The organism is Xenorhabdus koppenhoeferi, from assembly GCF_900116635.1.
Classification (GTDB): Bacteria; Pseudomonadota; Gammaproteobacteria; order Enterobacterales; family Enterobacteriaceae; genus Xenorhabdus; species Xenorhabdus koppenhoeferi.
In genome coordinates, this window is the sequence record NZ_FPBJ01000022.1 from 1 (window position 1) to 57,671 (window position 57,671).

Annotated in this window: 54 protein-coding genes, 3 tRNA genes and 2 pseudogenes (1 of these 59 running past the window's edge); 22 read left to right on the forward strand and 37 right to left on the reverse strand. The window is 40.4% G+C overall.

Annotated features, from left to right (window positions below):
- Positions 1 to 130 precede the first annotated feature (130 nt).
- Together BM329_RS08615 and trxA are read left to right on the forward strand one after the other, a co-directional pair.
- Complete coding sequence (locus BM329_RS08615) at positions 131 to 586, forward strand: YaiI/YqxD family protein (RefSeq protein WP_092551736.1); 456 nt, start codon at positions 131 to 133, stop codon at positions 584 to 586.
- 394 nt (positions 587 to 980) lie between these two features.
- Positions 981 to 1,310, forward strand: a complete 330-nt coding sequence (gene trxA / locus BM329_RS08620) for a thioredoxin (protein WP_092551739.1) — start codon at positions 981 to 983, stop codon at positions 1,308 to 1,310.
- Positions 1,311 to 1,456: 146 nt separating this feature from the next.
- Here the strand turns inward: trxA and BM329_RS15025 are convergent, their stop codons facing one another.
- On the reverse strand, positions 1,457 to 1,837 hold the full coding sequence (locus BM329_RS15025; RefSeq protein WP_092551742.1) for a methyltransferase: 381 nt from the start codon (positions 1,835 to 1,837) through the stop codon (positions 1,457 to 1,459).
- Between BM329_RS15025 and BM329_RS08630 the strand changes: the two are divergent.
- Together BM329_RS08630 and BM329_RS08635 are read left to right on the forward strand one after the other, a co-directional pair.
- Positions 1,797 to 2,225 (forward strand): annotated as a pseudogene (locus BM329_RS08630) (IS30 family transposase); the annotation flags it as partial. The gene BM329_RS15025 and the pseudogene BM329_RS08630 sit on opposite strands and share 41 nt — an antisense overlap.
- 52 nt (positions 2,226 to 2,277) lie before the next feature.
- Positions 2,278 to 3,054, forward strand: a complete 777-nt coding sequence (locus BM329_RS08635) for a hypothetical protein (protein WP_143101229.1) — start codon at positions 2,278 to 2,280, stop codon at positions 3,052 to 3,054.
- 434 nt (positions 3,055 to 3,488) lie between these two features.
- On the opposite strand, the gene BM329_RS08640 is transcribed toward BM329_RS08635, so the two are convergent.
- The 6 genes from BM329_RS08640 to ffh form a co-directional block, all read right to left on the reverse strand.
- The gene (locus BM329_RS08640; protein WP_092551748.1) at positions 3,489 to 3,695 is read right to left on the reverse strand and encodes a hypothetical protein; all 207 of its coding nucleotides are present in this window, start codon (positions 3,693 to 3,695) and stop codon (positions 3,489 to 3,491) included.
- 62 nt (positions 3,696 to 3,757) lie between these two features.
- Entirely contained in the window at positions 3,758 to 4,111 is a 354-nt protein-coding gene (gene rplS, locus BM329_RS08645) for a 50S ribosomal protein L19 (protein WP_038262425.1), read from the reverse strand.
- Between the two features lie 76 nt (positions 4,112 to 4,187).
- Positions 4,188 to 4,928: a tRNA (guanosine(37)-N1)-methyltransferase TrmD gene (gene trmD, locus BM329_RS08650; RefSeq protein ID WP_092551751.1), complete on the reverse strand. Its 741-nt coding sequence runs from the start codon at positions 4,926 to 4,928 to the stop codon at positions 4,188 to 4,190.
- A gap of 37 nt (positions 4,929 to 4,965) precedes the next feature.
- The gene (gene rimM, locus BM329_RS08655; protein ID WP_092551755.1) at positions 4,966 to 5,514 is read right to left on the reverse strand and encodes a ribosome maturation factor RimM; all 549 of its coding nucleotides are present in this window, start codon (positions 5,512 to 5,514) and stop codon (positions 4,966 to 4,968) included.
- 18 nt (positions 5,515 to 5,532) lie between these two features.
- Entirely contained in the window at positions 5,533 to 5,781 is a 249-nt protein-coding gene (gene rpsP / locus BM329_RS08660) for a 30S ribosomal protein S16 (protein WP_092551758.1), read from the reverse strand.
- Between the two features lie 137 nt (positions 5,782 to 5,918).
- The gene (gene ffh, locus BM329_RS08665; protein WP_092551761.1) at positions 5,919 to 7,280 is read right to left on the reverse strand and encodes a signal recognition particle protein; all 1,362 of its coding nucleotides are present in this window, start codon (positions 7,278 to 7,280) and stop codon (positions 5,919 to 5,921) included.
- Positions 7,281 to 7,517: 237 nt separating this feature from the next.
- Between ffh and BM329_RS08670 the strand changes: the two genes are divergently transcribed.
- Complete coding sequence (locus tag BM329_RS08670; protein ID WP_092551764.1) at positions 7,518 to 8,309, forward strand: cytochrome C assembly family protein; 792 nt, start codon at positions 7,518 to 7,520, stop codon at positions 8,307 to 8,309.
- Positions 8,310 to 8,364: 55 nt separating this feature from the next.
- Entirely contained in the window at positions 8,365 to 9,639 is a 1,275-nt protein-coding gene (locus BM329_RS08675; RefSeq protein WP_092551767.1) for an HlyC/CorC family transporter, read from the forward strand.
- Between the two features lie 88 nt (positions 9,640 to 9,727).
- Here BM329_RS08675 and luxS read toward each other — a convergent pair whose 3' ends face one another.
- The 17 genes from luxS to BM329_RS08760 all read right to left on the reverse strand — a co-directional run bounded on the left by luxS (position 9,728) and on the right by BM329_RS08760 (position 24,134).
- The gene (gene luxS / locus BM329_RS08680) at positions 9,728 to 10,243 is read right to left on the reverse strand and encodes an S-ribosylhomocysteine lyase (protein ID WP_092551770.1); all 516 of its coding nucleotides are present in this window, start codon (positions 10,241 to 10,243) and stop codon (positions 9,728 to 9,730) included.
- Positions 10,244 to 10,405: 162 nt separating this feature from the next.
- Complete coding sequence (gshA, locus tag BM329_RS08685; protein WP_092551773.1) at positions 10,406 to 11,965, reverse strand: glutamate--cysteine ligase; 1,560 nt, start codon at positions 11,963 to 11,965, stop codon at positions 10,406 to 10,408.
- Positions 11,966 to 12,162: 197 nt separating this feature from the next.
- Positions 12,163 to 12,239, reverse strand: a tRNA-Arg gene (locus BM329_RS08690).
- Positions 12,240 to 12,338: 99 nt separating this feature from the next.
- Positions 12,339 to 12,415 (reverse strand) — tRNA-Arg (locus tag BM329_RS08695).
- 15 nt (positions 12,416 to 12,430) lie between these two features.
- Positions 12,431 to 12,523 (reverse strand) — tRNA-Ser (locus BM329_RS08700).
- Positions 12,524 to 13,102: 579 nt separating this feature from the next.
- Positions 13,103 to 13,288: a carbon storage regulator CsrA gene (gene csrA / locus BM329_RS08705; RefSeq protein ID WP_010845367.1), complete on the reverse strand. Its 186-nt coding sequence runs from the start codon at positions 13,286 to 13,288 to the stop codon at positions 13,103 to 13,105.
- A 246-nt stretch (positions 13,289 to 13,534) separates the two neighbouring features.
- On the reverse strand, positions 13,535 to 16,162 hold the full coding sequence (alaS, locus tag BM329_RS08710) for an alanine--tRNA ligase (protein WP_092551880.1): 2,628 nt from the start codon (positions 16,160 to 16,162) through the stop codon (positions 13,535 to 13,537).
- Between the two features lie 303 nt (positions 16,163 to 16,465).
- Positions 16,466 to 17,542, reverse strand: coding sequence for a recombinase RecA (gene recA, locus BM329_RS08715; RefSeq protein ID WP_092551776.1), 1,077 nt, complete (start codon positions 17,540 to 17,542; stop codon positions 16,466 to 16,468).
- A gap of 103 nt (positions 17,543 to 17,645) precedes the next feature.
- Positions 17,646 to 18,149, reverse strand: coding sequence for a nicotinamide-nucleotide amidase (pncC, locus tag BM329_RS08720; protein WP_092551779.1), 504 nt, complete (start codon positions 18,147 to 18,149; stop codon positions 17,646 to 17,648).
- Positions 18,150 to 18,164: 15 nt separating this feature from the next.
- Complete coding sequence (locus tag BM329_RS08725; protein WP_245759044.1) at positions 18,165 to 18,524, reverse strand: hypothetical protein; 360 nt, start codon at positions 18,522 to 18,524, stop codon at positions 18,165 to 18,167.
- 36 nt (positions 18,525 to 18,560) lie between these two features.
- Positions 18,561 to 19,091 (reverse strand): shikimate kinase AroL, encoded by a 531-nt coding sequence (gene aroL / locus BM329_RS08730; protein ID WP_092551781.1) that lies wholly within the window; start codon positions 19,089 to 19,091, stop codon positions 18,561 to 18,563.
- A 172-nt stretch (positions 19,092 to 19,263) separates the two neighbouring features.
- Entirely contained in the window at positions 19,264 to 20,517 is a 1,254-nt protein-coding gene (proA, locus tag BM329_RS08735; RefSeq protein ID WP_092551784.1) for a glutamate-5-semialdehyde dehydrogenase, read from the reverse strand.
- A gap of 29 nt (positions 20,518 to 20,546) precedes the next feature.
- Positions 20,547 to 21,650 carry a glutamate 5-kinase gene (gene proB, locus BM329_RS08740; RefSeq protein WP_092551883.1) on the reverse strand — a complete coding sequence of 368 codons (1,104 nt, stop codon included), beginning with the start codon at positions 21,648 to 21,650 and terminating at the stop codon, positions 20,547 to 20,549.
- 163 nt (positions 21,651 to 21,813) lie between these two features.
- Complete coding sequence (crl, locus tag BM329_RS08745) at positions 21,814 to 22,215, reverse strand: sigma factor-binding protein Crl (RefSeq protein WP_092551787.1); 402 nt, start codon at positions 22,213 to 22,215, stop codon at positions 21,814 to 21,816.
- A 72-nt stretch (positions 22,216 to 22,287) separates the two neighbouring features.
- Entirely contained in the window at positions 22,288 to 22,461 is a 174-nt protein-coding gene (locus BM329_RS08750) for an alpha/beta hydrolase (RefSeq protein ID WP_245759045.1), read from the reverse strand.
- 44 nt (positions 22,462 to 22,505) lie between these two features.
- Entirely contained in the window at positions 22,506 to 22,967 is a 462-nt protein-coding gene (gene gpt / locus BM329_RS08755) for a xanthine phosphoribosyltransferase (RefSeq protein ID WP_092551790.1), read from the reverse strand.
- Positions 22,968 to 23,318: 351 nt separating this feature from the next.
- Positions 23,319 to 24,134 carry a helix-turn-helix transcriptional regulator gene (locus BM329_RS08760; protein ID WP_092551793.1) on the reverse strand — a complete coding sequence of 272 codons (816 nt, stop codon included), beginning with the start codon at positions 24,132 to 24,134 and terminating at the stop codon, positions 23,319 to 23,321.
- A gap of 884 nt (positions 24,135 to 25,018) precedes the next feature.
- On the opposite strand from BM329_RS08760, the gene BM329_RS08765 reads away from it, so the two are divergent.
- Complete coding sequence (locus BM329_RS08765) at positions 25,019 to 25,684, forward strand: bactofilin family protein (RefSeq protein ID WP_245759046.1); 666 nt, start codon at positions 25,019 to 25,021, stop codon at positions 25,682 to 25,684.
- Positions 25,685 to 25,813: 129 nt separating this feature from the next.
- Here the strand turns inward: BM329_RS08765 and BM329_RS08770 are convergent, their stop codons facing one another.
- The 4 genes and pseudogenes from BM329_RS08770 to lpcA all read right to left on the reverse strand — a co-directional run bounded on the left by BM329_RS08770 (position 25,814) and on the right by lpcA (position 28,691).
- Positions 25,814 to 26,431, reverse strand: coding sequence for a phage repressor protein CI (locus BM329_RS08770; protein WP_092551799.1), 618 nt, complete (start codon positions 26,429 to 26,431; stop codon positions 25,814 to 25,816).
- Positions 26,432 to 26,996: 565 nt separating this feature from the next.
- Complete coding sequence (locus BM329_RS08775) at positions 26,997 to 27,770, reverse strand: amino acid ABC transporter substrate-binding protein (RefSeq protein WP_092551802.1); 774 nt, start codon at positions 27,768 to 27,770, stop codon at positions 26,997 to 26,999.
- A gap of 109 nt (positions 27,771 to 27,879) precedes the next feature.
- Positions 27,880 to 28,103, reverse strand: a pseudogene (locus BM329_RS08780) (class II glutamine amidotransferase); the annotation flags it as partial.
- Between the two features lie 6 nt (positions 28,104 to 28,109).
- On the reverse strand, positions 28,110 to 28,691 hold the full coding sequence (gene lpcA, locus BM329_RS08785; RefSeq protein ID WP_092551805.1) for a D-sedoheptulose 7-phosphate isomerase: 582 nt from the start codon (positions 28,689 to 28,691) through the stop codon (positions 28,110 to 28,112).
- Between the two features lie 251 nt (positions 28,692 to 28,942).
- On the opposite strand from lpcA, the gene fadE reads away from it, so the two are divergent.
- Positions 28,943 to 31,375, forward strand: a complete 2,433-nt coding sequence (fadE, locus tag BM329_RS08790; RefSeq protein WP_092551808.1) for an acyl-CoA dehydrogenase FadE — start codon at positions 28,943 to 28,945, stop codon at positions 31,373 to 31,375.
- A gap of 95 nt (positions 31,376 to 31,470) precedes the next feature.
- Here fadE and lysA read toward each other — a convergent pair whose 3' ends face one another.
- Positions 31,471 to 32,766 carry a diaminopimelate decarboxylase gene (lysA, locus tag BM329_RS08795; protein WP_092551811.1) on the reverse strand — a complete coding sequence of 432 codons (1,296 nt, stop codon included), beginning with the start codon at positions 32,764 to 32,766 and terminating at the stop codon, positions 31,471 to 31,473.
- A 132-nt stretch (positions 32,767 to 32,898) separates the two neighbouring features.
- Between lysA and BM329_RS08800 the strand changes: the two genes are divergently transcribed.
- The 5 genes from BM329_RS08800 (at position 32,899) to aceK (ending at position 40,332) form a co-directional block, all read left to right on the forward strand.
- Positions 32,899 to 33,828 carry a LysR family transcriptional regulator gene (locus tag BM329_RS08800; protein WP_092551814.1) on the forward strand — a complete coding sequence of 310 codons (930 nt, stop codon included), beginning with the start codon at positions 32,899 to 32,901 and terminating at the stop codon, positions 33,826 to 33,828.
- 371 nt (positions 33,829 to 34,199) lie between these two features.
- Positions 34,200 to 35,129: a homoserine O-acetyltransferase MetA gene (gene metA / locus BM329_RS08805; RefSeq protein WP_092551817.1), complete on the forward strand. Its 930-nt coding sequence runs from the start codon at positions 34,200 to 34,202 to the stop codon at positions 35,127 to 35,129.
- 304 nt (positions 35,130 to 35,433) lie between these two features.
- Positions 35,434 to 37,029 (forward strand): malate synthase A, encoded by a 1,596-nt coding sequence (aceB, locus tag BM329_RS08810; RefSeq protein ID WP_177216231.1) that lies wholly within the window; start codon positions 35,434 to 35,436, stop codon positions 37,027 to 37,029.
- 57 nt (positions 37,030 to 37,086) lie between these two features.
- Positions 37,087 to 38,394, forward strand: coding sequence for an isocitrate lyase (gene aceA / locus BM329_RS08815; protein WP_092551823.1), 1,308 nt, complete (start codon positions 37,087 to 37,089; stop codon positions 38,392 to 38,394).
- A 210-nt stretch (positions 38,395 to 38,604) separates the two neighbouring features.
- Positions 38,605 to 40,332: a bifunctional isocitrate dehydrogenase kinase/phosphatase gene (gene aceK / locus BM329_RS08820; protein ID WP_092551826.1), complete on the forward strand. Its 1,728-nt coding sequence runs from the start codon at positions 38,605 to 38,607 to the stop codon at positions 40,330 to 40,332.
- A gap of 107 nt (positions 40,333 to 40,439) precedes the next feature.
- Here aceK and BM329_RS08825 read toward each other — a convergent pair whose 3' ends face one another.
- Together BM329_RS08825 and iclR are read right to left on the reverse strand one after the other, a co-directional pair.
- Positions 40,440 to 41,090: a bifunctional 4-hydroxy-2-oxoglutarate aldolase/2-dehydro-3-deoxy-phosphogluconate aldolase gene (locus tag BM329_RS08825; RefSeq protein ID WP_092551829.1), complete on the reverse strand. Its 651-nt coding sequence runs from the start codon at positions 41,088 to 41,090 to the stop codon at positions 40,440 to 40,442.
- A 190-nt stretch (positions 41,091 to 41,280) separates the two neighbouring features.
- The gene (iclR, locus tag BM329_RS08830) at positions 41,281 to 42,111 is read right to left on the reverse strand and encodes a glyoxylate bypass operon transcriptional repressor IclR (protein ID WP_092551832.1); all 831 of its coding nucleotides are present in this window, start codon (positions 42,109 to 42,111) and stop codon (positions 41,281 to 41,283) included.
- A 235-nt stretch (positions 42,112 to 42,346) separates the two neighbouring features.
- Here iclR and BM329_RS08835 point away from each other — a divergent pair, with 235 nt between their 5' ends.
- Complete coding sequence (locus tag BM329_RS08835; protein WP_422643794.1) at positions 42,347 to 42,544, forward strand: type II toxin-antitoxin system HicA family toxin; 198 nt, start codon at positions 42,347 to 42,349, stop codon at positions 42,542 to 42,544.
- Between the two features lie 63 nt (positions 42,545 to 42,607).
- Positions 42,608 to 43,015 (forward strand): type II toxin-antitoxin system HicB family antitoxin, encoded by a 408-nt coding sequence (locus BM329_RS08840; RefSeq protein WP_092551838.1) that lies wholly within the window; start codon positions 42,608 to 42,610, stop codon positions 43,013 to 43,015.
- 95 nt (positions 43,016 to 43,110) lie between these two features.
- On the opposite strand, the gene lysC is transcribed toward BM329_RS08840, so the two are convergent.
- A complete protein-coding gene (lysC, locus tag BM329_RS08845) occupies positions 43,111 to 44,484 on the reverse strand; it encodes a lysine-sensitive aspartokinase 3 (protein ID WP_092551841.1) in 1,374 nt (457 codons plus the stop codon).
- A 282-nt stretch (positions 44,485 to 44,766) separates the two neighbouring features.
- On the opposite strand from lysC, the gene pgi reads away from it, so the two are divergent.
- The 3 genes from pgi (at position 44,767) to ubiA (ending at position 48,007) form a co-directional block, all read left to right on the forward strand.
- Complete coding sequence (pgi, locus tag BM329_RS08850; protein WP_092551844.1) at positions 44,767 to 46,413, forward strand: glucose-6-phosphate isomerase; 1,647 nt, start codon at positions 44,767 to 44,769, stop codon at positions 46,411 to 46,413.
- A gap of 198 nt (positions 46,414 to 46,611) precedes the next feature.
- On the forward strand, positions 46,612 to 47,139 hold the full coding sequence (gene ubiC, locus BM329_RS08855) for a chorismate lyase (protein ID WP_092551886.1): 528 nt from the start codon (positions 46,612 to 46,614) through the stop codon (positions 47,137 to 47,139).
- Positions 47,140 to 47,152: 13 nt separating this feature from the next.
- Positions 47,153 to 48,007, forward strand: coding sequence for a 4-hydroxybenzoate octaprenyltransferase (gene ubiA / locus BM329_RS08860; RefSeq protein ID WP_177216232.1), 855 nt, complete (start codon positions 47,153 to 47,155; stop codon positions 48,005 to 48,007).
- Positions 48,008 to 48,076: 69 nt separating this feature from the next.
- Here the strand turns inward: ubiA and plsB are convergent, their stop codons facing one another.
- Positions 48,077 to 50,542: a glycerol-3-phosphate 1-O-acyltransferase PlsB gene (gene plsB / locus BM329_RS08865; protein WP_092551850.1), complete on the reverse strand. Its 2,466-nt coding sequence runs from the start codon at positions 50,540 to 50,542 to the stop codon at positions 48,077 to 48,079.
- 136 nt (positions 50,543 to 50,678) lie between these two features.
- On the opposite strand from plsB, the gene BM329_RS08870 reads away from it, so the two are divergent.
- Both BM329_RS08870 and lexA read left to right on the forward strand, forming a co-directional pair.
- Complete coding sequence (locus tag BM329_RS08870) at positions 50,679 to 51,050, forward strand: diacylglycerol kinase (protein WP_092551853.1); 372 nt, start codon at positions 50,679 to 50,681, stop codon at positions 51,048 to 51,050.
- 67 nt (positions 51,051 to 51,117) lie between these two features.
- The gene (lexA, locus tag BM329_RS08875; protein WP_092551856.1) at positions 51,118 to 51,735 is read left to right on the forward strand and encodes a transcriptional repressor LexA; all 618 of its coding nucleotides are present in this window, start codon (positions 51,118 to 51,120) and stop codon (positions 51,733 to 51,735) included.
- A 140-nt stretch (positions 51,736 to 51,875) separates the two neighbouring features.
- Here the strand turns inward: lexA and zur are convergent, their stop codons facing one another.
- The 4 genes from zur to BM329_RS08900 form a co-directional block, all read right to left on the reverse strand.
- A complete protein-coding gene (gene zur / locus BM329_RS08880; RefSeq protein ID WP_092551859.1) occupies positions 51,876 to 52,388 on the reverse strand; it encodes a zinc uptake transcriptional repressor Zur in 513 nt (170 codons plus the stop codon).
- Positions 52,389 to 52,681: 293 nt separating this feature from the next.
- A complete protein-coding gene (locus BM329_RS08890; protein WP_092551865.1) occupies positions 52,682 to 53,560 on the reverse strand; it encodes a DUF6024 family protein in 879 nt (292 codons plus the stop codon).
- Complete coding sequence (locus BM329_RS08895) at positions 53,560 to 53,949, reverse strand: NUDIX hydrolase (RefSeq protein WP_092551868.1); 390 nt, start codon at positions 53,947 to 53,949, stop codon at positions 53,560 to 53,562. The genes BM329_RS08890 and BM329_RS08895 overlap by 1 nt, the downstream gene beginning before the upstream one ends.
- Before the next feature lie 26 nt (positions 53,950 to 53,975).
- Positions 53,976 to 54,659, reverse strand: coding sequence for a hypothetical protein (locus tag BM329_RS08900; RefSeq protein ID WP_092551871.1), 684 nt, complete (start codon positions 54,657 to 54,659; stop codon positions 53,976 to 53,978).
- Between the two features lie 628 nt (positions 54,660 to 55,287).
- Here BM329_RS08900 and BM329_RS08905 point away from each other — a divergent pair.
- Positions 55,288 to 56,154, forward strand: coding sequence for a LysR family transcriptional regulator (locus BM329_RS08905; RefSeq protein WP_092551874.1), 867 nt, complete (start codon positions 55,288 to 55,290; stop codon positions 56,152 to 56,154).
- Positions 56,155 to 56,558: 404 nt separating this feature from the next.
- Positions 56,559 to 57,671: the 5' portion of a type I restriction-modification system subunit M gene (locus BM329_RS08910; RefSeq protein WP_092551877.1), read on the forward strand. The gene runs 972 nt beyond the window's last position; only the first 1,113 of its 2,085 coding nucleotides appear in the window; the start codon lies at positions 56,559 to 56,561; its stop codon lies beyond the right edge, outside the window.

The window sequence follows — 57,671 nt, forward strand, 5'->3', positions numbered from 1 at the left end:
CGTCTCTGCTTATGGAAGCTGCGTCAGTCTCGATACTATCGAGCAACGGCTAACGAAATAAGAAGCATCGCCCGATAGGGCGGTGAGAAGTCACATATTACTAATGATTTGAAATTAAGAGGAATCTGTTATGTCTATATGGGTAGATGCTGATGCATGTCCTAAGGTTATAAAAGAAGTATTATATCGTGCAGCGGAACGTGAAAAAGTACGAGTTACATTCGTGGCAAATCAACGACTAAGTATACCTGCGTCCGCTTTTTTACGTACGTTACAAGTCCCAGCTGGGTTTGATATCGCTGACAATGAAATTGTTCGTCACTCAGAAATCGGTGATTTAGTGATTACAGCAGATATCCCTCTTGCTGCTGAAGTGATCGAAAAAGGTGCAATAGCACTCAATCCGCGCGGAGAACGCTATAGTGAAGCGACAATACGTGGACGTCTGACTATGCGTGATTTTATGGATACGATGCGAGCGAGTGGAATTCAAACTGGAGGACCTGCTGCTTTAAACCAACGTGATCGCCAGCGGTTCGCAAATGAACTAGATAAATGGTTATTGCAACAAAAGGGAATTATCTAAAAAATAAATAACATACCAGAATGGTAGATTTTACCCAGTTTTTACGTGATCAAAAGCCATTTTTTTTGATGATTCCTTCAATAAATCAACTAACAATATATTTGACGGAACAGGGGGGCTGACATTTTGTTTCAACTCTGTCAAAAGCGGGCAGTGCAGACCCAGTGCTTTTCTTTAGTTTTTAAAATATCGTTTCTCAATAATAACTAAAAAATTTTCACGGAAAGAGTAAAAAATTCGAACGATCAATAGTTGATATTATCCTGATATTCAATAGAATAATTGAATAAAGTTTGTTTGAGATAACATCAGTCTGACGGATAAACTCTGTTACTGATTTATCATACTGAACCAAAAGGATTTTTAGTCATAAATGACATTATGTGGAGAAATGATGAGTAATCTAATTGAACTGTTTGAAAACAATTTTGATGATGTAGTGACCTCAAACACAAAAATTTCTGTTGTCCGGTTTTGGGCACCTTGGTGTGGTCCATGTCGTATGGTTGCTCCAATATTCGAGAAACTATCCGAAGATATGGGCAAAAGTGCAACATTCGGAGAAGTGGATATTGATGAAGCACCTTCCATTGCTGCACGTTATGGTATTCGTAGTATCCCAACTACTGTTGTATTCAAAGATGGTAAGCCCGTTGATGCATTGGTTGGTGTGGCTTCACTTTCTCAGTTTAAAGAGATGCTTTCAAAAGTGTTGGATTCTTAAATTTGTTAAAGTTGTATAAAGTGAAAGTGGTTGTATTGAATTAGTAAGTACAACCACTGCTTTTGTGCACAAAACGTTCGACGGGGCGATAGCATGAGTCTTACTGAAAATGAATCGATTAATAACATTTATGCTGTTTATCAAATTTATTGTATTATTTCATGAAAGTTCCACCATACCTCAAACTTTTTCTCTCTTTTTTCTTTGTGTATAACGGAATACTTTTGAAGTGTTTTGTAGAATGCCTCCATTGGGCCAAATTCTGCAAATATCATAAACATTACCCCTTCATCTGTTAGATAATTACGATATTGGCTAAAAAGGATTTCTCCATAACTTGATATGGTATGTCCTGAAAGGCTTTTTTCTGGCCAAGATTCAGGAGAAATTGGTCCATTAGCGAATATGTAATCATATTTACCTTCGACAGACTCAAAGAAATTACTATTTATAAAATGAATGTCAGTAATTTTATTCAGATAAGCATTATTTTTAGTTGAACGAAAATCGTTATTTACGATTATCATTAAACTGGAAGATAAAACAGCAGAAGGTGTCGCCAAAGCGGCAACAAGACATTTATCGATGATAAAACATAAAGTTAAAACAATCACCGTTGATAACGGCCTAGAATTTGCCGAACACGAACGGATCAGTAAAAATTTAGAGACAAAAATTTATTTTGCTCACCCCTATTCCCCTTGGGAAAGAGGGATAAATGAGAACACGAATGGATTAATCCGAGATTACTTCCCAAAAGGAACTGATTTTAATAAGGTATCAGAGCGGGAGATTAACCTTGTGGCAAACCGATTAAATAATCGCCCTCGTAAAACACGAGATTACAAAACACCGAATGAGTTATTTAAAGGAATACCCACTCATTTACTTCGTCCATTACGGTGTTGCGCTTAATATGTGAATCCAAGAAAGTTTTTGCTATTTAAGCGTAAATGGTATGCCGGCTATGGATAATCGCGGTGCGGGTACCCATGGCGTCCAATCCAGTGGTCTAAATGCAACTGCTTTTCTGGAAAATGGTACTAATACCATAGAATTACTTTTTAGCGACAGAACATCTGAAAACTCAAGTAAATTTGATCCCAACGCCCGGTGTGAAACCACATTAAAAAAAGTATCCGCTTTCGGTGACGAGGAAATAATCAGTCATATCAAATTGACTGTCGATAAGGAGGGCAATACCCTGACATCAGAGTCTCTCAATCAAATAGGAAGAACAGGGTCAGAGTTTGCATTCACGGGGATGGCAACCACTCCTGGTGATGAAGGCTTTTACAAGGCAAGAAAATCATTTAACCTGAATGGATTACCTGACTGGATGTGGACGAAAGCACGTCCGGTAACAGAAAATGACCTCCCTGAAATTAAAAATTTCTACCAAGAAATTATTAATATTCTTGTACATAAGGATCTCGATAAATTATGGAAAATAAGTAAACCTGCATGGGAAGAATGGGCAATGGCTGATAATAGTAGCGCCAAAATATTTTTTGATTCAATGGATTTTGAAGAGTTAACTGATAGCAAAATATATACCCCCAGAATGTCCCCTAAATGGCAAGATTACAGATTAGTGAAGTATAAAGAGGGACGGCTATTTCGCCTAGAAAAAGGGAATTTCGGTCGTTCTCCAATAATAATGGATGAGAATGGGACTGAGTATATTTCTACATATGACCCATATTTATCCATTATTGATGGGAAGGTTGTTATTGCCAGATAATAAGTAAATTACTTGTATTCATATAGCCGAGTGATTTTTTCTTAGATGAGAAAACGATTAACACATATAGCTATACTTGAGTTTTGATTTGGTTTTTATTTATAGCGGTCCATATTAAAAAATGTGTCGCTATAAATTTTATTAATAATAATCTATTTGCATTTCGATAAAGTAAAAACTCTTCTTGTCGAATTTCAAAGAATTCGCTAATCTGAACTGACTATATCACCATCATAGATGGGAATATAGTCATGAAAAACGGCTATAAAAACTCCTGTAGCCTGCAAGGGAGAGCATTGTAATGCGGTACATCTGCGCACTTTTGGAAGCAGATATTGTCAGACATAAACCCCTTGTCTAACGATGAAGGTTTTTTAAACTAAGAAATACCAAAAAAGGGCGTTTTTATACTGTCACCTAAGCGCATTGAACATTTAATCATGCTCTTCACGCCAGACCACAAAATTATTCTCACACACCACATTCATACTGCTACGATTTCTGTTTGAAATATTCAGCAGATAACTTTTCTGCATCCAAATAATTAACTCATGACTGCTATTTGACACTTCACCTTGCGGCGTTTGCTGTGCCTGCTGGCATTTCAACGCTCGTACCACTTTTGCTGACAGAGAGGGCATGTAAAAAAGGCCAGCAGATGTGCTGGCCTTTAACGATAACTTTCGGATGTAGCGAAAGCGTATTATTTCGCGTTCAGACGCTCTTTGATGCGAGCTGCCTTACCAGAACGCTCACGCAGGTAGTACAGTTTAGCTCTACGAACAGCACCACGACGTTTAACGTTGATGCTGTCTACGACTGGGGAGTGAGTCTGGAATACACGCTCAACACCTTCGCCGTTAGAGATTTTACGAACAGTGAATGCAGAGTGCAGACCGCGGTTACGAATCGCAATAACCACGCCCTCGAATGTCTGCAGACGCTTTTTAGAACCTTCAACGACCCATACCTTAACTTCCACGGTGTCACCCGGACGGAATGATGGTACGTCTTGCTTCATCTGCTCTTGTTCAATTTGTTTAATAATGTTGCTCATAATAACTCTCTTACCCTAGGTAAACTGATATATCAAAGACATTCCTTTACAGGACATATCTGGATTAATTTGTTGCTTACTCTTGATATTCCTGTTGGAATTCAAATAGCAACATCCTTTGCTCGTCAGTCAGAGCTAGGCTTTCTAGAAGTTCGGGCCTTCGTAACCAAGTTCGGCCAAGTGATTGTTTCATCCGCCAGCGATTTATTTCGGCGTGGTTTCCCGATAACAAAACAGGGGGAACTTCTTTTCCATCCAATACTTCAGGACGAGTATAGTGCGGACAATCCAATAATCCATCAGAAAATGAGTCTTCTTCTGCCGACGCCTGATGCCCCAATACTCCTGGAATAAACCGAGAAATCGAGTCAATCATTGTCATTGCAGGAAGTTCTCCCCCGCTAAGAACGTAATCACCAATAGACCATTCTTCGTCAATTTCGGTTTGGATTACCCGCTCATCAATACCTTCATAACGACCGCAAACCAGAATTAATTTCTCATTTGTTGCCAGTTCACAAACTCCTTGCTGATCGAGTTTGCGTCCCTGAGGTGAAAGATAAATCACCTTTGCGCCGGTACCTGCCGAAACTTTGGCTGCATGAATGGCTTCCCTTAACGGTTGCAGCATCATCAGCATGCCTGGACCACCGCCGTAAGGACGATCATCAACAGTACGATGTCGGTCGTAGGTAAAATCCCTTGGACTCCAGCACTCGATACTCAACAGGCCATTCTTGACTGCCCGACCAGTTACCCCGTAATCGGTTATTGCGCGGAACATTTCAGGAAACAGGCTAATAACCCCAATCCACATGCTGCGTCCCACTCATTTAAACCGTTTTTACCGGAGATTAGAAACCAGGATCCCAATCTACCTCAATAGATTTGGTAGCGAGATCGACTTTCTTGATAACCTGCCCATCAAGAAACGGAACTAACCGCTCCTTGATACCGAATGCATCTTTCAGATTTGCTTTTATTACCATCACATCGTTAGAACCTGTTTCCATCATGTCACTGATGGTTCCAAGGTCATAACCCGCAGTATTTATCACTTGGCAACCAATAAGGTCTTTCCAGTAATAATCATCTGCTTCCAGCTCTGGCAATTGGCTAGAATTCACAATAATTTCACAATTGGTGAATAAATTTGCCGCATCCCGATCGTCAATATCTTTGATTTTGACGATAATATCTTGGTTGTGATATTTCCACGCCTCCAGCTCAACGTACTGCCACTGGCCAGAACGTTGAATAAACCACGGCTGATATTCAAAAATGTCTTCGGTGTGTTCGGTGGAAGAAAAAACTCTGAGCCAACCACGAATGCCATACGCCGATCCTAATTTCCCCAATACAATTGGCTCAACAGGGTGCTTTAGGCCAGATTGTTTGCTCATTGCTACCACCGTGACAGATTAAGCTGCTTTCTTAGCGTCTTTGATCAGTGCAGCAACACGATCAGACATAGATGCACCCAGACCAACCCAATGTTCGATACGGTCTAGATCTAAACGCAGGGCTTCTGCATTTCCTGAAGCGATTGGGTTGAAAAAACCAACACGCTCAATAAAACGACCGTCACGCGCACTGCGGCTATCGGTCACGACTACTTGATAAAACGGACGCTTTTTTGCGCCACCACGAGCTAAACGAATTGTTACCATAACATCCTCATTAGTTAGCAAAACAACCAGACTTCATCGGGGAATGGAGTCCGGCTGTCCATTTAAAAGCCCGAAAATTTTACTCACTTTGGCACAAAAAGCAATCCAAAGAACATTTTCTTTCGCAACTTTATCGATTATCGACCCATAAATCCGGGTGGCAGCATGCCTTTCATGCCCCGCATCATTTTCGCCAAGCCACCTTTATTCATTTTTTTCATCATGCGCTGCATTTCATCAAACTGCTTCAATAAACGGTTAACATCCTGCACTTGCGTACCAGATCCCGTAGCAATACGACGCTTACGGGAACCTTTGATAATTTCTGGCTTCTCGCGCTCTTTGCGAGTCATGGAATTAATAATTGCTTCCATTTTAACCAGAACTTTATCATCCATTTGAGATTTGACGGCATCAGGAACCTGTGACATTCCAGGCATTTTGCTCAACATGCTGGTCATTCCACCCATGTTACGCATTTGTTTGAGCTGTTCCAGGAAATCACTTAAATCAAAACCATCGCCTTTTTTCAGTTTTGATGCCAATTTTTCTGCTTGAGTACGGTCAACCTTACTTTCAATTTCCTCAATTAGTGAAAGCATGTCTCCCATGCCGAGAATACGGGATGCGATGCGATCAGGATAAAAAGGTTCCAACGCATCTGTTTTTTCACCAACCCCGAGGAATTTAATCGGCTTGCCAGTAATATGGCGAATGGAAAGCGCAGCACCGCCACGCGCATCACCATCAACTTTAGTTAGGACAACCCCGGTTAATGGCAATGCTTCATTAAATGCTTTTGCCGTATTTGCAGCATCTTGACCTGTCATTGCATCAACAACAAACAGGGTTTCAACAGGATTGATAGCTGCATGAACCGCTTTAATTTCATCCATCATAGCTTCATCGACATGCAGACGACCTGCGGTATCGACCAACAACACATCATAGAATTTCAGTTTGGCATGCTGAATTGCCTTGTTGACAATATCAACTGGCTTCTCTTGCAGCTCTGAAGGAAAGAAATCAATTCCAACCGTTTCAGACAGTGTTTCAAGTTGTTTGATCGCCGCAGGACGGTAAACGTCAGCAGAGACGACCAATACTTTTTTCTTATTTTTTTCTTTTAGAAGCTTACCCAATTTGGCAACACTGGTTGTTTTACCGGCACCTTGTAAACCGGCCATCAGAACAACAGCAGGGGGCTGTGCAGAAAGGTTTAATTCACTGTTAACTTCCCCCATTGCCGTCACCAGTTCATTCTGAACTATTTTGACGAATTCCTGTCCAGGTGTCAGACTTTTGTTAACCTCATGCCCCACTGCACTCTCTTTGATTCGTGAAATGAAATCACGCACGACAGGCAATGCAACATCCGCTTCGAGCAAAGCCATACGAACTTCGCGCAGCGTATCTTTAATATTATCTTCAGTCAGCCTTCCTCGACCGCTGATATTGCGCAGTGTGCGCGATAGTCTGTCAGTTAAATTATCAAACATTGTCTCAGCTCAGATATCTACAAGTGGGTCTACCTGTAAGGCAAATTTTACGAATTATAACACGATGATCACGTGATCACTGCAAAGAGATTCCCAAGTATCATTAACAACGGTTGGAGGCTACCCCAGCTAGCGGTATACTTAAATTTTAAGTTCAATCCACACCCAATAGATTTCAAAAAGCTACGGTTTGAAAGATGGAGGGTAAACATTATTATTGCGAAAACGATAAACGTTATGCTGGTATTTTCAATTATTGCTTTACTTACCTATCTCATTAGCCTGATGCTCATCGTGCCAGGTTTATTGCGCCAACAAAACAGTTATCAAAAACTGGCTCTTTTTTTCGCAATACTAGCATTATTTAATCATTCGATTGCATTGAAATATCAAGTGTTTTATGTCAGCAGTGGTCAGAATCTTACCCTATTGAATTTAGGTTCAATTGTTAGTTTGCTGATGTCCATTATTATGACAATCGTAGCATTCTGCGGTCGAGCATGGTTTTTATTGCCAATAGTTTACAGTTTTTCCATGATAAATTTGATACTGACCAGTCTGATGCCGGGAGAATTTATTACGCACCTTGAAGGCAGTATTGAACTATTTATTCACATTGGGCTGGCATTGCTTGGATACGCCACCTTGCTCATTGCAGCCCTTTATGCGTTACAACTTGGCTGGTTAGATTATCGGCTTAAAAAGAAAAAGCTCACCTTTACTTCTGGCATGCCTCCGCTAATGGTCATTGAACGCAAAATGTTCCACATTACCCAAGTTGGTGTAATTTTACTAACATTGACGCTATGCACCGGCATCATGTATATGGATGATATTTTTAATAAAGAAAACATCCATAAGTCCATTTTGTCTATCATTGCATGGTTCGTCTACGTTATTTTACTTTGGGGACACTATCATGAAGGATGGCGTGGTAAGCTCGTTATTTGGTTTAATCTGATTGGTGCGTTTATTTTAACACTCGCGTTTTTTGGTAGCCGACTATTGCAGGAAATTGTGGTTTATTAAGCCGTTAAAAGCTCTCTGTATCCAGTTCGTATAAATATTAGGAAGGAATTCTGTTTTGGAGCACGTCTCAACAGGCACACTAATTATCATTCTTGTTGTCATGGTTATCGTTTCGGCTTACTTCTCTGCTTCAGAAACTAGCATGATGACCATCAATCGCTATCGCTTACGTCATTTAGCTAAACAAGGAAGCACTCCTGCACGAAGAGTAGAATCTTTGCTCCGTCATCCAGATCGGCTTATCAGTCTTATCCTTATTGGCAATAATCTCATCAATATTTTGGCCTCTTCTCTCGCTACTATTGTCGGTATGCGCCTTTATGGGGATGCAGGTGTTGCTATTGCAACAGGTATACTCACTTTCGTGATTCTCATTTTCTCTGAGGTGATGCCAAAAACTATTGCAGCACTTTATCCAGAAAGAGTGGCATTTCCCAGTAGTTTTCTGCTACGTCCACTAGAAAAAATCATGTTGCCTCTTGTATGGACATTTAACAGAATCAGTCTACTGCTGATGAGGTGCCTGGGCATCAAAACGTCAAATATTCGCAATGATGCTGTCAGTAAAGATGAATTACGCACAATAGTAAACGAATCAAATACCAATCTATCACGCCGTAATCAGGATATGTTGATCTCAATATTGGATCTTGAGAAAGTGACTATTGGCGACATTATGGTACCTCGTAATGAAATTGTCGGCATTGATATCAACTCTGATTGGAAATCCGTTATTCGGCAGTTAACGCATTCTCCACATGGACGAATTGTACTTTACCGTGACTCTCTGGACGATGCGATTGGTATGCTGCGAGTTCGAGAAGCCTATCGAATGATGACGGAGAAAAAAGAGTTCACGAAAAAAAATTTGATCAAAGCAGCAGATAAAATCTACTTTATTCCTGTCAGCACCCTGTTAAATATTCAACTAGTTAACTTCCAGCGCAACAAGCAAAAAGTTGGCTTGATTGTCGACGAATATGGCGATATTCAAGGGCTAGTGACTGTCGAAGATATTCTGGAAGAAATTGTCGGTGACTTTACTACATCCACGTCTCCCACTCTGGCAGAAGAAGCGCTTCCTCAAAGTGACGGAACCGTTCTGGTTGATGGCACAGCCAATATCCGCGAATTAAATAAAGCATTTGGCTGGTCGCTTCCTGAGGATGGTCCAAGAACAATGAATGGAATGATTCTGGAAGAATTAGGTGAGATTCCTGAATTGCACGTTCAGGTGCAGATTAATGAATATAACTTTGAGATTCTTGCGGTACATGACAATGTTATCAAGCAGGTTCGTGTCACACCGATAAATAAAAACACAAAATAAAGTGAATAACAGAGGGCCAGCAAAACCAGCCCTCTGGAAAATATAGGCTAGTGGACAATATAAGCTAGGTTTTCCCCTTACAAATAGCCTATACCTGTAACTCCACGAGCTTTTCTTCAGGTAATGCTAATTCATCGTTATGATTGACACGAACATCAGTATCAAGAATATTCTGAGCAATATCTTGAGCTTCTTTCAATGAGTGCATTTCATAAGTACCGCACTGATAAATGTTCAATTCAGGTATCTTGCTCTGATCTTGAACTTTCAGTACATCAGCCATTGCAGCTTTCCAAGCTTCAGCGACTCTCAGTTCATCTGGAGCACCTATCAAACTCATATAAAAACCAGTACGGCATCCCATTGGAGAAATATCGATAATATCAACACCATCACTATTCAAATGATTGCGCATAAAACCCGCAAACAAGTGCTCAAGTGTGTGAATACCTTTTTCTGGCATCACTGCTTCATTGGGAACACAAAAACGTAAATCAAATACCGTGATGATATCACCATTGGGTGTTTGCATTGTCTTGGCAACCCTAACAGCAGGTGCAGACATGCGAGTATGGTCAACTGTAAAACTATCCAATAAAGGCATTACTCTACCTCCTAAGGCATCAGATTTTTTACGAAAGTTTTTCCAGATAAATGAAACCTTTTCATTTGCGGCTGGTCATAATATATGAAGACGCGCAAATTGTTATCATTCCTATTCTCTAAGATACTTTATTCGGCCACCAGTGGTGGCCATTTTCTTTTTTTAATGCCCAGCATGAAGTTTTAGATAGTCTTCGAAACTCATACTGTCTTGCTGTTCAATACTGTGTTGAAGCGATACAGAAGCATCACGCTGAATGGAGAAACTTTCTTCATTCAAAATTGAATAAGGTTCTTCAATCAATACCTGATGGTACCCGTTTGCTAACTCCAATCCAAAACCTACGATTCCTTGAGCTTTCATTTTATCCAGTACACGGCCTGAAAATGTCAGTGATGGATCTTCGAGCATAGTCACCAGCTCTTTGCAGACTGATTGATACTGCGTTCCTGAGTATGTATCCAGGACTTCAGCAACTCTTTCTAATGCCCTGAATAACTTCTGTCCCACAACTTTAAGGGGCTGTTGTTCAATATCGTAACCAATGCCAATACTCAGCCCTGGTTTACGCCCTTCCAAAATAACCTTACTCCAGTTTTGACGGCAGCAATCAAGCTCCTTATTTTCCATTTCAGGGGCATCAGCTAAAGCACACCATATCAAGAACAAGTCAAGAAAACGAATCTGAGTTTCATTCACACCAATTGCACTGAAAGGATTGATATCCAGAGAACGAACTTCAATGTACTCTATACCACCTCTCAGCAAGGCATCTGAAGGCGACTCGCCCTCCTTAGTAACACGTTTGGGCCGTATAGGTGCGTACAATTCATTTTCAATCTGGAGGACATTAGTATTGAGCTGTAAATAGTTTCCCTTTTTTTTGATACCAATTGCCGCAAATTCTGCTGACGGTTTATGAATCGCTTTCTTCAGGCCTTCGACATATGTATGGAGATGATTAAAGGTAATATTCAGATCACTTTGTGATTTGTTAGTATACCCTAAGTCACTCATCCTTAATGAAGTCGCGTAAGGTAGATAACAAGTTCCTTGTTCCGTTTCTTCAAAGGATAATGCGGTGTTTCGTCCGCGCAGGAAAGAGGGGCAGATCGCTGGTGAAGCGCCAAATAAATAAGGGATCACCCATCCAAAGCGGTAATAATTTCGGATCAAACGAAGATAACCATCCGAAATCTGTTCTTTTCCAGTTTCTACATCTTTAACACCTAACCGAGCCTGCCAAAAACTTATTGGCAGAGAAAAGTTATAATGTACACCAGAAATCGTCTGCATTAATGCGCCGTAACGATTCTTTAATCCCTCACGATACAAGGTCTTAAAACGGCCTATATTAGACGTACCATATTGTGCTAGAGTGATATTCTCTTCTCTATCAATAAAACATGGCATACTCAGAGGCCACATTTTTTCATTATCCAGATTCCGCGCAGTATAACGATGCAAATCTTTAAGAAAATCAATGGTTCTATCTATATTATTATCAACAGGGGTAATAAACTCCAATAGAGATTCAGCAAAATCAGTTGTAATCCATTTATGCGTTAAAGAAGCGCCAAGTGATTCTGGATGCTTCGTGTTAGCTAAATGACCATCTGGAGTAACACGCAATGTTTCACGTTCAATACCGCGACAAATCCCGTCTAACACGGTAGGGTTTGCCTCTAACCATGACAATGCTTTTGATACATCCGGGATCAATTTGACCTCCCGTGGAGTTTTAAAAGATTATTACTAAGAGTTTACTTTATATTAAACAAATCAAATTGTCGCTGATTACATATAGGTAGCGCCGTACCACCGATTAAATTTCAAACAAGAGAAATAATGAGAAAATATTATAGTTGGAAAGAGAGTAAAAATAAAAACCCCTGCCTTAATAGGGCAGGGGTTTAAAATGGTGCATCCGGGAGGATTCGAACCTCCGACCGCTCGGTTCGTAGCCGAGTACTCTATCCAGCTGAGCTACGGATGCATTATCAGTTTTCTATCTCTGTTCAGACACTATTTTTCAGACAATATTGTTGTCTTTCCTCAAAATCTAAATATCTTGATAAAATCACGATATTGAATATGGTGCATCCGGGAGGATTCGAACCTCCGACCGCTCGGTTCGTAGCCGAGTACTCTATCCAGCTGAGCTACGGATGCATTGCTTATAAAGCATGGCGGTGAGGGAGGGATTCGAACCCTCGATGCAGCTCTTAACCACATACTCCCTTAGCAGGGGAGCGCCTTCAGCCTCTCGGCCACCTCACCATATCTTTAAAAACATTCGCTTTAAAGAATTACAACTCGGAAGTTTTAACTTCTTAGCTTTTGAAGTTTTATTTTTTAATGTTACTCAAAAATTCTTCTCTAAGCTCTTCGTCGCTGCGATGGCGCACATATTACTTTTCCTGCCTGATAAGTCAAACAATTTTTCGCAACTTTTTTCCATTTGAACACTTAGCACGCAAAATGCTTGGATTAACATCTAACGGTCTGTTTTATCAACAGTGAAATCATCTATACCCATTGGATTTCAAGATGCAGCGCGACGGCAAGGAACGAATCCCCGGGAGCATAGATAACTATGTGACCGGGGTGAGTGAGCGCAGCCAACAAAGCTGCATCTTGAAAGACGACAGGTATAAACGCCGTTAAAATTTATGAAGATAATTATTCATCGCTATAGCCTCATGAACAATGTCTTTTCGACAGATAGAAAATAAAAAGACGTGAGAGAATAGAATTAGACTAACAAGAAGGATGTAACAGCTAGGTTCATAAGAAAGGAAGGGAAATAAAAGTAGAGTAGCGCCCAAGTCTTAAAAAAGCATGGACGCCATTCTTGAATTAAAAAGTTGTAGGCTGAGATTTCTCTGCTTGGATCCGTTGATAAATTTCTTCACGGTGAACAGAAACTTCCTTGGGTGCATTTACACCAATGCGAACTTGGTTGCCTTTAACTCCCAGTACTGTGACTGTTACCTCATCGCCTATCATGAGTGTTTCACCAACTCGACGAGTCAGAATAAGCATTCTTTGCTCCTTGAAAATTTAAAAGAGTCGGGTCTCTAGGTTTCCCCGCTATTATCCATCAAACACCGTGAAAACGTAAAGCAATGATATCTATTTAAAGTATAAGCAGTTTTGAACACATTTCCTATATCTATAGGATAGCTAAAATATAAGTATGTGCCCAACATTTCAACAATTTCACAACAAAAAACATCCGGCATCATAAAAAATTCTTTCACAATGCCGCTGCTGTCACGGCAATACCAACTATAACCGCAGTGCTACCCACTCTTCTACACTAGCTAGTGCTGAAGGAAGAGCGACTACATCCATTCCACCAGCCTGTGCCAGATCAGGACGCCCTCCTCCTTTACCCCCGACTTGTTGAGCAACAAAAGAGATTAAATCACCTGCTTTTATTCTAGCAGTCAAATCCTTTGTTATACCAACAATTAGGCTGACTTTATCACCAGTCACTGTAGAAAGCACAATAATTGCTGATCCTAATTGGTTTTTCAGATCATCAACCATCGTGCGGAGCATTTTCGGCTCAACATCACCTAACTGCGTTACCAACAAACGAACACCTTGAATTTCTTTAGCCTGATTTACTAGAGAAGAACTTTCCTGAGCTGCCTGCTGAGATTTCAATTGTTGCAACTCTTTTTCCAACTGTTTCGTTCTGTCTAGTGTCGTTTTCACTTTATCATTCAGGCTACTAATATCACTTTTCACTAAATGAGCAATATCTTGCAGTAAATCAGTTTGCTGATAGATTGCATTCAACGCGGTTTGCCCTGTAGTAGCTTCAATGCGGCGAATTCCTGCAGCTGTACCTGACTCACTGGATATACGGAATAACCCAATATCACCAGTACGACTCGCATGAGTACCACCACATAGCTCGGTAGAAAAACTGCCCATGCTCAGTACTCGTACTTTCTCATCATACTTCTCACCAAACAGTGCCATGGCACCTTTAAACTTTGCTTCTTCCAGTTCCATTAGTTCTGTAACAATTGGTGAGTTTTTGCGAATTTCTTCATTCACCAACTTTTCTACCTGACGGATCTGTTCTGGGTGCATTGCTTCAAAATGAGAGAAGTCAAAACGCAAGTACTTATCATTAACCAAAGAGCCTTTCTGGGCAACATGCTCTCCCAAAATTTGACGTAATGCTGAATGCAATAAATGAGTCGCAGAGTGGTTCAAGCGGATCGCACCTCTACGTACCACATCAATTTCAGCATTAACAGTATGATGAACGCTCAAAGTGCCACTTATCAATTTACCAACATGACCAATTGCCTGAGCATATTTCTGTGTATCGAGTACTTCAAATACACCATTGCCATTCAATAAATTACCCGTATCACCAACCTGTCCACCAGATTCAGCATAGAAAACCGTTTTATCAAGTATAACGATCGCTTCTTCACCTGCATAAATTTGTTCAACAGATTCACCATTACGGAAGATGGCGATAACAGCAGCCCGCTGAGAATTATGTTCATAACCACAAAAATCACTTTGTCCATCGACTTTGATTAATTCATTGTAATCTGTATCAAAACCGCTGGATTCACGAGCACGGCGGCGCTGGTTTTCCATAGACAAATCAAAACCAACCTCATCCACTTTGATGTTACGCTCACGGCAAACATCCGCAGTAAGGTCAACAGGGAAGCCATAAGTGTCATACAAACGGAAAGCGGCTTCACCGTCGAGAATATCACCAGATAATTTAGACAACTCGTCATCCAGAAGCTGCAAACCTCGTTCCAAAGTACGGGCGAATTGTTCTTCTTCTGTTTTCAATACCTGCTCAACCAAAGCCTGCTGTTGTTTTAGGTCCTCACCAGCTGCGCCCATGATTTTGATCAATGGTGCAACGAGTTTATAGAAGAAAGCTTCTTTTGCTCCCAGCATGTTACCATGGCGAACTGCACGGCGAATGATGCGGCGAAGTACATATCCACGGTTTTCATTGGATGGAATGACACCATCACAGATTAAGAATGCACATGCACGGATATGGTCTGCAACAACATGCAGAGATTTATTAGTAAAATCTGTCGATTCTGTTACTTCTGCAACCGAAGCAATTAAATGTTGAAATAGGTCAATCTCGTAGTTGGAGTTGACGTGTTGCAAAACTGCTGCAATACGCTCCAATCCCATTCCGGTATCAACTGAAGGTTTTGGCAGCGGTTCCATCGTGCCATCAGCATGACGGTTGAATTGCATGAAAACGATGTTCCAAATTTCAATATATCTGTCACCGTCTTCTTCTGGACTTCCTGGAGGGCCACCCCAAATATGCTCACCGTGATCATAAAAAATTTCGGTGCAAGGGCCACAAGGACCAGTATCACCCATTTGCCAGAAGTTATCTGACGCATAAGGGGCACCTTTATTATCGCCAATGCGAATAATTCTTTCTGCTGGAACACCGACTTCTTTATGCCAAATATCATAGGCTTCATCGTCTGTTTCATAGACAGTAACCCACAGTTTTTCTTTTGGCAGATTAAACCATTTTTCGCTGGTCAACAGTTCCCATGCGTATTTAATTGCATCTTGTTTAAAATAGTCGCCGAAACTGAAGTTACCCAACATTTCGAAGAAAGTGTGATGACGGGCTGTATAACCCACATTTTCTAAATCGTTATGCTTACCACCAGCACGAACACAGCGCTGAGACGTTGTTGCTCTAGAATAAGGCCTTTTATCCAATCCTAGAAATACATCTTTGAACTGGTTCATCCCTGCATTGGTGAACAACAATGTTGGATCATTGTTTGGTACCAGCGAACTACTCGGTACTATTTGGTGGCCTTTAGTATGAAAAAAGTCAAGAAACGCTTGACGGATCTCAGCGGTGCTTTTGCTCATAATTGTCCCGAAATCAAGCTGAAAAACAGATGTGTGAATGATTGAGATGGTATATCGCATTACCATTTCAACTCACGAATAAATTAAAATAGGGTTAAGATAGAGTGTCTCCCGTAAGAAGTAAAATCCCATATAAATCCATTCGCTTTTCAGCATTGTAATTCGTCTGGGCATTTTCTGAAAGTCTGTTCGTTAAGCCAGTTTCGATACGTCTATTTCAAGAATGTTTATTTCCTCATTAAAAACAAAAACCACACCCTATATAGATGTGGTTTAAAAAACAAAATTATGATTGAAAAGAAATTAGAATTCTTCGTTTTTCACTTCCTCAGCATTATCTTCGTAATCTGTCACATAGCCTGAAGCTGCACTGCTGAAGTCCCCTGTATTATGCAACAACAGATCGCGAAGTTTTTTGTTCAATTCGGCCGCAGCTTCCGGATGCTCTTTCAGATAAATAGTGGCATTGGCTTTACCTTGCCCAATTTTGTCACCGTTATAGCTATACCATGCACCCGCTTTTTCCACCATCTTGTGTTTAACGCCGAGGTCTATCAACTCGCCGAGAGTATTGATACCTTCGCCATAAAGAATTTGGAATTCAGCCTGTTTAAATGGTGCTGCAACTTTGTTTTTGACCACTTTCACACGGGTTTCGCTACCAATAACCTCATCGCCATTTTTCACGGAGCCAGTACGACGAATATCCAAGCGAACAGATGCGTAGAATTTCAGTGCATTACCACCAGTCGTAGTTTCAGGGTTACCAAACATCACACCAATTTTCATGCGGATCTGGTTGATAAAAATCAACAGGGTATTCGAGTTTTTCAAATTACCCGCCAGTTTACGCATAGCCTGACTCATCATACGTGCTGCCAGCCCCATATGAGAATCACCGATTTCACCTTCAATTTCTGCTTTTGGTGTCAATGCCGCAACAGAGTCAACAATGATGACATCAACCGCACCAGAACGTGATAAAGCATCACAGATTTCCAATGCCTGCTCACCTGTATCAGGCTGAGAACACAACAGATTATCAATATCTACACCCAGCTTTTTGGCATAAACTGGATCAAGGGCATGTTCGGCATCAATAAAAGCACACGTCCGGCCTTCACGCTGAGCAGCTGCAATAACTTGCAATGTCAGTGTCGTCTTCCCGGAAGACTCAGGCCCGTATATCTCAACGATACGCCCCATTGGAAGGCCACCTGCGCCTAACGCAATATCCAGTGACAGAGAGCCGGTAGAAATGGTTTCAACATCCATTGAACGATTTTCACCCAAACGCATAATGGAACCTTTACCAAATTGTTTCTCAATCTGACCCAATGCTGCTGCTAGTGCTTTTTGTTTGTTTTCATCGTTAGCCATGTTTACTCCTTCGCAAGCAATGAAGGTGCTGCCCCACTGCTGATAAACTGTTTCTGATACCAAAGTGCCGTATGAGTATACTGTATAATCATACAGCATCAAGCTAATTTTTTGTGATTTCTGCCAGCAATTTTTTTAAAGAAAAAATAACAGCCTGCAAACGCACGGCTTTGCGATCACCCGCAAAATGCTGACGATATGTCAAAACCTGTATATTCTCACTAACATAGAAGGCAACCCCAAACCAAACCGCGCCAGTCGGTTTTTCTTCACTGCCTCCGTCCGGTCCGGCAATGCCACTGACAGCAATAGCAAAATCCGCTTTGGCAACTTCTAACGCCCCTGTCGCCATCTCTTTTACAACTTGTTCACTTACTGCACCAAATTGTGCCAATGAGTCCAATGAAACCCCTAACATTTCATGCTTGGCATCATTACTGTATGTCACGAATCCACGATTAAAATAGGCTGAACTTCCCGCAATATCTGTGATCACTTTGGCAATCCAGCCTCCTGTGCAGGATTCTGCACAAGTTATAGATAGTTTCTTCTGTTTTAATTTATCACCCAGTTCAATACTAAGCTGATTCAGGATTTTTTCACCCATAACAAGCCTTCAACTCTATAAGAAATTAATTTTTCCGAAGCATATCCCAAATCCATAACCCGCCTCACGATAGGACATCCTTTCTCTTTCTTTAACCAGAGTCCTCACTGCCATCGGATTAGTCGGTTCTAGAGGGACAACATCCGCATAAAGTTTGATGAATTTGAGAAAGTGACTGGCCGCAATATTAGAGTAGATAGCAAATACAGGCTTTACCGGAAGAAACAAGCCAATGGGAAGACCATCCAGAAACGAAATATGATTGGGTGTAATAATAATACATTTAAGGTGTTTAAGCTGCTTATCAGCACCTTCTACCGTGACCCTAAAAAGTACACGAACAAGTAGCCGAATAAAATTTAAAAGCATATCCATATCTCAAATATAATTAATTAAAATTACTTTAATATATCAAATTAGTTTATTTTCTTGCGTTAAAATATAAGCCTTAATATTGGATACGATACTTTCTGTCGCTAAACTGGCATCTACAATGAAATCAGCACACTCACGGTATAATGGTTCTCTTTCAACCAATATGCCCTTGATTTCTTCAATGATAGATTTCCCTGTCAGGCTGGGGCGCTGTGAGTTTTCTGGGTTGAGGGATAATCGTTTGATTAAAACTTCTGCGGATGCTTGTAAATAAATCACGATACCATTTTGTTGCATATAATGGCGATTTTCCGATGACAATACCATTCCCCCTCCCGTTGAAATAGTACATTCATTTTGGCTCACCGTTTTCAATATCTGGCTTTCCACTCTTCTGAAATATTCCCAGCCATGCTCTTCAACAAGATCGGAGATAGTCATTTTACTGGAGGCTTGAATACTGTCATCAGTGTCAATAAATTTGTACGACAATGCTTCAGCCAACAACTTACCTATTGTCGTCTTCCCTGCACCTCGTGCGCCTACGATAAATAGAGTCTGTTTCATTTCGTTGCTTTCCTGAAGGTGATATAAAATTAAGCTTAAATATAAAGTATAGTAACTAAAAGTTTACACTAATGTAAATAATGTAAATGATTTTTTCATCAAACAAAAAGTCACACCTAAATTAAGTGTGACTCAACATAGTTGAATGAATTCTAATTAAAATAGAATTTGATTAGCTGCGGGGTAAATAATCGCCATAGCCAATCCATTTATATGTTGTCAGAGCATCAAGCCCCATTGGGCCTCTGGAGTGCAATTTCTGGGTACTGACAGCCACTTCAGCCCCCAAACCAAACTGACCACCATCAGTAAAGCGAGTGCTTGCATTCACATAAACAGCAGCAGAATCCACGTGACGCACAAAATAATCTGCCTGCTGCAAAGATTCAGTCAAAATTGCATCAGAATGAGCAGTACCATAAGTACGAATATGATCGATAGCCTGATAGATATCGCTGACAATCTCCACATTCATATCCAGCGATAACCATTCATCACAGTAATCCCCTTCCACTACTTCGACGACAGTCGCTGGGCCATCTTTCAACAATACCATTGCTGATGCACTCGCATGTAGTGTCACCCTCTGTTCCTTCATTTTGGTGCTTAGAATTGGCAGGAAACCAGCTGCAATTTTCTCATTCACCAACAGGGTTTCCAGTGAATTACAGGCACTTGGTCGTTGACCTTTTGCATTGGTGATGATTTCTAATGCTTTTTCAGTATTGATATTTTCATCTACATAAGTGTGGCAAACACCAATGCCTCCGGTAATCACTGGGATCGTAGATTGTTCACGACACAGTTTATGTAATCCAGCACCACCGCGCGGGATCAACATATCTACATAACGATCCATTTTCAGTAATTCAGCCACCAGCTCGCGATCTGGTCTATTGATAGACTGAACTGCCGCAGCAGGTAAACCACTTTGTTCCAACGCTTGCTGAATAACTTTAACCATAGCCTGATTGGTATGGTGGGTCTCTTTTCCACCGCGCAGTATTACTGCATTACCCGTTTTCAGGCACAGTGATGCCACATCAATGGTCACATTAGGACGGGCTTCGTAAATCACGCCAATGACACCCAAAGGAACTCGATGACGGCTCAATTGCAATCCATTATCCAATAATTGTCCATCAATAACCTGCCCTACCGGATCAGCCAAACGACAGACCTGACGTACATCATTTGCAATGGCATTCAACCGTTCTGGTGTCAGCAGTAACCGATCAAGCAGGGCTTCGCTCATGCTTTGCCCACGAGCGTGATCCATATCTTGTTGATTGGCTGCAAGGATTACTTCATTTTCTGTTTCAAGCAAATCAGCAATGTGATTCAACACCTGATTTTTTTGGCTGGTACTTAATTGTGCCAACTGCCATGATGCTGCTTTGGCTGCTTTTCCCATCTGTTCTAGCATGGTGGAATCCTTAACTCATGATCAATTAATTAACTTACGATCAAATCGTCACGGTGAACCGCAACGGCGCCATATTCATAACCGAGTATCTGGCTAATTTGTTGTGAATGATGCCCAGCTATCAAACGTAAAGCATCACTATTATAACGGCAAACGCCATGAGCCAAATCTTTGCCGGATAAGCTTAGAATGCGAATAACTTCACCACGGGAAAAATTACCTTTGATTTTTTTGATCCCCTTTGGCAACAAAGAACTGCCTTTCTGAAGAATGGCCGTTTCTGCGCCATGATCAATAATGATTTCTCCAGCCGGAGGTGCCCCAAAAATCCAGCGCTTACGGTTTTCCATCGGGCTAGACAAGCCATGAAAACGTGTTCCAACTGGTTTTCCTTCAATAACGTCGGAAATCACATCCGGCTTGTCACCAGCAGCGATAATAACATCAATTCCCGCACGCCCGGCCACCCCTGCCGCCTGGAGCTTTGTGGCCATTCCTCCCGTACCTAAACCGGAAACGCTGTCTCCGGCCATCATTTTCAACTCATCGCTGATGTCATGCACTTCTGCGATCAATTCTGCATCAAGGTTACTACGGGGATCAGCAGTATAAAGACCTTCAATATCAGTCAGGAGCAATAATTTATCCGCACAGCCCAAAATGGCGGCCAACGCAGAAAGATTATCATTGTCACCAACTTTAATTTCTGCTGTAGCAACGGCATCATTTTCATTAATAATGGGAACAATGTGATTATCAAGCAATGCTTGCAGTGTATCTCTCGCATTCAGAAAACGTTCACGATCTTCCAAATCTGCACGAGTCAGCAACATTTGTCCGACATGAATACCATAAATTGAGAAAAGCTGTTCCCATAATTGAATCAAGCGACTTTGTCCAACCGCTGCAAACAACTGTTTCGAAGCAATTGTTGCAGGAAGATCCGGATATCCTAAATGCTCACGTCCAGCCGCAATTGCGCCAGAAGTTACAATAATAATGCGGTGGCCTTTTTCATGCTGTTTAGCACATTGGCGAACCAATTCCACAATGTGGGCACGATTCAAACGACGAGAACCGCCGGTCAATACACTCGTCCCCAGTTTCACAACCAACGTTTGGCTGCCATTCATCATATTTCTGCCATTACAGTTATTTGAAAAATAATTTGCGAAAATCAATATGTTTAAAAAACAATTCGCTTAAAAAGACGAACCGTTAAAAAACAATATTCAGTTTTAACAGGAGAGAAGCGTTATGCCAACTGGCATAACGCAAAATTTAAAGAAAGAAGACTCATACCATGGTTTGAGTTTGGAGGGTGATGGTGTTTTCAGATGGAACCAAAGTAAGTTTGAGAGTATCGAAAGAATCGGCCAAACGTTTATGGAATGCCTGTAAAGTTGATTCAAGGTGTTCAAGATCAGCCTTTTTTCTGATATTCATTGAATTCCATTCGCCTTTTTTATCAAATAAGCCTATCTGATAATTATAAACAAAGCCCTGTCCCTGTTCTTCTAATTCTAACCACCATCCCCAAAATTCACGTTTTTCCGGCACCACTTTTGCACTGACACAAACAGCTAAACAGTCAAAGAAAAAATAACCGTTTTGGCATTTTAATTCACGTACATACGGCCCTAATGCAGAAAAACGCTTTAACAACTTATTTTTAGAATAACTTGCGGGTAAAGTCATACAAAGGTCTCCTTATATACAGAATCACCTTTGTATCAAATGATTAAAAAATATCAAGTAATAAATTTTATTTTATAAAACTTTATCTTTCAGCCATACACTTATTTCGTGTAACGCCTTATTGAAACCACCATAAATTGACTTAGCAGGAATTGCCTTCAACGAACCATCCATTGATGACATTGCAATCAATTTTGAGTCTTTTCTTGGGCTGAAAATCTCATCTTCCCAACACACTGACAACATCAACGATTCTGAAAGGTTTTTTTAGTCATGACAAAAGAAAAATCTTACTGCTCATCACAAATAGGTGGAATAAACATTACGCCTATATCCCATGGCTGCTCAATCCATGTGTTTTGGGGAATATCAACAACATAATCATCCACAAGTGGGCAACCGGCAGGTTTCGCAAAAATAGTTACAAAATGGGCTTTAGGATACATATCGCGAATTGCCTTCGCAGTACCACCAGTATCAACCAAATCATCAACAACGATAAAGCCTTCACCGTCACCTTCCGCTTTTTTTAATACGGTCAATTCACGCTGATTACTATGATCATAACTGGAAATACAAACAGTATCGACATGGCGAATCCCTAATTCACGAGCCAATAATGCTCCCGGCACAAGGCCGCCACGGCTAACTGCGATGATACCCTTCCACTGTTCTACAGGAAGTAAACGTTGCGCCAATTTACGGGCATGTATTTGCAACATATCCCACGTTACAACATATTTTTCACTCATAAAATTTGATCCTGGAAACTAAGAATATTTCAAAAAAGCGTTTTTTTGCGGAAAAAAGTTGCGCGAAATTATAGTGATTTGAGTAGACAAAAACCAGTAAAAACAAGGTAACTCCTTGTATCTTGAAAATTGATTACAATATAAACATGATTAGATTTGGCACGGTGTGTGCAGCCCGATAACTCCTAGGGATTTAAAGCCCGTGGGGGAGCAACTGGCACCACACTGAGCCACTCATCTGAAACCCAAACAGTTCGTAGCATGATGGTGAGGCTTAGTGAGTTTTTGGCGAAATTGATTATACCAAATCATCATGCTGTTCAAATTCCATTCACAAAACGTCAACATGCCCTAATCTTTGCCATATCTGGCACGATTCGGTGTACAACCAAAACGTCGGCGATAGTTCTGAGTAAAGTAGGACTGACTGGAAAAACCTGATTCCATTGAAATATCGGCAATAGTCATATCGCTATTTAATAATAATTGATGGGCATACAAAATGCGCTGTTCGCTGATCCATGCTTTAGGAGAGGTGCCATAGACACTGTTAAACAATTCCTTAAAAGAAGTTAGCCCCATGCCGAACTCCCGTGCAAAGTCATTCAGCCTCCACTCCTTGAGATAGTGAGTCTCCATAAATGTTTGCAGGCGTTCTACTTGACGATTGCTTAGTTTCCTGAGGATAAACATTAATAATGTTCCCTGTTTACCCAAGGAAAGCAACAGCAATAATTCTTCAACTCTTAATTGAATTAACGATGGGGGAGAATCATGAGCCAGTAGGTTGGCAAGTCCACGAATGCTCTCCGTCAGTAGAGGAGAATGATTAAAAGGGATCAACCTATAAGCAGGAAAATCCTGCCGCTCTATTTTACTCAGTAATGATCCAAAACGTTTTAAGAAACTACGCAGAAATTCCATATGCAATGGTATCCATAATACCTGACAATTTTCCGTATTAGTTTTGGCCGCATAGTTTCCCTGATGGGTAAAAAGAATCTGATTCGACGTGATATGATATGTATTGATGCAATCTTTCCACTCCATTTCACCATCGAGTAAAATATACAGCCCTCTTTGTTTATGTTCCAGGATATTGAAATCTGGTATGGTTAGTTGGAGAGTACAAATACTCTTTTGATTTGATCCTGTCGTCCTTTTCATTTTATACTCCTAATGTTCCGTATCATGAGTAATCATTTTTTTTGATGAGTGCATGGTATATTTATTTTATTAGTTAATGAATGTTGAAAAAACTTCTCTAACTCTTCAGATTATGTTGATAAAATCGAACGCTGATTTAAACATTATTGAAAGATCTTGAAAGTTAATGCATAACATCAATTAAATCACTTTGGGTATTATATATCTAAATAAATATTTGTGTTAGATTTAAGTGTGAAAATTTTTTATATAAATTTATCCTCCATATCTTTATGTGATTGAAAAAAACTTGTTTGTGGTTTGTTTGTTTTTTGTCTTTCCTTGTTTAATATTTATGTAATTATTTTGAATGGTTTATAGTGATTATTACCATTAAAGATTTTTAGCTGTTTTTTTATTTGTAGTTACTTAAGGAAATTAACATTAAGACTCTGTTGAGATATTTCAAAAGTTAGTTATACCTTTCAAAGGCAAAATGGTATCTATGTTTAGTTACCATTGCTTTTTCTCTATACTAAAAGGTCTCTATACCAAAAGTATAATTCTGATAATTTATCTAATGTTTTTAATTCTTATTTACCCAAAGTTAATGTTAGGATTGCTAATTTAATAGGGTCTTGTCAGAAAATAAAATTATCATGATAGATTTTCTTATTTTGAAAGTGTGAGATAATCTCATGATAATTCAGAGTGTTAAACTAAAATAACAGCGTTATCCGTATAATAACGCTATAAATACCTCTGTTATAGATTAGTAGTTTGTTTTTTATACTAGTAAAATAGTAGGATGTGTTTTCACTGGCTTTTTTCCATGATTCGCTGAGGAAAACTCAGAGATATATTTTTAATGAAATACAAGAAAAAACCTCAAAAACGAGAAAGATATGAAAGAGTATCGTTTTTCAGATAACACTATTTTATGTAGTGTATGGCTTCTTTGGAGTGTTGCTTTAGGGTTATACCTTTATGATCATCAACTTAGTTGTGCCATAACAGCAATTCTATCTTTTTTAGCTTTAGTGTTTTACTTCACAAAAATGAAATTGAGAATAAAAGCTATGTTTGGAAAAAAAACTGAGGCACCTGTTGCCAGCTCTACTACACTAATCACACCAATACAGACAGAAGAGAAAAAAGCACCTATTGCAGATGCTCGCCCCAATACCATTATCGCTAAAAACTCTGTATTTAAGGGGGATATTGATATGGAAGGGGATATTCAGGTTTGGGGTAAAGTCATCGGCAATATCCGAGTGAAGGGTGGCGCCATTCGTATTATGCATGCCGGCAAAATTGAAGGTGAACTTAACGCACCTGAAATCTTTATTGATGGCCATGTCGAAGGGACATGTTGTGCGGAAACTTTGGATATTCTTGAACATGGGGAATTACGGGGAATCAGCCGCAGTGGAAGCATGTCAATTCGGCGTGGTGGGCTATTTGTTGGGCAGTCTGAGCAAGTTGAGAATAAGAAAAAGCCTGAGATAGAGCGAGTTGTTTCGATCAAGGATAATCAAGGAGATAAATCAAAAACTAAAAATAGCGCTTGATAGCTGTTCGTAACATCAAATTCCATGTTTTACTGCCGGAAAACGAGTATGATTTCCGGCATTTTTTATTTTTATTGCCGATTAATTTTCCCTGAATTCAAGGGGGCATTGTGTAATTACCGCTCAGAGTTACTGTTTGGAAATAACCAGAGCAACGCGGCCGATGAATTGAATATCGCTGATTGCACAATCAAAAGTAACATCATTATCACTGACCCGAATCTTACTGATCGGAATTTTGGCAATCTTTTTGATGCTGTGCATGCCCTCAATATCCACCAGCCATAAACCGTCCTGAATACTATCTTCCTGAGTATCCAGCAAATACCATGCAGTACCATCATCAACAACCAGTGGATTTCCAAGTTCCTTGGAAATTAATTCGCTATCCAGAATGACAGAAGTGGCTTCATTCAATTTACCTCCCGATAGCTTTACACGAGAAATCGACGGAGCAATTATATTTTCCAACCGTTCTGTTTTGCCATTTTCTCCATCTGGAAACATTTCTCCCTGACCTGTGCTCAACCACAGCAGTGAAGCACCAGTTTCGAGATTACACTGGATGACCCAATCCGCAGGAAAACTATCACGCAGATAGCGGTTTGCCATCGTACTTTTGGAAACGCCTAAATGGTCACTCAGGGCCTGACGTGATTTAAATCCATACGCGCGGACAAGACGTTCAATAGCGGGTCTTCCCCCACTATCAGCCCCCATCCTGATCTCAATATTGGTGTTTTTCATTGATAGCACAGATAACAGTTGTTAGCATCCTATTATTGATCTCATATTGAGATCATTTGTGGGTCTAGACTGGTTACGCCGATAACCATTGAGAGATATTGCATCATGAACGTCCAGATTTCAATCTTTAAACATACCTTGTATCGAAGTGATTCAAGAATGGTATTAAGGATAGTTGAGAATAGACGGAAATTAGGTTGAAAAAGAAATGTTGAGGGAAAATATGGCGAATACTGAGAAAAAAATTTGTCCAGATTAACCTCGACCAACAGCTGGAAGGATTGAATCATTTGTCGAAGATAAGGGTGATATATCACATTTTGTTGGTATATTCAACTCTAATCAATAAAAGAATAGAGAGAATTTCACTTTTTCATTTTGTTTATAATATTGGAATTATTTTTTGTATTTTCATCACTGATAATTTGTTTTTAAATTCAGTAATAACAGATATGTTTGGTTTTTTTGGTATTATTGATAGATTGTTATGAACAGGCGAGAAAACAGTAATATTGTGCTTTCCGAATATAATCTAAGAGCCTGCTCCATGAGGCTCTTTTTCTAATTATTCAGCATCTTCTTCAGAGAAATATCTATCCCAAATTTTCTGATAAGTCCCATCTGCTTTTATTTCAGTAATGGCTTTATTTACTGCGGCTTTTAATTCAGTATCATTTTTACGGAGAAGTACGGCGATTTGTGATGCCTGAGTATCAGCGGCAACAATTTTTACCGGCGCATCCGGGCGATGTTTTTTGTAATCGAGATAAGAGAGTTTATCGTTGATTGTTGCATCTGCACGGCCTGTGCTCACCAGATCGACCTCCTGATTAAAACCATTGGTGCCAATAATGTCTGCTCCGTAATGTCTGGCGATCTGGGCAAAATTATTGGTCAGGGTGTGCGCTGATCTTTTCCCTTTTAGATCGCTGAACCTTTTAATATCGCTGTTATCTGTGCGGGTAATCAGTACCGCTTCTGAAATAACATAGGGCAGGGAGAAGCTGTACTTTTTTTCACGCTCTGGCGTAATGGCGATTTGGTTCACTACCGCATCGGAACGTCCGGCATCAAGGCCACCAATCAAACCATCCCATTTACCTTCAATAAATTCAGGCTTCACTTTCATGCGCAGTGTGATTTCACGGCCGATTTCTACGTCGAATCCAGTCAATTTTCCGGAAGCATCATGATAACTGAATGGAGCATAAGCACCTTCTGTTCCAATTTTGAATATTCCTGTGGATTGGATCTTATCAAGAGTAGATTGCGCATACGCGAGATGGAGGAGACCAAACTGCACAATACCCGCCAATAAGATTGTTAGTATGGTTTTCATTCTATTTCTCCGAGAGGAAATACTTATTTTTAAAATGACTCTCACTATACGAGAATATCAAAAACCTTATATATAAAATAAACTTATATCATATTGGAACTATTACATATGATTGATTACCATAAATTAGATTTACATCCTGATCAAGCAATTTGGCACAACCAAAAGGCGCCCGACGAGTAATCCAATGCAAATAGGTCGAGCAATAAGCCATGACAAACTGCCCATCTGACAACAGCATATTGAAAACACCTTTTTTCCTCAATTTGTCAGCCAAAGATCCAATAAACTAAACTTAAATACAGCTGACCAATTGGAAGGGCGCCTGGCAAACAACAATCAGGCTTTTACCATTTCTTTTTCAATCAACTGAATCAAAATATGAATCACTTTAATGTGAATTTCCTGAATACGATCCGCATACCCAAAATGTGGCACTCGAATTTCAACATCTGCTGTTCCTGCCATTTTTCCACCATTTTTACCCGTCAGAGTAATAACTTTCATGCCTTTGGCACGAGCGGCTTCTATTGCTTTGATAATATTGCCCGAATTTCCGGATGTTGAAATACCCAACAACACATCGCCTTTCTGACCAACAGCCTCAACATAGCGAGAAAAAACGTAATCATAACCAAAGTCATTGCTCACACAGGATAAGTGGCTGGGATCGGAAATTGCGATGCCAGGGTATCCCGGACGATTTTCTCGGTAACGGCCTGTCAGTTCTTCTGCAAAATGCATCGCATCACAATGCGAACCACCATTACCACAGGAAAGCACTTTTCCTCCGTCTTTGAACGAATCCGCCAACAAAACAGCGGCTTTTTGAATGGCGTCAATATTTGTATCATCGTTAAGGAATTTAGCCAGCGTTTCTGCAGCTTCAGATAACTCACTACGGATCAGATCTTGATACATGAAACTTATACTCCTGAAAGGTCTTCGGGATTAATAACATCAGTCACTCAGTGTAACGGATTCCCCCCCTTGAAAGAAGACCATCACATCTCGGTGAAATTATCTCGTGCAAAACTGAAATGACTTTGTGAGCTAGATTGTAATTAGGATGTAAAGATATTGATAAATACATTTTCCTCATCTAAAACAGAAGGACATCACAACAGGTCAGACCTCTGACAAGTCAACCTGAGATTTACAGGAGTTTTACTATGACCGCTCTCAGCATTATTTTGTTTTTAGTCTTGATTGGCGGGCTTTGTTATCGCAAAGTCAGCCTGACTATCAGTAGCTTACTCTTTGTTGCCTATACTGTATTGATGGGTGTAACGGGCCTTTGGAGCTACTGGTTGCTGTTACCACTTGCCATTGTCCTATTCCCTCTTGTCTTTACACCAACGCGTATCTCTTTATTCTCTGCGCCGGGCCTAAAAGCCTTCCGTAAAGTTATGCCAAGCATGTCTACAACAGAGAAAGAAGCCATTGATGCCGGAACAACATGGTGGGAAGGCGAACTGTTTCGTGGTAATCCTGACTGGCAAAAACTGCATAACTATCCAAAACCACAGTTAACCGCTGAAGAACAGGCTTTTATCGATGGTCCAGTGGAAGAAGCCTGCCGCATGGCAAATGATTTCCAAATTAGCCACGAATTGGCCGACTTACCTCCGGAACTTTGGACTTATCTGAAAGAACAACGCTTCTTCGCCATGATCATCAAGAAAGAATATGGTGGTCTGGAATTTTCCGCATACGCACAATCTCAGGTACTACAAAAATTGGCAGGTGTTTCGGGTATTCTGGCAATTACTGTCGGTGTACCTAACTCTTTGGGACCCGGTGAATTGCTGCAACACTATGGCACTGATGAGCAGAAAAAACATTATCTGCCGGGTCTTGCCCGCGGCAAAGAAATCCCTTGCTTTGCCCTGACCAGCCCTGAAGCCGGTTCAGATGCTGGTGCGATCCCAGATACAGGCGTTGTCTGTATAGGTGAATGGCAAGGTGAGCAAGTTCTGGGTATGCGTCTGAACTGGAATAAGCGTTACATTACTCTTGCTCCTATCGCTACCGTATTGGGCTTGGCATTTAAGCTGTACGATCCTGAGCATCTGCTGGGTGATATCGAATCATTGGGCATTACCTGTGCCCTGATTCCAACTGATACTCCCGGAGTTGAAATTGGTCATCGCCATTTCCCTCTGAATATCCCGTTCCAGAATGGCCCAACCCGTGGTAAGGATATCTTCGTTCCTATTGATTACATCATCGGCGGACCGAAAATGGCGGGCCAAGGCTGGCGCATGCTGGTTGAGTGTCTGTCTGTTGGCCGTGGTATTACCCTGCCATCAAATGCAACAGGTGGATTGAAAAGTACTGCTATGGCAATTGGTGCTTACTCTTACATTCGTCGTCAGTTCAAACTGCCAATCGGAAAAATGGAAGGCATCGAAGAACCGTTGGCACGTATTGCAGGTAACTCTTACCTGATGGATGCGGCTGCAACCATGATTACCAGCGGTATCATGCTCGGCGAAAAACCTGCCGTTCTGTCTGCGATTGTGAAATACCACTGTACCCACAGAGGACAACGTTCCATCATTGATGCAATGGATATCGCTGGCGGTAAAGGTATCTGTCTTGGACCATCTAACTTTCTTGCCCGAAGCTACCAAGGCGCACCTATTGCTATCACCGTAGAAGGTGCGAATATCCTGACCCGTAGTATGATTATCTTCGGCCAAGGTGCAATCCGTTGCCATCCTTATGTATTGGCTGAAATTGCTGCGGCAGAAAGTAATGATGTGAAAGCCTTTGATAAAGCACTGTTTGGTCATTTGGGGCATGTCGCCAGCAATACTCTGCGCAGCCTGTGGCTCGGTATCACCAAAGGCAGAACCAGTGGTTCTCCAGTAAATGATGCAACACGCCGTTATTACCAGCATATTAATCGCTTGAGTGCCAACCTTGCCCTGCTTTCTGATGTTTCAATGGGCGTATTAGGTGGCAGCCTGAAACGTCGTGAACGTATTTCAGCTCGTCTGGGAGATATTCTGAGTCAAATCTTCTTAGCTTCCGCTACACTGAAACGCTATGAAGACGAAGGCCGTCCGACAGAAGATCTACCATTAGTACAATGGGCAGTTGAAGATAGTCTGCATCAGGCAGAACAGGCCATGATCGACTTATTGCGCAATTTCCCTAATCGCTTGGTGACTGGTTTAATGCGAATGATTATCTTCCCATTGGGTCGTTCACATACTGCTCCATCCGATAAACTGGATCACAAACTGGCTCAGATATTACAAACTCCTTCCGCAACGCGTAGCCGGATCGGGCGTGGGCAGTATCTGACTCCAAGCGAATACAATCCTCATGGGTTACTGGAAGAAGCACTGCTCGATATCATTGCTGCGGAGCCAATCCATGCACGCTTGAGCCACGAAGCAGGTAAGAAGCTGAGTTTTACCCGTCTGGATAAATTAGCCGAACAAGCATTAGCAGAGCACAAAATTTCTCAGGAAGAGGCAGATATCCTGCAACGTGCTGAAAACAGCCGCCTGCGTTCAATTAATGTTGATGAATTTGAACCGGATGCATTTGCTGTACCGAATTCAGCAAAAAAGCCTGAAAATCAGCATTAAACTAAAGTAGCCAGATGCTGACAAGAAAATACTTGAAAAACGAAGGGTATATAACCTGAATAAAATACGGGGCAATAAAATGTCCCGTATTTTTTTCAAAAAGACTCCAGCGATAACAATTCTTCTATTGTTTGTCGACGCCGAATCAAGCGAGTTTTCCCTTCAGAAAACAGAACTTCTGGGAGCAAAGGACGGCTATTATAATTCGAAGACATTGATGCACCGTAAGCGCCAGTATTGTGGAAAATCAGATAATCCCCGATATTAACCTGAGGCAACATTCGTGGCATAACCTCTCCCCCTTTCAGTTGAGTAAAAACATCACCAGACTCACATAATGGCCCTGCTACCAATGTTTCTTGTAGACTTGTTTCCTGTAGACTTATTCCCTGTAAATTTGCATTATTATCATCGTATTCTATAGATAACACTGAAATATGGTGATAACTGCCATACATCGCAGGACGCATCAAATCATTAAAACCCGCATCCACCAGCACATAATTGCGACTTCCCATGGATTTTACCGCCCGTACTTCCGCCATCAGAATACCCGACTCAGCAACCAGAAAACGGCCAGGCTCAATCTCAAGTTCAACATGATGCCCCAAATGCTGTTCAATACGCTGACGAATCTCATGCCACAGGCTGTAATAGTGTTCAGTATCTACTGCTTCCTCACCGATTTCATAGGGGATTGATAACCCACCTCCTGCCGAAATGGCCTGAATATCCTCACCACACAGTTTGACCTGCTCCAGCATCGCATTACATACATTGGCAAGATGCTGATAATCCACACCCGAACCAATATGCATATGCAAACCCACTAATTTCAACCCATACGCGTGAATTTTCTCAATCGCCGAAGGAAGATCCTGATACCAAATCCCATGTTTGCTATTTTCACCGCCAGTATTCGTCTTTTGGCTATGTCCGTGACCAAATCCGGGATTGATGCGTAACCAGACAGGATGACCGGACTGGCGTTTTCCAATCTGCCCCAACATATCAATAGAGCCAACATTGACCGGAATATCCAACTCAATAACACGATTAAGAGTTGACACATCAATGACATCCGCAGTGAATACAATTTCAGATTTATCACGTCCCGGCTGAAAACCGGCATAAAGTGCTCGCTCAATTTCTCCCAATGATACAGCATCTACTTTCACTCCCTGCTCTTTCATCAAACGCAGGATATGGGTATTGGAACACGCTTTTTGTGCGAAGCGAATAACATCAAACTGCTTTAATTTACTGATTTGTTTAATTATATTATCGCCATCATAAATCCATAGCGGCGTTCCATATTGAATTGGTAATCGAAATAAATTTTCAGGGGTAAAATTCCCCCCTAAATCATGAGTGGAAGTTGTTGTTGCCATTGGAGTACCTCACAAAATCAGCGAATACACCATTATTGTCAATAATAAGACAGGAATAAAAATATCCATTTGGCTATAGTCTATTCATTTATGATATCGAGTTGCCTATTTTATCAACAAGAGGATAAACAAATGCATTCCTGTTCATGGCGACATATTGAAATTTTTCACGCAGTGATGACCACTAATAACCTGACTGATGCAGCGATATTATTGAAAACGTCCCAGCCAACAGTGAGCCGCGAACTTGCGCGCCTTGAAAAATTACTGAAGTTTAAGTTGTTTGATCGCATCAAAGGACGCTTATTTCCCACGGCGCAGGGGTTACGATTATTTGAAGAAGTACAGCGCTCTTATTATGGGCTAGAAAGGATAATCAATGCGGCTGGCAGCATTCGTCAATTCGAACATGCACAATTGTCCATAGCCTGTTTGCCTATGTTCTCACAATCGCTGCTGCCCAAAGCATGCAGTAGCTTTATTCAATGCTATCCTGAAGCAAAATTAACCATTATTCCTCAGGAATCTCCCCTATTGGAAGAATGGCTTTCAGCACAACGTCACGATATTGGCTTAACCGAACACTTACAAACTCCCGCAGGTACTGAGCAAGAAACATTGATAACCTTAAATGAAGTGTGTGTCTTGCCCCTCAATCATACACTAAGCCAAAAATCAGACCTGACACCTGAAGATTTTCACGGACAAAATTTTATCAGTCTGTCAATCACTGACAATTATAGACAGCTCATTGATACGATATTTACTGACCACCATGTCAATCGCAAAATGGTAATGGAAACTCACAGCGCAGCCTCAATTTGTGCCATGATCAACGAAGGAATTGGTGTATCGATTGTAAACCCATTCACTGCCCTTGATTATTTAGATAAAAATTCGGGGATCTGCATCCGGCCGTTCAGTATCGAAATTCCATTCACAGTGAGTTTAATTAAACCTATACATCGACCATCTTCAGAACCAGTAGAAAGTTTTATTCAGCATTTAAAACAACAGACCGCCCTATTTCCCGAAAAATTGGCTTCAGCTTTTCAGCATTAACTGCAACTGCTGCCAGTGAGATGATGTGGCAAACCAACCTACCAGAAAATCCAACAATACCCGCAGAGTCACAGGCATATTCTGAATAGCTCAACCAATTGCCCGGGCGTATTTTCTCACCCAATAACTATGGTTCGCCAATATAAGGCTGAAATGCAGGGGATTATCTCAGTGAGCAAGGCACTGACACCCGAACAACGCCAGATACAAGCCTTAGAAAAACAGATGAAGCGCCTGAAAATTGAAAAAGACATCTTAAATGAAATAATTTCAATTTGAGTACAATAACTCGACATTACTCTCATCTCTTGGTTAAATTTAGCTATCTAGAAGTCTAAATTTGCAAATTCGAATAGTCGAGGTTTCCAGCAATGCCAATTCGTGTACCAGATGAATTACCTGCGGTAAATATTCTCCGCAATGAAAACATCTTTGTCATGACCTCAACAAGGGCAAATATTCAGAATATTCGTCCCTTGAAAGTATTGCTGCTTAACCTGATGCCAAAAAAGATAGAAACAGAAAACCAATTCATTCGGTTATTATCTAATTCACCATTACAGATTGATATTCAGTTACTACGTATTGATAACCGGCAGTGTAAAAATACCCCTCTTGAACATTTGAATAATTTTTATTGTGATTTTGACTCAATAAAAGATCAAAATTTTGATGGGCTTATTGTCACAGGGGCACCTTTAGGGCTTGTTGAATTTGAGCACGTGACCTATTGGGAGGAAATTGAAAAAATTGTTACCTGGGCAAAAAATCATGTTACTTCAACACTTTTTGTCTGTTGGGCTGTTCAAGCAGCCTTAAACGTTCTTTATCACCTTCCAAAATATACACGAACAATTAAACTATCAGGTGTTTATTCCCACTCAACTCTAGATCCTTTGGCATTATTAACACGAGGATTTGATGAAACTTTTTTTGCTCCCCATTCGCGCTTTGCTGACTTTCCTGAATCAGTGATCCGTGAGCACACAGATCTAGATATTTTAGCCAGCTCAGAAGAGGCAGGTGCTTATTTATTTGCTAGCAAGGATAAAAGACTAGTATTTGTGACAGGCCACCCTGAATATGATATAGACACATTATCCGAAGAGTATTGGCGTGATCAAACTGCTGGTTTGAAACCCGTATTGCCTGTCAACTACTTCCCAAATAGCGATCCTCAAAATAAACCTATTGCATCTTGGCGTAGTCATGGTCATTTACTTTTTTCAAACTGGCTAAATTACTATGTTTATCAAATCACGCCATATGATCTCTCTTTTATGAATCCTTCCTTAGATTGATCCTATTTGAAATAGAAAAATGAGAATTTGCTGAAGCGAGTCATTTCTCATTTTATTAATTTTCTTTTCTCCACCATTATTAATCAGTTGTTATTTATTTTCCATATATAACAAAAGGTTAACATTATACTATTTGATTTTTTGAAATTTACCCCCCTCTTTTTTCTGTCTTTAAATTAACTTAATCATTTGATTTCATTTGTTTAATTAGCCTCATTTAAAATAATGGAAACGGTTTTTGATTTATTTTTAGGATTGATTAATCTTAATCGAGTAGTCTTTAAAAGATGAGGAGAGGGAAATTATGCAATCGGTGTTAACAACCCAGTTAACTTTTACAAAGCCTTTTAATGAGGCAGAAAATCAGGTGTTATCGCCTGAATCTATTGATTTTTTGGAGGATTTGGTTGTTGAATTTTCTGACAGACGTAAAAAGTTACTGGAAGAACGTGTCGATTGGCAGAAAAAAATAGACGACGGAGCATTACCTGATTTTATTTCGGAAACAATTTCCATTAGAAATGGAGATTGGAAAATTCAGGGAATACCTGATGATCTCAAAGATCGCCGTGTTGAAATAACGGGACCTGTAGAACGCAAAATGGTCATCAATGCCTTAAATGCAAATGTGAAAGTATTTATGGCGGATTTTGAGGATTCATTAGCCCCTGCCTGGGAAAAAGTCATCAGTGGGCAAATTAACTTGAGGGATGCTGTCAACGGTACTATTTCATATACCAGCGAGCAGGGTAAACATTATGAATTGAGGCCGGAACCAGCAGTACTGATTGCTCGGGTCAGAGGCCTTCATTTGTCTGAGAAACATGTTCTCTATAAGAATGAACCGATTTCTGGTGGCTTATTTGATTTCGCTCTTTATTTCTACCTTAATCATAAGAAATTGTTGGAAAAAGGCAGCGGTCCTTATTTTTACCTGCCTAAAATACAGAGTTATCAGGAGGCTCAGTGGTGGAGTGATATCTTCAGTTTTGCAGAATCGCATTTCAATCTACCTGAAGGCACTATTAAGGCTACGGTCTTGATTGAAACATTACCCGCTGTATTTCAGATGGATGAAATCCTCTATCACTTACGTCACCACATTGTAGGGCTTAATTGTGGTCGTTGGGATTACATTTTCAGCTACATTAAGACACTAAAAAATCACGCAGATCGTGTTTTACCCGATCGTCAGTCGGTGACAATGACACAACCTTTCTTAAGTGCATATTCTCGCTTGCTGATTAAAACCTGCCATAAACGTGGTGCGTTTGCGATGGGAGGTATGTCGGCATTTATTCCGAGTAAAGATCCTGTCCAAAACCAGCTAGTTTTGGACAAAGTCAGAGCAGATAAAGAGCTGGAAGCTAATAACGGTCATGATGGAACGTGGGTTGCTCATCCTGGGCTTGCCGATATTGTCATGACGGTTTTCGACACAAAACTGGGTGAGCAACCAAATCAATTGGCAGTTTTGCGTGAAGAAGATGAAACAATTACAGCCGCACAATTGCTTGCTTCTTGCTCAGGAGAAAGAACAGAACAAGGTATGCGCGCTAATATTCGTGTTGCTGTCCAATACATAGAAGCATGGATTTCAGGAAATGGATGTGTGCCGATTTATGGATTGATGGAAGATGCTGCGACAGCGGAAATTTCCCGTACTTCTATTTGGCAATGGATTCGTCATGAAAAATCACTTTCCAATGGTAAGAAAGTGACTAAAGAGCTATTCAGAGAGATGTTAAAAGAAGAATTAGACGTTATTAAACAAGAAATTGGTGAAACTTTCTTTAATCAAGGGCGCTTTATGGAAGCTTCTGCATTGATGGAAAGGATTACCACACAGGACGATTTAATTGATTTCTTAACCTTGCCGGGTTATCAACTGATCGATTAATTTAAAAACAAAAATAATGAAAATATCCGACTAATTAAGTATAGGAAGTAGAACATCATGACCATTTCTCGAACACAACAAATAGCGCAATTAGAACAAGAATGGAAACAATCACGCTGGCAAGGTATTACTCGCCCATATAATGCAGAAGATGTCGTCAAACTACGCGGTTCTATTAATCCTGAACACACCTTAGCGCAAATGGGGGCGAGAAAGTTGTGGGAATTGTTGCATGGAAAATCGAAAAAAGGCTATGTAAACGCACTTGGCGCGCTGACGGGTGGGCAGGCACTACAGCAAGCAAAAGCAGGTATTGAGGCAGTTTACCTTTCTGGCTGGCAAGTGGCCGCAGATGCAAATACAGCTTCTGGCATGTACCCCGATCAATCATTGTATCCTGTTGATTCTGTTCCTAATGTAATCAAACGTATCAACAACAGTTTCCGTCGTGCAGATCAAATCCAGTGGTCAAGTGGTATCGATCCTGACAATCAGGAATACATTAATTATTTCCTGCCGATTGTGGCTGATGCAGAGGCGGGGTTCGGTGGAGTACTGAATGCATTTGAATTGATGAAAGCGATGATTGAGGCAGGGGCAGCAGCGGTTCATTTCGAAGATCAATTGGCCGCAGTGAAAAAATGCGGGCACATGGGTGGTAAAGTTTTAGTTCCGACTCAGGAAGCCATTCAGAAACTGATAGCTGCACGATTGGCGGCTGATGTATCTGGAGTACCAACGCTATTAATTGCGCGTACTGACGCAGATGCAGCGGATTTGCTGACCTCTGATTGCGATCCTTACGATAGCGAATTCATTACAGGTGAGCGGACTTATGAAGGTTTCTACTGTACTCGTGCGGGTATTGAGCAGGCTATTAGCCGTGGGTTGGCATATGCACCTTACGCTGATATTGTCTGGTGTGAAACCTCTACACCGGATATTGAAGCGGCTCGTCGCTTCGCTGCAGCTATTCATACAAAATATCCTGGAAAGTTACTGGCATATAACTGCTCTCCATCTTTCAACTGGAAAAAGAATCTGGATGATAAAACTATCGCCAGCTTCCAGGAACAGTTGTCTGCCATGGGATATAAATTCCAATTCATCACTCTGGCAGGCATACACAGCATGTGGTTTAACATGTTTGATTTGGCTTATGACTACGCGCGTGGTGAAGGTATGAAACACTATGTTGAAAAAGTTCAGGAGCAAGAATTTTCATCCCTTGAACGTGGTTATACTTTCTCATCACATCAGCAGGAGGTGGGAACGGGATATTTTGATAAAGTGACCACTATTATTCAGGGAGGCACTTCTTCTGTTACCGCATTGACCGGGTCTACAGAAGAACAGCAATTCTAAATTTACTCTATCCATAAATATATACCCAATGGATTTCAAGATGCAGCGCGACGGCAAGGGAACAAATCCCCAGGAGCATAGCTAACTATGTGACTGGGATGAGTGAGCGCAGCCAACAAAGCTGCAACTTGAAAGACGACGGGTATATACCCATAGATATGATTGGGGGCATAAGGAATCCCCCCTTTACATATCGATAAGGGGGCTAATGTGGCAATAGATCTTGCTCATTTAATTGCACAAACCATTTTGCAGGGATTTGATGCGCAGTATGGTCGGTTTCTTGAGGTGACTTCTGGCGCACAGAAACGCTTTGAACAGGCGGACTGGCACGCAGTGCAAAATGCGATGAAAAAGAGAATCAACCTCTATGATAATCATGTTGGACTGGTAGTAGAGCAATTACAGTGTATTCATGGTTCATTGCAACAGAATGAAGATTACATCGCTGAAGTTAAAGCTGTGTATACCCGTTTACTGCCTGATTATCCACGTTTTGAAATTGCAGAAAGTTTTTTCAATTCGGTTTACTGTCGTTTATTTCAGCACCGTAATTTGAAGCCAGAAAACCTGTTTATTTTCTCTTCCCAGCCGGCTTGTCGTTTTCGTGATATTTCTCGCCCATTATCACGGGACTTCTTTCCCAAGAATAATCTCAAGTCAATGTTGCAAACAATTTTAAGTGATTTGCCTTTGCGCCTTAAATGGGAGGATTTGGAACGGGATATTGATTACATCACTCAATACTTGCACAACACTTTTTGCTTGCATGATTTATTACATGCCACATTTCAAATTTTCAATGAATTATTTTACCGCAATAAAGCGGCATGGTTAGTAGGCAAAATCAGAATGGGAGCTGTTGTTTATCCGTTTTTATTACCAATTCATCACAACGAATCGGGAGATATTTTTATTGATACTTGTCTTACCGACCATGATGATGCCAGCATTGTTTTTGGTTTCGCCCGTTCCTATTTTATGGTGTATGCACCTCTGCCGGTGGCTTTAGTAGAGTGGTTACGTGAAATTTTGCCGACAAAATCCACGGCAGAGTTATATATGGCGATAGGTTGCCAGAAGCATGGCAAGACAGAATATTACCGTGAATATCTTACATTCATCAATTCCGCCCAAGAACAGTTTACAATTGCCCCAGGTGTGAAAGGAATGGTGATGCTGGTTTTTGCATCTTCTTCTTTTGATTGTGTCTTTAAAGTTATTAAAGACAAATTTGCGCCACAGAAAGAAGTGTCTCAGGAACGGGTTCAGGAATGTTACCGTTTGGTAAAAGAGCATGATCGTGTGGGAAGAATGGCTGATACACAGGAGTTTGAAAATTTTGTTATTGATAAACGTCATATCAGTTCTGAATTAATGGAAGAGTTGCAAAAAGAGATATCAGAAAAACTTGAAGATCTCGGAGATAAGATATTAATAAAACATCTTTACATGGAGCGTAAAATGATACCTCTGAATATTTATATGGAACAAATCAGTGATGAAGTGCAGTTGAAAGATGTGATAGAAGAGTATGGAAATGCCATTAAACAATTAGCGGCAGCAAATATCTTTCCCGGAGATATGTTGTTTAAGAATTTTGGTGTTACACGTCATGGCAGAGTGATTTTCTACGATTATGATGAAATTTGTTATATGACAGAAGTCAATTTTCGGAATATTCCTCCCCCGCGCTATCCTGAAGATGAGCTGGCAAGCGAGCCTTGGTACAGTGTTGCCAGTAATGATGTCTTCCCAGAAGAATTTCGGCATTTTTTATGTACTGATAAGCGTACCCTGAGTTATTTTGAAGAAAGCCACAGCGAACTATTCAAAGCAGACTATTGGCAAGCATTGCAGAAGCGTATTAAAAACGGGTACGTAGAAGATGTTTTTGCTTATCGCCGCAGGCAACGATTCAGCCAACGTAATGAATAAAGTAATAAATAAAAATCACAACTATTCATTTTCAATAAAATTTCGGAAGGAAATAATGGCTAACGTCCTTTTATACGGCGATATTCTACATATTAAAAATAAGCATGCTAATGGTAGTTATCTTTTGCCCCAGTAAGTGCAGTACGTGCTAATTCTGTAATCTGGGCATAATCCCCTTTTTTTAATGCATCGCTCGGTACTAGCCATGAACCACCAATGCAAAGAACGTTATTCAATGCCAGATAATCGCGATAGTTTTCAGGGGAAATGCCGCCAGTCGGACAGAAACGTACTTTCGGGAATGGGCCAGCAATTGCTTTCAGGGCTTTAACTCCGCCGTTAGCTTCTGCTGGGAAAAATTTGAAACATTGCAGGCCGTAACTCATTCCCAACATCAACTCAGACACAGTGGTAATACCCGGAATAAGAGGAATTGAACCCGCAATGGCAGCTTCTAACAGCTTATCTGTCAATCCTAGGCTAATAGCAAATTGAGCACCAGCCTCAGTAACAGCAGCCAGCTGTTCAGGATTAATGACCGTACCCGCGCCGATAATTGCTTCGGGAACTTCTTGAGCTATCAGACGAATGGATTCTAATGCACACTCCGTTCTTAATGTCACTTCTAAGACACAGATCCCACCAGCAATCAACGCTTTTGCTAATGGAACGGCATGTTCGATTTCATTGACGACAATAACAGGAACGACTGGACCAGCAGCCAGGATATGTTCTGCGGTTGTTTTCCAATTATTCATCAGCAGTTTCTCTTATTGAATCAGAACACAAGGGAATTTAATCCCCTCATTTTAAAATGTATGTAACATGCCCCTTGTCGTCCTGCACCCGAAAGTTGGGTTCTCAGCGTGCCAAACCGTTCAATCACCACTTTAAAGCAAGGTTTGTGGATGAAAAGCATATCGTTGTAAAAAGTGATAATGGTGGAGATTACTTAATCCCACCATATTCCCGGCTGACCGCTTTTGCTGCCCGCATAACCAAAGCACCAAGTTCAGTTACACGATCGTCAGAAATTCGTGATACAGGGCCAGAAATGGAGATAGCGGCAAAAGCTTCATGGTGTTCATCGTAGATACAAGCTGCAATACAGCGTAACCCTAACGCATGTTCTTCATCATCAAATGAAAAGCCTTGTTTGCGAATTTGTTCAAGATTTTTTGCCAAAGCAGCGGCTGTAGTACAGGTATGCTGGGTATAGGTATGCATGCCTTTTTTGTGCAGCAGTTGGAGCCGCTTCTGTTCAGACAGTGTAGAAAGCAGCGCTTTTCCGGCACCAGATGCATGCATTGGTAATTTGCCGCCGATGGGTGCGGACATTCTCATCAGTGCATTGCATTGCACTTGATCGACAATCACTGCTTCATATTCATCAAGATTAAGGATAGCAAGGTTGACAGTTTCACCGGAGTCTTCCATCAACTGGCGCAATATCGGATGAACCAACACCATCAAATTGCGGCTTTGCAAAAAGCTGCTGCCAACGACAAAAGCATGGGAAGCGATCACCCATAATCCTAAGTCGCCGACTTGGCGAACAAAGCCATGCTGTTGCAAAGTAGTCAAAAGACGATGAGTGGTAGAATTAGGCAAACCAGCCTGAATTGCCAGATCAGTCAAAGCAACACCGACAAGAGAATCAGAAATGTATTCCAAAAGCGTTAGCCCTCGGCTTAAAGATTGCACCTGACCGCCGGCAGCGGCACTGTTTGTTGTCATTTTGGCTTTTTTTATACGTTTGCTGGCAACGGCTGTGCTCATAAATATACCCTCTGAATCATCATCTGTTTACAGCAATAATCGCTGTGATAAAAAAATGAAACTTATTTTCGTTTTCTTATTATGGACGATAAAGAGGGTAAAAACACATCCGATGTGTGGACAAACAAAAAGAGCTCTACAGTATGGATAGTGGTTATTAATATTGATAGTGGGTATTAATGTTGATAGTGGGTATTCTTGTGGCTATAATTTCCTCGATTTTGAAAAAGAGGAGATGATGAGCAGCGGGGAGTTAATTAAACAAATAAAAGCGTGTGGATGGGAGTTGGTGAGAATCAATGGTTCGCACCATGTTTTTGAAAAATCAGAAGAACGTTTCCCATTAGTTATTCCTCATCCGCGTAAGGATATCGCGATAGGAACGCTGAATAAATTACTGAATAAATTACTAAAACAAGCTGGACTAAAATGAAAATAGCTAAGCGGTCATATGGCCGCTTTATGAACTTCCTATAGATTTATAAAAGGTACAACCATGAGATATCCAATTTATCTACATCAGGCCGATGATGGATCATTTTCCGGATTTTTGCCAGACGTTGTCGGTTGTTACTTTGCAGGTAATACTATCGATGATGCAATTGTTGATGCAGCTAATGCCTTAGGCACTTACTTTGAGTATCTGAACGAACAAGGGCAATTACCAGTAAATGCTAAAACAGTCGCTGACCATCTTAATGATGAAGATTGTACTGGTGGGATTTGGGCTTATGTTGATATAGATTTGAGCAAATATGAAGGACGTACGACTAAGTTAAATATCACTTTGCCACAGTTTCTTTTAGCCCGAATAGATGATTATGTGAATTCACATAGAGAATATCATAGCCGCAGTGGATTTTTTGCAGAATTGGCACGACGTGAACTGTCAAAACATTCGTAATCTTGACTAATATCCTCTTTACAAAATCAAAAAAACCGCCATATGAAGTGACTAATATTAAGTAGTTCACTTCATTGAGCGGTTTTTTTGTACTATTATGCTTCAAACAAACCCCGATGCAGCGTTTGAATCACCTGTTCTGCATCTTTACCGGGAACGAGCAAACAGACATTATGACTGCTTGCACCATAGCTGATCATACGAATATTGAACGATTCCAGTGTTCCAAAAATCTCTTTGCCCAATCCTTTGGCCTGTGAAAGTTCATTACCGATAATTGCCACCAGTGCCATATCTTCTTCCACTTCAACGCGACATAATGTGGAAAGCTCAGTCAGCAAAGCATTAGTTAGTAAGCTGCCATTGGTGCTGGTGGAGCCAGTTGTATCCAGTGTCAGGGCAATACTGACTTCTGAGGTGGTAATCAAGTCCACAGAAATATTATGGCGTGACAGCAGAGTAAAGACCCCCGCCAGAAAACCCCTTGCATGCAGCATTTTCAGGCTATGGAGTGTCAGCAATGTCTGTTTACGGCGCAGCGCCAGTGCACGGTACAGAGGTGGGTTCTTGGTTTTGTCACAAACGACGGTTCCCCCTGCTTCTGGTTCTTTACTGGAGCCAACAAATACCGGAATACCACAACGTATCGCTGGCAATAATGTAGCTGGATGAAGAATTTTGGCTCCAAATGTTGCCATTTCTGCCGCTTCATCAAAAGCAATTTTATCGATACGTTTGGCAGCAGGTGCAACACGTGGATCGGTCGTGTAAATGCCAGGAACATCTGTCCAGATATCAACGCGCTGTAATCCAAGTGCCTCCCCCAATAAGGCGGCAGTATAATCACTGCCACCTCGTCCCAACGTAGTTGTGCGACCTTTTTCTTCTCGGCCGATAAAACCCTGCGTGATGATGATTGTATTTTTCAGACGAGGGTGAAGATGTTCCCTTGCCGAGGTATGAAGCTGAAGAGTATCTGGTTCTGCCCGCCCAAAAATACCGTCGGTTCGCATAATACGACGGATATCAAACCACTCCGCATCCGTCTTGCGTTGGCGAAGCAGTTCCACAAACAACAAAGTTGACATGACTTCACCGTGGCTAATCAATTCATCAGTCAATGCATCTGAAGTAGCAAGTGATGCTGGTTCTGACAGCATCTCAATATTCTCCAGCAGACGATCGATTTCTTCTCGGATCACATCCGTTGTATTCAATCGTTCAATAATTGCATATTGAATGTCACGAATCTGTTTCAGACAGCTCTCCCGTTTATCATTGTCACAGCCTGCCGCCAATGCAACCAGCAAATTGGTCACGCCAGCAGAAGCTGACAGAACAACTATGCGGACGTTGGCATTTGCCAAAATAATATCAACACAGTTATTCATGGCATCGAAGTCTGCCACACTAGTACCGCCGAATTTTGCTACAACATACTGCGAATTAGGAGATGAAACAGCATACATGGGTAATAACCTTTTGTTCGAAGAATAGGCTTTTAGAAATATCGGGTTAGACGCAGTGAGTCAATGGTTGGCAATTAAGCATAAATAATTTTCATGATGGAAATAAAATTATCGTTTTTGCCTATCTCAACTTTTTGTTTATCTCAACAATTAGAGCTGGAAATTACAGGCTATTTTGACCAATATCAGTAATTACAAGGAAAGAGAGATTCATCACAGAATTAACCCGTTACAATCTGTGCATTCCTATTGTTTATCGACAGTTGATAGAGAGCATCATCCATGAAAAACATTAACCCTAGCCAGACTGAAGCCTGGAAAGCATTACAGCAGCACTTTGAACAGATGAAGAATGTGCATTTGCGAGACCTGTTTGAACAGAATAAAGCGCGGTTTACGGCATTTTCTGCGACATTCGGTCAGCAGATTCTTGTAGATTATTCCAAAAACCGCATTACTGCTGAAACACTGGATAAATTACAGGCGCTGGCGAAAGAAACCGATTTGACTAATGCAATTCGCAGTATGTTCTCCGGTGAGAAAATCAATTGTACTGAAGATCGTGCGGTGCTTCACATTGCTCTGCGTAACCGCAGTAATTCCCCGATTTTGGTGGATGGGAAAGATGTGATGCCGCAAGTTAATGCCGTACTGACGAAAATGAAATCTTTCAGTGGACGCATTATTAGCGGTGAATGGAAAGGCTATACCGGCAAGGCTATTACGGATGTGGTGAATATTGGCATTGGTGGTTCCGATCTTGGTCCTTATATGGTGACTGAAGCACTGAAAGCGTATAACAATCATCTGAATATGCATTTTGTTTCCAACGTTGATGGCACCCATATCGCAGAAACGTTAAAAAGCCTCGATCCAGAAACCACGTTGTTCCTGATCGCTTCCAAGACTTTTACCACGCAAGAAACCATGACCAATGCACATTCCGCGCGTGATTGGTTCCTGAAAAGTGCCGTTGATGAAGGTTATGTTGCGAAACATTTTGCTGCATTATCGACTAATGAACAGGAAGTCAGTAAATTCGGCATCGATCCGCAAAATATGTTTGAATTCTGGGATTGGGTCGGTGGGCGTTATTCACTCTGGTCTGCAATAGGCTTATCCATTGCGCTTTCCATTGGCTATGACAATTTCGAACAATTGTTGAGTGGTGCCCATGCTATGGATAAACATTTTGAGCAGACTGCTTTTGAACAAAACATCCCTGTTTTGTTGGCGTTGATCGGCATCTGGTACAACAATTTCTTTGGCGCAGAAACTGAAGCGATTCTGCCTTATGATCAATACATGCATCGTTTCGCCGCTTACTTCCAGCAAGGGAACATGGAATCAAACGGCAAATACATTGACCGCAACGGCAAGCCAGTAAGTTATCAGACTGGGCCGATTATTTGGGGTGAGCCGGGTACCAATGGTCAGCATGCTTTCTACCAGCTTATTCATCAGGGAACCAAACTCATTCCTTGTGATTTTATTGCACCGGCAATTAGCCATAATCCGGTTAGTGATCATCACAGCAAATTGTTATCCAACTTCTTTGCACAAACTGAAGCATTGGCGTTTGGTAAAACACAGGCGCAAGTGGAAGCAGAATTTGCAGCGACTGGAAAAAATGCTAAGGACGTAGCAAATATTGTGCCGTTCAAAGTCTTTGACGGGAACCGTCCGACCAACTCCATTTTATTACGCGAAATCACCCCATTCAGTTTGGGTGCATTAATTGCCATGTATGAACATAAAATCTTTGTTCAAGGTGCCATTCTGAACATTTTCTCATTTGATCAGTGGGGAGTAGAATTAGGTAAGCAATTGGCAAATCGTATCCTGCCTGAATTACACGATTCCGACGCGGTGAATAGTCATGATAGTTCCACAAATGGCCTGATTAACCGATTCAAAGAATGGCGTTAACCTGACTTTTTATCTTATTTTATTCCACCTTACCTTAATAAAGATGATTATTAGGGTAAGGTTTTTTGCAATTTCTATAATTTGTTATCAACTTTTTATTTTATTGACCTGCAACATGATATCCTCACTCCCCATCATTGTTCTGTCGGGAAAATTGTGCTGTCGGGGAAATTGAAGGCTCCGCAATGGGAAAATGACATGGCAGATAACACAATATTAACTTCAACACCCATTCATTGGTTTTTGACTGATGAGTTTGATTTTCCTGAATCTATTTCAGATTGGCTGATGGAAGTTGGCTCAATGACCCGCCGCTTTGAACAATATTGTCAACAGGTATCGGTTGCCCCTTTTCGGGAGTGTTTTATCACAGCAGAAGAGCTTGGAGATGAAAGTGATCACTTACCTGTAAGTGAAAAATACTGGTTGCGTGAAATTGTTTTATATGGGGATAACATCCCGTGGTTGTTAGGACGTACCGTGATTCCAGAGGAAACACTAACCGGCCCGGACAGAAAATTGGTGGATGTAGGTACTATTCCACTCGGACGTTATCTTTTTAGTGGTAATAATCTGACACGGGATTATATTCAAATAGGTCAGCAGAATCATTGCTGGGTACGCCGTTCTTTATTGAGATTATCAGGTAAGCCACTTCTACTCACAGAGGTTTTTCTGCCGGAATCACCTGTATATAAAATTAACATAACAGAAGGGGAGAAATAGATTGGAGGTCAGCATGACGCAGAGTAAATGGCGTGCTTATTGCCGTTTAATGCGTGTCGATAAACCCATTGGTACATTCCTACTATTATGGCCAACATATTGGGCATTATGGATCGCCGCAAAGGGGATACCGGATTTGTACGTATTGTTAGTATTTACTATCGGTGTATTCTTGATGCGTGCAGCGGGATGTTGCATTAATGATTTCGCAGATAGAAAATTTGATGGATATGTAGAGCGGACAAAATCTCGTCCTCTCCCTAGTGGTGATATTACTGAAAAAGAAAGCAAAATCTTGTTTGCCACACTGGTACTTATTTCCTTTGCGCTGGTTCTGACATTAAATAAAATGACAATTGCATTGTCGGTTGTGGGTTTAGCGCTGGCGTGGACTTATCCTTTCGTCAAACGAGTTAGTCATTTGCCACAAGTTGTATTGGGGGCAGCTTACGGTTGGTCGATTCCGATGGCATTTTCTGCTGTGAGTGAGTACTTACCTTTAGAATGCTGGTTGTTATTTTTGGCTAACGTCATTTGGTCAGTAATTTATGATACACAATACGCAATGATTGATCGCGACGATGATCTGAAAATCGGTGTTAAATCGACAGCCGTACTTTTTGGGCGCTTTGACAAACTGATTATCGGTATTTTGCAGTTCGCCATGCTGGCTATTTTGGTGTCAGTAGGCAATATGATGAATCTGGCAGGAATATATTACTGGACAATATTATTAGTTGCTGCACTGTTTATTTATCAGCAAAAACTGATTGCAGGCCGGGAGAGAGAGCTCTGTTTTCAGGCATTCATCAATAATAATTACGTTGGTATTACTTTATTCCTCGGTATCTTTTTCAGCTATGTTTAATGTAGTGTATGCTTAGTGTGAAGCATGTTCAGTATAACGGGCGGAATACCGCCCGTTTATATCTCAGCCTTACACCGCTTTCTCTAACTGTTCAGGTTCATTTTGCTCTGGTGGCATACTGACACTTTCAATAGTCAACCGAATCTCAGGTGACATCAATTCGCTCAACACATGATAGAGTTTCTGAGCACTGGTAGAAATCATATCACCGCTGTCCTGAATATACCCTTCTTCGCGCAGTGTATTAACCGAGCAAGCGAAAACTGCCTTGTCAAAGAACTCCGGTGCATTGATACCGTGTAACACTGACAGGCGCTGTGCCAGCATTCGGCTCTCTTTTTCCAGTACACCACGGCTGATTTCAGGAGTGGCATTCAATAAAGAAAGTGTAATGGCATAACGTTGCAGTGTCTCTCTGATACCAGCTGCCAGCAATTGTAGCGGGCGGATACGTGCAGGGTTCAGCACCAGCATTTCTTGCTCTTTGTTACAGATAAGGCGTTGGCTCGCCAGTTCATCGACCAGAGTATTGACGACGCCGGAGAGCGTTTCCTTGCTGTAACGCATGAAAAGCTCTTTCTTGATTAGCGGATAAATCAACGCGACCTGCCGGAGCAATTCACCGCGACTAATACGACGATGATGCATGACAATACTGGCTATCAGGGATGGCAGGATCAGCAAGTGTTGGATATTGTTGCGATAATAGGTCATCAATACCGCGCTTTCGCGTGGCAGAATGATGATATCACCCAGACTGTCTTTTTCGACCTCAAACTTATTCATCAACAAAGCATGATCCAACAACTCTTCCGCTGTTTTGTCTGGCACGGTGATATCGTCAGTGTAAGGCACATTACGCAGTAATTGCAGATAGCAATCCAGCTGCTCAATCAATTGCTCGCGGGTAAGTGCCCGCTGACGTGATGACAATAATGCCGTGGTGCATAAATTGATAGCATTGGCCGCTGCAGCATTATTGATATTGACCATGATATTGTCAGCCAGTTTACTGACTGTTGGAGCCAACCAGGTTGGACGCCGAGATTCTATCGGATCAATGGAATCACGCCACTCAGGAACATGTTGGTTAAGGTACTGTATCAATGGAATTGGTTCACCAAAGTTCACGTAACCCTGCCCCAAATTACGTAGTTTGCGCAACCCGCGTACCATCTGGAAAAAGCCCTCTTTTTCCTTAACCGCACCGCGAAGTTCTTTGGCGTAAGTCGCGACTTCCATCACATGCTCATAACCGATATAGATGGGCACAATCGTAATTGGACGGGATTCACCACGCAGCATTGCTTGTAATGTCATAGAAAGTGTACCGGTTTTCGGATCAAGCAAACGACCTGTACGAGAACGACCACCTTCGACAAAATATTCAACCGAATAACCACGGACAAACAGCTCACCGAGATATTCACGGAATATCGTCGAATAGAGTTTATTGCCTTTAAATGTACGGCGGATAAAGAATGCACCAAGACGACGGAATACCGGGCCGGCAGGCCAGAAATTCAGGTTAATTCCCGCTGCAATGTGTGGTGGAACCAATCCTTGGTGATAAATCACATACGAAAGCAATAAGTAGTCCATATGACTGCGATGGCATGGAACATAAACCAGTTCATGGCCATCCTGCGCCAACTGACGAATCCGTTCAGCATTATGAACATTAATGCCCTGATATAAACGGTTCCATGTCCAGCTTAAAACACGGTCGGTCAAACGAACTGTTTCATAGGAGAAGTTCGCGGCAATTTCTTCCAACATGTTGATGGCGTTTTTCTTCGCCTTTTCGGGATAAATTTTCTTGCTGCGCGTTTCATCAGCAATGGCTTTTTCTATTGCCTTTGATGTGAGTAATTTGTTGAACAGTTCCTGTCTGGCAGGCAGACGAGGGCCAACAGCCGCAAGACGCTGACGGGAATAGTGTATCCGGGCAACACGGGCGAGTTTATTAGCAATGATATCATCCGTACCATGCTCATCTGCCATCTTACGCAGAGAAACAGGCGTGGAAAAACGCACAAAACTATCTCGTCCCAGCCACAGGATCGCAAAAAACTTTTGCACACCATTTAGCAGACGTAATTGTGGTGCTGTATTAGCTTCTTTCCCTTCACGCCCCGGAGAGCGGCCGAACATCACGGAAACTGGCACCATCTGGATATTCAAATCGGGATTATTGTGATGCAAGTCCAGATAGGAATGAAAAATCTTCACAGATTCATGCTTGGGTGCATAACAACGGAACACTCGTGGGCCGTTATCGATAAACACACAACTAGGAAGTTGCGTATCACCAATTTCCAAAGGATTCAACGGATCCGGCAGATCTTGTGCCAGACATTGTTGACGCAAAGTCAATAAGTCTGTTTTTGAGTGGTACGGGAGTACATACAAAATAGGCCGTGTCGTATCAAGACGCAGCTCTGCAATGGGATCTGTGGGGATAAGTTTACTTTTTACTAAAAATTTTAGTGGTAGATTCAATAAGTTATAATATATTTTACGCCAACCTGACATAACTACTTTAAGCCTCTTGTTAGCAATGCCTCGCAAGGATACCAGAAACAGATTTTGAGATCTGTGGAAATAAGACAATAATGGGGACTAAAAGTTATATAACCATACAAATACTAAGCGATTGAGTATAATTCTTATGGCAAATCAATCAACAGGTTTGACCCGAATCATTAAAGCGGCAGGGTATTCGGCGAAAGGAATCAAAGCGGCATGGCAAAATGAAGCGGCATTTCGACAGGAGGCAATTGCTGCCATATTTGCAATTATCATTGCATTTTCTTTAGACCTCAGCATAGTCGAAAGAATCCTGCTTATCAGCGCTGTTATGCTGGTCGTGATTGTCGAAATTCTCAATAGTGCAATAGAAGCTGTAGTGGATCGTATCGGCAGTGAATACCATGAGTTATCAGGCCGGGCAAAAGATATGGGTTCAGCGGCTGTATTACTTACCATACTTCTGGCCCTGTTTATCTGGGGAATAATCCTTTGGTCGCATTTTATGTGCTGACAGGTTCCCAATTCGAATTTACCTGTATATACTCACAGCCTGACTGTATAAACAAACAGGGGGCGAAATGAAAGCATTAACTGCCAGACAGCAACAAGTCTATAACTTAGTGCGTGACCATATTTCGCAAACGGGTATGCCACCGACACGTGCTGAAATTGCAGCACGTCTTGGTTTTCGTTCACCCAACGCGGCGGAAGAGCATTTAAAAGCGCTGGCGCGTAAAGGGGTGATAGAGATTATTTCTGGTGCATCCAGAGGTATCCGTTTGCTTCTCAAAGAACCGGGTGACGGAATGAAATTACCGTTGATCGGTCGTGTTGCTGCTGGCGAACCACTGCTAGCTCAGGAACATATCGAAAGTCACTATAAGGTTGATCCTGAACTATTTAAACCAAGTGCTGATTTTCTATTGCGTGTCAGTGGAATGTCCATGAAAGATATCGGTATTATGGACGGAGATTTACTTGCTGTGCATAAAACACAGGATGTTCATAATGGACAAGTCATTGTGGCGCGTATTGAAGACGAAGTCACAGTGAAGCGTTTCAGACAAACAGGAAACAAAATTGAATTGATCGCTGAAAATCCAGAATTTTCACCGATTGTAGTTGATTTGCGCGAACAGAGTTTCACTATTGAAGGATTGGCAGTAGGCGTTATTCGTAACGGAGACTGGTTCTGATTGTAAAAACGGATAATTACACTTTGCCATTCCGGGGCGGTCATTTTTCCAGTACCCGTTAAATTTGAATTCAGCGGGAACTTGAGAATACATAAAAATATCAGCTATGACCGCCTCACCGCCCAATCAAGTTCTTATTCTTATTTCTTTTTCTTCTCTTCAACAACATGATTGTGCTGGCATGTATCGCGTTCCGTACAGGAATCTATTTCATGGCAGGAAGCGCATAATCCGTGAACTTCTATCACACTATTTCTTAAATGGAACCCTGTACCTTGCGCTAACTGCTGAATTGCGGATTCAATATTTTTCGCATCCTTTTCAGTTACAGAGCCGCAATCTTCACAGATAAACATAGCTGAAGTATGGCTGGGTTCTTCAAAGTGATGGCAAAGAACATAGCTGTTTGTAGACTCTATTTTGTGAATAAAACCTTGCTCCAGCAAAAATTCTAACCCACGGTAAACCGTTGGCGGTTTAGCCTGAGGTTCGACTTCACGCAATAAATCCAGCAAATCATAAGCGCTTATCGCACTGGGTTGCTCCGTAATTAAACGAAGAATTTCAAGGCGTTGGGGTGTCAAGCGAACCCCTCTTGAAAGACAAATTATTTCAGCTTGTGCCAGTAATTTTTGTTGATTGATAATTTCCATTACACCTCTCACACCTACACGATGCTAATAGCTTTGATGTTAACACGTTTTAGGCTTAAGAGTGGAATTCACCCGATACCTCACTGTCTCTGGGTTATAAATGATGACGATTATCTTGCCACTGCATGACTCGTTATTTACTGATACATACCAATTAAAGATAAAAATAATGAATTCCTTTATATTAAAAGAAAAAACATCTTGGGCTCGTATGAATACGGTATCGAAGCTTAGAATGGTTCCACCTAAAAGAGCGAATAGATAGCCTACTTTGGCTGGATGATTTACATTATTCATAATAACTCTTTAATATAATTAATCAGATTAAAATTACAATTTACTGCTATTGAATTTATTGTTCCGCTCTTATAGCAACTAAATCTATAAATCATTGTTCCTATTTTTTTCATGGTTATAACAGATTTTTTATTGTAAGGTGATTTATCTAAATAAAAATCAGACTGTAAAACAACAAATGGAGTTTTAGATTGTAAGGGTGTAATACATTTAAATCCTATTTTCTCTAATTCATTTGCTTCTTTATCTGTTAAATCAAAATAAGCAATATTAAAAAAATCAGGATCTTCTATGCATCTATTCAAAGCATCATTATATGATCTGAGATCAACAGTGCCGGATTCAGATATTTTGGCAATGTTAGATATTTCAGGATAATGATCTTTATTTTGAATGCAGAGAACGCCTATTCCTGACTGAATAGCCAGATGTTTATGTAATGGAAAAAACACTATTTTAGAGGAAGTAGCTGCTTTGTGATGCCATATAGTACCTATTGACTGTGCAGCGTCTAAAACGAAGTCAACATTTTTTAGTGAACAAATTATCCCTGTCTGAGGGTCTATATGGGTTAATAGAGGTATGGAATGTGGAAAATATCCAGTAGTGATATTATTATATGGCGTATAGCAACCTTCTCTAATGGATATAGAAACCGAATGCATGTTTAACCCATAGATGACATTCAATAAACAGTGAGTACTATTATTCAGCAAAAATATTTCTTCATGTTCTAAACAAAGATGTTTTCTAAGATGTTGTTTTATTTCTTTTCTAATTGCACTTACCTGTTTATAGTAGTTGGTATCACTGTTATTTTCAAAACTAAACCCTGAAATTTTTGAGTTTATAGACGAGTCATCTAGATAATTCATTATTCTATTAAACCAATGTTTTTTAATTTGGGAATAATACTATCTTTAAAAATGCTTCCTATTTGCATTTTTTCTGCTTCTTTTGATGTAATCCATTTTAAATCAATTATTTCTGAACATGGGAAAGGATCTCCGATTATATCGATAAACCATGAATTAATTTCTATTGATTCTCCCTCAAAAATTGATTTTGCATAGTCGATACTAAAATGAATGGGATTGATAAATGTGACTCCAATTTCTTCCTGAATCTCACGGTTCAAACATTCAATTTGAGTTTCATTTCCTTCAATTTTACCACCAGGCGATATGTATATGGAGGTTTTATGTTTCCTGACTACAAGTAATTTTTTATTGTTAATAATTATTGCCGCACATTTTCTGATCATAAAACCTCTGTTCGTTATAATCTATTTTATAGATAATCTTTGGTGGTATTGATTACAATACCACCAGTGAGAAATTCAATGATATCTCTGCATTTGGCTTCTTTTCTCTTTAGATAATTGAGAATTGTTTCATCAGAAGCTGTAGTGAAGCTATCCGCAAAAATGGAAATACCTTCCAGAGATTTAGTGGAGATACCTGCTTGCAATAAACGGTATTTTACATCCTCTTGCGATGTAGCAAATTCATATATAGGGCTATTGTATTCAATCCCGTACTCTTTCATAAATTCCACGAAATACTCTTTCGCTATTAGCCGTTGCTCAGGAAAATCTTTTTGATAATGAGTAATACCATCATTAATGATTTTTATTTCATTTCTCATACAATAGTCAATGACGTGTGCATGAATTGCAATTTTTTCACCAAGAAGAATCAAATTTTTTTTATCTTTTAATATGTCTTCTTCTAAATTTTCAATTGCCAGAGTTCGGAAAGAGCCACTTATATCTTCAATATTATGCTTGATTACAAGTTCACCGAATCTATCTTTCAGCTCTTGTACTCGATGCTTAATAATTCCTCTGTGTAGTGAACAGCCGCTGCTTGCGGTAAATAAATGAACAGGAATGTTTCGTAGCATGAGGTGCACTGCGACCAGAGTGCTATCTCGTCCACCTGTAAACATGACCAGCTGAGCTTGTTTATTCATTTTTTATTCCTTTTTTTCATCGTGTTATATTTTTATGGATAGAAGCTGCTAATGAATTTGTTTTAATCATCTGGAGCATTAAATTTATTAACTGGTGGATAATAAAAAATGTTTCAATAATATTTTTCTATGTTTATGGAAGAGTTAAAGTTATTGTTATTATACACTTCGTCTTTCAAACTGCCTCTTTGTTGGCTGCGCTCGCTCACCCCGGCCACATAGTCATCTATGCTCCCGGGGATTTGCTCTCTTGCCGTAGCGATGCAACTTGAAATCCATTGGGTATATATTTTTTATTATTACAGTGAGTGTCTTAAACGTTTCTTATGGTGACTATTATCTTTATAAGCATAAGAAGGAGTGTTTCTGAACATGTTGTAAATTAACAGGTTATACCTGTGAAATATTAAAAATTGGTTTTTTTATTATTGTGGTCATGACTCTATCCTTGAATAGTTATTTTATTTTGTATTTACAAAAATGCTAACACCATTATTAATATTCTTTTGAGTTTATATTTCTATTTTAATAATGTGCTTATAGCAATCAAGAATAATCTTATTTCATTTGATTATAGGTATCAATCTTATTATACTAAACTTATCGTTTAGATAATCTAGACTACATTATGAGAAAAATCCCTCCACTAAATGCTCTTAAGATTTTTGATATTGCGGCCAGATACAAAAGTTTCTCTAGCGCAGCTTCAGAAAACCATATGACAAAAGGTGCTATTAGCCAGCAAATAAAAATATTGGAAAATTGGTTCGGATTTGAGTTATTCAATAGGAGTGCCAATGGTATTGAGCTGACAGATAACGGCTCTAAGTTAATGAAAACATGCAATCTGGCTTTTTCTGTTATTGAAAAGCAATGCGAAGACTTGAGAAAAAAAAGTCACACTCATAACGAAATAATTATTGGTTGTTCTAGTAGCTTACTAAGTTACTGGTTTTTACCCAAGCTATATAGTTTCTTTAGTACTGATAAACAATTCGTCCTAAATTATAACTCTCAGGCATCATTTCAAAGTATTATAAATGGAGAGGTTGATTTTTTTATATCAGGAGAAAAAATATCTAATTATAATTTTGTTGACTGCGAATTACTGCATAAGGATGAAATTGGTTTAGTTTGTTCTGTGGAATACAGAACAAAAATATTTAATAATGACATCAGGGATATAACATTACTTCGTTCTCAAAGTAGATATTCAGCTTGGGATGAATGGAGTTATTTATCTAACATTATACTTAATGTGTCAGATGAAATAATATTTGATAAATTATCTTTAGCTTTGGATGCGGTCAAATTAAATTTGGGTGTAACTATTGCGCCTAAATTTGTAGTCGAAAATGATATTAATAAAGGTTTGTTGTATGCTCCATTTGGTTTTTTAAATTGTAGTTCAGGAACTTATTTATATACCAGAAATAATCTCTCGAATGATAAAAAAATAATTATTGATAAAATAATTAATAAAGTCAAAAGCTAGCAATTTTTTAAATTATATTTATCACATATACTATATTGCAGTAATTCTGTTTGCTATAGAAATAATCAATCTCCGTTCTTATTGTTGATTCCCAAGAGGAATTTTTTAAATTGAAATATTTTTAATTAGCTTACACTTTTTTATTGTTGCATCAATAAAGTATTTTATCCGTTATTGATACTCATAGGCAGAACTATGCAACAAAACAAACATAAATTCATAACACTGTAAAAATTTCTTTATCGGTAACTAACACTTTTTCTATTGCCTGCCATAATTAAATCAAAAAGGGGAATTATGTTCGCTTGCATTAATTTTTCTTTGAGTTTAGTGATACTTTCATCATGCTGATTGGTACCACTTGTGAATCAGCTTAATTAATTTTCTCAAATTTATGTGCTGTTATGACGAACTCAAATTTTTCTCAAACCGCTGCTTTTATCTGGTCAATTGCTGATCTGCTTCGTGGTGACTTTAAACAATCGCAATATGGGCGGGTGATCTTGCCATTTACGCTGCTTCGTCGTCTGGAATGTGTACTGGAACAGAATAAAGATGCGGTTGTTGCTGAATACGAACGCATTAAGCCTATGAAATTACTGGAAGAGGCGCAGGAGAAATTCTTATTTCGTGCAGCCAACGGCTTAGCTATCTTCAATACCTCACCAATGAATCTTGGCAAGATGGGACAAAGTGACATCAAAGATAATTTAGAGAATTACGTACAGTCGTTTTCCAAGGATGCACGTGAAATTTTCGAATATTTTAATTTTTATGAATTTATTGGCTTATTGGATGAGGCTAACTTGCTTTACAAGGTAGTGAAAAAATTTGCTACAACTTCTCTAAGTCCCGATGTGGTTTCTAATCATGAGATGGGCTTGATATTTGAAGAGTTAATCCGCCGCTTTGCAGAAAGCTCCAATGAAACGGCGGGAGAACACTTTACTCCGCGTGATATTGTCGATTTAACAACATCGCTTGTTTTTACTGGAGATGAAGACAGTTATACACCAGGTTCAATTAGAACAATTTACGATCCTACCGTGGGGACAGGCGGGTTCTTGTCTGCTGGTATGGAATATGTTCTGAAAGGTAGCCCGTTAGCGAGAATGGTTGCTTTTGGTCAGGAATTAAATCCTGAATCCTATGCGATTTGTAAAGGGGATATGCTGATTAAAGGTCAGGATGTCAGCCGTATTAAACTGGGCAATACCTTATCTAATGATCAACTACCAGCCGATAAATTCGACTATATGCTGTCAAATCCGCCATTTGGTGTGGATTGGAAAAAGATAGAAGAAGACATCAAAAGTGAACATGTTGTAAAAGGTTTTGATGGTCGTTTTGGTGCGGGATTGCCACGTGTTTCTGATGGTTCTTTGCTATTTCTGATGCACCTGCTCAGCAAAATGCGTGATCTTCGTTTTGTTGATGGCAAGGCGATTGAAGGTAGCCGTATCGGGATTATCCTGAATGGCTCTCCGTTATTTACCGGTAATGCGGGAAGTGGTGAG

Coding starts and splice junctions, on each gene's coding strand:
- BM329_RS08615 (WP_092551736.1), top strand. CDS start 131: ATGTCTATATGGGTAGATGCTGATGCATGTCCTAAGGTTATAAAAGAA.
- trxA (WP_092551739.1), top strand. CDS start 981: ATGAGTAATCTAATTGAACTGTTTGAAAACAATTTTGATGATGTAGTG.
- BM329_RS15025 (WP_092551742.1), bottom strand. CDS start 1,837: ATGATAATCGTAAATAACGATTTTCGTTCAACTAAAAATAATGCTTAT.
- BM329_RS08635 (WP_143101229.1), top strand. CDS start 2,278: ATGGATAATCGCGGTGCGGGTACCCATGGCGTCCAATCCAGTGGTCTA.
- BM329_RS08640 (WP_092551748.1), bottom strand. CDS start 3,695: ATGCCCTCTCTGTCAGCAAAAGTGGTACGAGCGTTGAAATGCCAGCAG.
- rplS (WP_038262425.1), bottom strand. CDS start 4,111: ATGAGCAACATTATTAAACAAATTGAACAAGAGCAGATGAAGCAAGAC.
- trmD (WP_092551751.1), bottom strand. CDS start 4,928: ATGTGGATTGGGGTTATTAGCCTGTTTCCTGAAATGTTCCGCGCAATA.
- rimM (WP_092551755.1), bottom strand. CDS start 5,514: ATGAGCAAACAATCTGGCCTAAAGCACCCTGTTGAGCCAATTGTATTG.
- rpsP (WP_092551758.1), bottom strand. CDS start 5,781: ATGGTAACAATTCGTTTAGCTCGTGGTGGCGCAAAAAAGCGTCCGTTT.
- ffh (WP_092551761.1), bottom strand. CDS start 7,280: ATGTTTGATAATTTAACTGACAGACTATCGCGCACACTGCGCAATATC.
- BM329_RS08670 (WP_092551764.1), top strand. CDS start 7,518: ATGCTGGTATTTTCAATTATTGCTTTACTTACCTATCTCATTAGCCTG.
- luxS (WP_092551770.1), bottom strand. CDS start 10,243: ATGCCTTTATTGGATAGTTTTACAGTTGACCATACTCGCATGTCTGCA.
- csrA (WP_010845367.1), bottom strand. CDS start 13,288: ATGCTTATTCTGACTCGTCGAGTTGGTGAAACACTCATGATAGGCGAT.
- alaS (WP_092551880.1), bottom strand. CDS start 16,162: ATGAGCAAAAGCACCGCTGAGATCCGTCAAGCGTTTCTTGACTTTTTT.
- recA (WP_092551776.1), bottom strand. CDS start 17,542: ATGGCTAACGATGAAAACAAACAAAAAGCACTAGCAGCAGCATTGGGT.
- pncC (WP_092551779.1), bottom strand. CDS start 18,149: ATGGGTGAAAAAATCCTGAATCAGCTTAGTATTGAACTGGGTGATAAA.
- BM329_RS08725 (WP_245759044.1), bottom strand. CDS start 18,524: ATGGATATGCTTTTAAATTTTATTCGGCTACTTGTTCGTGTACTTTTT.
- aroL (WP_092551781.1), bottom strand. CDS start 19,091: ATGAAACAGACTCTATTTATCGTAGGCGCACGAGGTGCAGGGAAGACG.
- proA (WP_092551784.1), bottom strand. CDS start 20,517: ATGCTAGAACAGATGGGAAAAGCAGCCAAAGCAGCATCATGGCAGTTG.
- proB (WP_092551883.1), bottom strand. CDS start 21,650: ATGAATGGCAGCCAAACGTTGGTTGTGAAACTGGGGACGAGTGTATTG.
- crl (WP_092551787.1), bottom strand. CDS start 22,215: ATGACTTTACCCGCAAGTTATTCTAAAAATAAGTTGTTAAAGCGTTTT.
- BM329_RS08750 (WP_245759045.1), bottom strand. CDS start 22,461: ATGTTGTCAGTGTGTTGGGAAGATGAGATTTTCAGCCCAAGAAAAGAC.
- gpt (WP_092551790.1), bottom strand. CDS start 22,967: ATGAGTGAAAAATATGTTGTAACGTGGGATATGTTGCAAATACATGCC.
- BM329_RS08760 (WP_092551793.1), bottom strand. CDS start 24,134: ATGAAAAGGACGACAGGATCAAATCAAAAGAGTATTTGTACTCTCCAA.
- BM329_RS08765 (WP_245759046.1), top strand. CDS start 25,019: ATGAAAGAGTATCGTTTTTCAGATAACACTATTTTATGTAGTGTATGG.
- BM329_RS08770 (WP_092551799.1), bottom strand. CDS start 26,431: ATGAAAAACACCAATATTGAGATCAGGATGGGGGCTGATAGTGGGGGA.
- BM329_RS08775 (WP_092551802.1), bottom strand. CDS start 27,770: ATGAAAACCATACTAACAATCTTATTGGCGGGTATTGTGCAGTTTGGT.
- lpcA (WP_092551805.1), bottom strand. CDS start 28,691: ATGTATCAAGATCTGATCCGTAGTGAGTTATCTGAAGCTGCAGAAACG.
- fadE (WP_092551808.1), top strand. CDS start 28,943: ATGACCGCTCTCAGCATTATTTTGTTTTTAGTCTTGATTGGCGGGCTT.
- lysA (WP_092551811.1), bottom strand. CDS start 32,766: ATGGCAACAACAACTTCCACTCATGATTTAGGGGGGAATTTTACCCCT.
- BM329_RS08800 (WP_092551814.1), top strand. CDS start 32,899: ATGCATTCCTGTTCATGGCGACATATTGAAATTTTTCACGCAGTGATG.
- metA (WP_092551817.1), top strand. CDS start 34,200: ATGCCAATTCGTGTACCAGATGAATTACCTGCGGTAAATATTCTCCGC.
- aceB (WP_177216231.1), top strand. CDS start 35,434: ATGCAATCGGTGTTAACAACCCAGTTAACTTTTACAAAGCCTTTTAAT.
- aceA (WP_092551823.1), top strand. CDS start 37,087: ATGACCATTTCTCGAACACAACAAATAGCGCAATTAGAACAAGAATGG.
- BM329_RS08825 (WP_092551829.1), bottom strand. CDS start 41,090: ATGAATAATTGGAAAACAACCGCAGAACATATCCTGGCTGCTGGTCCA.
- iclR (WP_092551832.1), bottom strand. CDS start 42,111: ATGAGCACAGCCGTTGCCAGCAAACGTATAAAAAAAGCCAAAATGACA.
- BM329_RS08835 (WP_422643794.1), top strand. CDS start 42,347: ATGATGAGCAGCGGGGAGTTAATTAAACAAATAAAAGCGTGTGGATGG.
- BM329_RS08840 (WP_092551838.1), top strand. CDS start 42,608: ATGAGATATCCAATTTATCTACATCAGGCCGATGATGGATCATTTTCC.
- lysC (WP_092551841.1), bottom strand. CDS start 44,484: ATGTATGCTGTTTCATCTCCTAATTCGCAGTATGTTGTAGCAAAATTC.
- pgi (WP_092551844.1), top strand. CDS start 44,767: ATGAAAAACATTAACCCTAGCCAGACTGAAGCCTGGAAAGCATTACAG.
- ubiC (WP_092551886.1), top strand. CDS start 46,612: ATGGCAGATAACACAATATTAACTTCAACACCCATTCATTGGTTTTTG.
- ubiA (WP_177216232.1), top strand. CDS start 47,153: ATGACGCAGAGTAAATGGCGTGCTTATTGCCGTTTAATGCGTGTCGAT.
- plsB (WP_092551850.1), bottom strand. CDS start 50,542: ATGTCAGGTTGGCGTAAAATATATTATAACTTATTGAATCTACCACTA.
- BM329_RS08870 (WP_092551853.1), top strand. CDS start 50,679: ATGGCAAATCAATCAACAGGTTTGACCCGAATCATTAAAGCGGCAGGG.
- lexA (WP_092551856.1), top strand. CDS start 51,118: ATGAAAGCATTAACTGCCAGACAGCAACAAGTCTATAACTTAGTGCGT.
- zur (WP_092551859.1), bottom strand. CDS start 52,388: ATGGAAATTATCAATCAACAAAAATTACTGGCACAAGCTGAAATAATT.
- BM329_RS08890 (WP_092551865.1), bottom strand. CDS start 53,560: ATGAATTATCTAGATGACTCGTCTATAAACTCAAAAATTTCAGGGTTT.
- BM329_RS08895 (WP_092551868.1), bottom strand. CDS start 53,949: ATGATCAGAAAATGTGCGGCAATAATTATTAACAATAAAAAATTACTT.
- BM329_RS08900 (WP_092551871.1), bottom strand. CDS start 54,659: ATGAATAAACAAGCTCAGCTGGTCATGTTTACAGGTGGACGAGATAGC.
- BM329_RS08905 (WP_092551874.1), top strand. CDS start 55,288: ATGAGAAAAATCCCTCCACTAAATGCTCTTAAGATTTTTGATATTGCG.